General features: G+C 42.0%; 29 protein-coding genes, 2 pseudogenes and 1 other annotated feature. Of the genes and pseudogenes, 14 read left to right on the plus strand and 17 right to left on the minus strand.

All coding sequences use genetic code 11. The annotated features are described in order from the left end of the window. Positions 1 to 39: 39 nt before the first annotated feature. The 3 genes from ileS to hrmK form a co-directional block, all read right to left on the minus strand. Positions 40 to 3,324, minus strand: a complete 3,285-nt coding sequence (gene ileS, locus HXY43_RS16835; RefSeq protein WP_290884964.1) for an isoleucine--tRNA ligase — start codon at positions 3,322 to 3,324, stop codon at positions 40 to 42. A gap of 72 nt (positions 3,325 to 3,396) precedes the next feature. After that, positions 3,397 to 3,672 (minus strand) — a binding site (T-box leader). Positions 3,673 to 3,938: 266 nt separating this feature from the next. Next, a complete protein-coding gene (gene larE, locus HXY43_RS16840) occupies positions 3,939 to 4,766 on the minus strand; it encodes an ATP-dependent sacrificial sulfur transferase LarE (protein WP_290884967.1) in 828 nt (275 codons plus the stop codon). Positions 4,767 to 4,904: 138 nt separating this feature from the next. Continuing rightward, complete coding sequence (gene hrmK, locus HXY43_RS16845) at positions 4,905 to 6,722, minus strand: hybrid histidine kinase/response regulator HrmK (protein WP_290884970.1); 1,818 nt, start codon at positions 6,720 to 6,722, stop codon at positions 4,905 to 4,907. 191 nt (positions 6,723 to 6,913) lie between these two features. Here hrmK and HXY43_RS16850 point away from each other — a divergent pair, with 191 nt between their 5' ends. Beyond that, entirely contained in the window at positions 6,914 to 7,813 is a 900-nt protein-coding gene (locus HXY43_RS16850; RefSeq protein ID WP_290884972.1) for a branched-chain amino acid ABC transporter permease, read from the plus strand. A gap of 159 nt (positions 7,814 to 7,972) precedes the next feature. Here the strand turns inward: HXY43_RS16850 and HXY43_RS16855 are convergent, their stop codons facing one another. From HXY43_RS16855 to lipA, 3 genes are read right to left on the minus strand one after another with little or no spacing between them, the layout of a single operon-like run. Beyond that, entirely contained in the window at positions 7,973 to 8,119 is a 147-nt protein-coding gene (locus HXY43_RS16855) for a photosystem I protein PsaX (RefSeq protein WP_026736536.1), read from the minus strand. Continuing rightward, a complete protein-coding gene (locus HXY43_RS16860) occupies positions 8,091 to 8,300 on the minus strand; it encodes a hypothetical protein (protein WP_290884976.1) in 210 nt (69 codons plus the stop codon). The genes HXY43_RS16855 and HXY43_RS16860 overlap by 29 nt, the downstream gene beginning before the upstream one ends. Positions 8,301 to 8,333: 33 nt before the next feature. Further along, positions 8,334 to 9,224, minus strand: a complete 891-nt coding sequence (gene lipA / locus HXY43_RS16865; RefSeq protein ID WP_290884979.1) for a lipoyl synthase — start codon at positions 9,222 to 9,224, stop codon at positions 8,334 to 8,336. A 319-nt stretch (positions 9,225 to 9,543) separates the two neighbouring features. Here lipA and HXY43_RS16870 point away from each other — a divergent pair, with 319 nt between their 5' ends. Beyond that, positions 9,544 to 10,110 (plus strand): response regulator, encoded by a 567-nt coding sequence (locus HXY43_RS16870; protein ID WP_290884982.1) that lies wholly within the window; start codon positions 9,544 to 9,546, stop codon positions 10,108 to 10,110. Positions 10,111 to 10,379: 269 nt separating this feature from the next. Beyond that, positions 10,380 to 16,094 (plus strand): ATP-binding sensor histidine kinase, encoded by a 5,715-nt coding sequence (locus tag HXY43_RS16875; RefSeq protein WP_290884985.1) that lies wholly within the window; start codon positions 10,380 to 10,382, stop codon positions 16,092 to 16,094. 2 nt (positions 16,095 to 16,096) lie between these two features. Here HXY43_RS16875 and HXY43_RS16880 read toward each other — a convergent pair. The 4 genes and pseudogenes from HXY43_RS16880 to HXY43_RS16895 all read right to left on the minus strand — a co-directional run. After that, positions 16,097 to 16,270, minus strand: a pseudogene (locus HXY43_RS16880) (cytochrome P450); the annotation flags it as partial. A gap of 218 nt (positions 16,271 to 16,488) precedes the next feature. Further along, entirely contained in the window at positions 16,489 to 17,457 is a 969-nt protein-coding gene (locus HXY43_RS16885; protein WP_290884988.1) for a terpene synthase, read from the minus strand. Between the two features lie 1,691 nt (positions 17,458 to 19,148). Next, a complete protein-coding gene (locus tag HXY43_RS16890; protein WP_290884991.1) occupies positions 19,149 to 19,301 on the minus strand; it encodes a hypothetical protein in 153 nt (50 codons plus the stop codon). 8 nt (positions 19,302 to 19,309) lie between these two features. Continuing rightward, the gene (locus tag HXY43_RS16895; RefSeq protein WP_290884994.1) at positions 19,310 to 19,798 is read right to left on the minus strand and encodes a molybdenum cofactor biosynthesis protein MoaE; all 489 of its coding nucleotides are present in this window, start codon (positions 19,796 to 19,798) and stop codon (positions 19,310 to 19,312) included. 648 nt (positions 19,799 to 20,446) lie between these two features. Here HXY43_RS16895 and HXY43_RS16900 point away from each other — a divergent pair. The 6 genes and pseudogenes from HXY43_RS16900 (at position 20,447) to HXY43_RS16925 (ending at position 31,210) form a co-directional block, all read left to right on the plus strand. Continuing rightward, positions 20,447 to 23,629: a PAS domain S-box protein gene (locus HXY43_RS16900; RefSeq protein WP_290884998.1), complete on the plus strand. Its 3,183-nt coding sequence runs from the start codon at positions 20,447 to 20,449 to the stop codon at positions 23,627 to 23,629. Between the two features lie 111 nt (positions 23,630 to 23,740). After that, positions 23,741 to 27,073, plus strand: a complete 3,333-nt coding sequence (locus tag HXY43_RS16905) for a PAS domain-containing protein (RefSeq protein ID WP_290885001.1) — start codon at positions 23,741 to 23,743, stop codon at positions 27,071 to 27,073. Positions 27,074 to 27,202: 129 nt separating this feature from the next. Further along, positions 27,203 to 27,649 carry a response regulator gene (locus HXY43_RS16910; protein WP_290885004.1) on the plus strand — a complete coding sequence of 149 codons (447 nt, stop codon included), beginning with the start codon at positions 27,203 to 27,205 and terminating at the stop codon, positions 27,647 to 27,649. Between the two features lie 15 nt (positions 27,650 to 27,664). Then, complete coding sequence (locus HXY43_RS16915) at positions 27,665 to 29,557, plus strand: response regulator (protein ID WP_290885007.1); 1,893 nt, start codon at positions 27,665 to 27,667, stop codon at positions 29,555 to 29,557. A 132-nt stretch (positions 29,558 to 29,689) separates the two neighbouring features. Continuing rightward, positions 29,690 to 30,076: pseudogene (locus tag HXY43_RS16920) on the plus strand (nuclear transport factor 2 family protein). A 267-nt stretch (positions 30,077 to 30,343) separates the two neighbouring features. Beyond that, positions 30,344 to 31,210: a phosphatase PAP2 family protein gene (locus tag HXY43_RS16925; RefSeq protein ID WP_290885010.1), complete on the plus strand. Its 867-nt coding sequence runs from the start codon at positions 30,344 to 30,346 to the stop codon at positions 31,208 to 31,210. 326 nt (positions 31,211 to 31,536) lie between these two features. Here HXY43_RS16925 and HXY43_RS16930 read toward each other — a convergent pair whose 3' ends face one another. The 3 genes from HXY43_RS16930 to HXY43_RS16940 all read right to left on the minus strand — a co-directional run bounded on the left by HXY43_RS16930 (position 31,537) and on the right by HXY43_RS16940 (position 36,810). After that, the gene (locus HXY43_RS16930; protein ID WP_290885013.1) at positions 31,537 to 35,520 is read right to left on the minus strand and encodes a tetratricopeptide repeat protein; all 3,984 of its coding nucleotides are present in this window, start codon (positions 35,518 to 35,520) and stop codon (positions 31,537 to 31,539) included. A 179-nt stretch (positions 35,521 to 35,699) separates the two neighbouring features. Further along, positions 35,700 to 36,098 carry a RidA family protein gene (locus tag HXY43_RS16935; RefSeq protein ID WP_026736520.1) on the minus strand — a complete coding sequence of 133 codons (399 nt, stop codon included), beginning with the start codon at positions 36,096 to 36,098 and terminating at the stop codon, positions 35,700 to 35,702. Between the two features lie 280 nt (positions 36,099 to 36,378). Next, a complete protein-coding gene (locus HXY43_RS16940) occupies positions 36,379 to 36,810 on the minus strand; it encodes an NUDIX hydrolase (RefSeq protein WP_290885043.1) in 432 nt (143 codons plus the stop codon). A 191-nt stretch (positions 36,811 to 37,001) separates the two neighbouring features. Here HXY43_RS16940 and malQ point away from each other — a divergent pair, with 191 nt between their 5' ends. Both malQ and HXY43_RS16950 read left to right on the plus strand, forming a co-directional pair. Next, positions 37,002 to 38,507, plus strand: coding sequence for a 4-alpha-glucanotransferase (gene malQ, locus HXY43_RS16945; protein ID WP_290885018.1), 1,506 nt, complete (start codon positions 37,002 to 37,004; stop codon positions 38,505 to 38,507). Between the two features lie 149 nt (positions 38,508 to 38,656). Next, positions 38,657 to 39,826 carry a homocysteine biosynthesis protein gene (locus tag HXY43_RS16950; protein ID WP_290885021.1) on the plus strand — a complete coding sequence of 390 codons (1,170 nt, stop codon included), beginning with the start codon at positions 38,657 to 38,659 and terminating at the stop codon, positions 39,824 to 39,826. 80 nt (positions 39,827 to 39,906) lie between these two features. Here HXY43_RS16950 and HXY43_RS16955 read toward each other — a convergent pair whose 3' ends face one another. Next, complete coding sequence (locus HXY43_RS16955; protein WP_290885024.1) at positions 39,907 to 40,938, minus strand: hypothetical protein; 1,032 nt, start codon at positions 40,936 to 40,938, stop codon at positions 39,907 to 39,909. Between the two features lie 376 nt (positions 40,939 to 41,314). Here HXY43_RS16955 and HXY43_RS16960 point away from each other — a divergent pair, with 376 nt between their 5' ends. Next, positions 41,315 to 42,175: a tetratricopeptide repeat protein gene (locus HXY43_RS16960; protein ID WP_290885027.1), complete on the plus strand. Its 861-nt coding sequence runs from the start codon at positions 41,315 to 41,317 to the stop codon at positions 42,173 to 42,175. A 100-nt stretch (positions 42,176 to 42,275) separates the two neighbouring features. Here the strand turns inward: HXY43_RS16960 and HXY43_RS16965 are convergent, their stop codons facing one another. After that, the gene (locus HXY43_RS16965) at positions 42,276 to 42,899 is read right to left on the minus strand and encodes a TMEM165/GDT1 family protein (RefSeq protein WP_290885030.1); all 624 of its coding nucleotides are present in this window, start codon (positions 42,897 to 42,899) and stop codon (positions 42,276 to 42,278) included. 437 nt (positions 42,900 to 43,336) lie between these two features. Here HXY43_RS16965 and HXY43_RS16970 point away from each other — a divergent pair, with 437 nt between their 5' ends. Then, positions 43,337 to 43,810, plus strand: coding sequence for a CRR6 family NdhI maturation factor (locus HXY43_RS16970; protein WP_026736512.1), 474 nt, complete (start codon positions 43,337 to 43,339; stop codon positions 43,808 to 43,810). Positions 43,811 to 43,906: 96 nt separating this feature from the next. On the opposite strand, the gene HXY43_RS16975 is transcribed toward HXY43_RS16970, so the two are convergent. Next, on the minus strand, positions 43,907 to 44,668 hold the full coding sequence (locus tag HXY43_RS16975; RefSeq protein ID WP_290885035.1) for a hypothetical protein: 762 nt from the start codon (positions 44,666 to 44,668) through the stop codon (positions 43,907 to 43,909). A gap of 1,079 nt (positions 44,669 to 45,747) precedes the next feature. Further along, a complete protein-coding gene (locus tag HXY43_RS16980) occupies positions 45,748 to 46,710 on the minus strand; it encodes a glycosyltransferase family 9 protein (RefSeq protein WP_290885038.1) in 963 nt (320 codons plus the stop codon). A gap of 164 nt (positions 46,711 to 46,874) precedes the next feature. Here HXY43_RS16980 and ispD point away from each other — a divergent pair, with 164 nt between their 5' ends. Further along, positions 46,875 to 47,564 carry a 2-C-methyl-D-erythritol 4-phosphate cytidylyltransferase gene (gene ispD / locus HXY43_RS16985; protein WP_290885041.1) on the plus strand — a complete coding sequence of 230 codons (690 nt, stop codon included), beginning with the start codon at positions 46,875 to 46,877 and terminating at the stop codon, positions 47,562 to 47,564. Positions 47,565 to 47,660 lie beyond the last annotated feature (96 nt).

The following is a 47,660-nucleotide window of genomic DNA, read 5'->3' on the forward strand; positions in this document are numbered from 1 at the left end:
AATATTTTTAAAACCACAAATACACCAAGACACAAAGAGTCAGATAATTTCTATAGTCTTGAGGCTGATGATTAATGGTGTACCATTGACATCTATCTGCTGATGATAGTAAGCGTTCTCAAGTTCTTCAAAGTAAATCTCAACAGCGAGTACTTCGTTCTTCACTAATTCGAGATGTACATTCAGGGACTCTAACAGCTCTCCTGATGTCTTCACTCCCAATTCAATCCGTTCGGAAACTTCCAAACCTGCCTGCTTGCGCGCATTTTGTAGCAGGCGGATGGCATCTCGAACGAGTCCTTCTTGAATCAGTTCTTTTGTGAGTTGAGTGTTCAGCGCCACTAAATAGCCGTATTCTTCGAGTGCTACATAGTTCTTTGGACTCTGAGCTTCAATGAGAAATGCTTCAGGTTCAAAGTGATAGAGTTCTCCATCCAGTTCGATCGCAGTCTCTTTCCCATCACGGATGTTATCGACAATTTCACGACTGTCAAGGGTTGCAAGCGCTGTCCTCAACTTGGGTAACTTCTTACCAAGGCGCTTGCCCAGAAGTGGTAAATTGGGTTTGACGGTGTAATCTACAAAATCTGCTGTCACATCTAGGTAAGTTACCGATCTAACGTTGAGTTCCTCTTTCAGTTGGTCTTCTAAGCACTTCAATCCTAAAAGCTCTGCTTCATTCTGAACCCGCACTAACATTTGCGGAAGGGGTTGACGTGTTTTCACTCCAGCCATCGCGCGGGTAGCACGTCCCAACTCGACAATTCGCATCAGCGTACTCATGTCACGCATTGCTGATTCGTCAATCAAGGCAGCATCCCACTCAGGCCAGCTGGCTAAATGCACTGACTCTGGCTCGTTCGGAAAGATACTCAGCACTAAGTTTTGATAGATGTGTTCGCTGCTAAAGGTTGCCATTGGAGCCATTAGCTTAGCGACTGTCACTAGGGTGTCATAAAGGGTCTTGTACGCTGAGAGTTTGTCGCGATCGCTAGTAGATTTCCAAAATCGGCGGCGATTGCGACGGACATACCAGTTTGAGAGGTCGTTCACCACAAAATCGCGGATCGTTCGACTAGCAGTTGTGGGATCGTAGGCATCGAGTTTGTCTGTGACATCCCGCACAAGTGCATTGGTTTTGGAAACTAACCAGCGATCGATAGCAGGACGTTCTGTCACCGCAATTTCCCGGGCTAAATCGGGTTTGTCGAGATTTGCGTAGAGGACTAGGAAACTGTAGGTGTTCCAAAGTGTCATCAAGAAGTCGCGCAAGGTGTCTTCAACCAATGCTTGCGAAAAGCGCTTGGTACTGTCAGGAGGGCTAGAACTGTAGAGATACCAGCGTAGGGCGTCCGCTCCTTGAGCATTTAACACAGTCCAAGGATCAACCACATTGCCCTTTGACTTGGACATCTTCTCGCCCTTTTCATCTACAATGTGTCCGAGTACGATCGCGTTTTTGAAGGCTGGAGAATCCTGTTTAATCTGGGACAAAGCACCCGATTCTCGATCTAGACTGCCAGTATCTGTGAGTAGGGTTGCCAAAGCGTGCAGACTGTAAAACCAGCCGCGCGTTTGGTCAATTGCCTCGCAAATATAGTCTGCTGGAAAACTTTGAGCTAGCATGTCTTGATTCTCAAAGGGATAGTGCCACTGTGCATAGGGCATTGCGCCTGACTCAAACCAGACATCTATGGTATAGGGAACACGTTTGAAGCACTTGCCGTTCTTCTCAAAGGTAATTTCGTCGATGTAAGGACGATGCAAATCTAACTCAGACAGATCGCGTCCCGCCAGCGCTTCTAAATCTCTGAGGCTGCCAATACACAGAGACTCGCTTTCGTCTTCACTAACCCAGATGGGTAGCGGTGCGCCCCAATACCGCTCGCGTGAAAGTGCCCAATCAATGTTATTCAACAGCCAATTCCCGAATCGACCATCGCGGATATATTCCGGATGCCAAGCGATTTTGTTATTGTTTTCAATCAGCTTGTCTTTAATTGCTGTCGTGCGGACGTACCAACTCTTTTTGGCGTAGTTAATCAGCGGCGTTCCATCGCGGTAGTTGAAAGGATAGGTATGTCGGATGGTAGTTTTTCGGTAGAGCAAACCCAACTCTTGCAAATCCTGAGCAATTTGCTCATCGGCATCCTTAAAGAATACTCCGGTATAAGAACTTTCAGTCGCATTGACTGGCTTCACTTCGGGATATACTTTACCCAACAGATCGACTGAGAAGAGCATTGGCAGGTTGTGCTTGCGTCCAAGCTCAAGGTCTCCATATGCAGTCGCAATATGCAAAACTCCTGTCCCGTCGCTAATGGTAACTTGCTCGTCGATAACTATACGGAAGCCCCTAGAAAGGTCTTCCCCCTCTGGAACGCGACCTTGTAATATGGGATCGTAGCCTAGATCAACTAGCATTTCACCAGTAAAGGTCTTCAGTGTCCGGTAATTACCTTCACCGAACACATCGTTAGCGCGATCGCAAGCTAGGATGTAGAGGTCTTTTTGATCTTGATTGCGATCGCTAGCCGAAGCCTCAAATAGACCATAGGTTGCATCGCCTCTCACCGCTAGGGCGACATTCGCAGCGAGCGTCCACGGGGTCGTAGTCCAAGCCAAGATATATACGGGACGTTCTCTAGATTCAAGAATATCGCGGTTTATCAGTTGGCTAAGGTGGGCTGGGAATTTGGGGTATACGGAGGGATCTTCCACATTCTCGCGATACCCTTGCGCCACTTCATGATCTGAGAGACTGGTATTGTTGCGGGGACAGTGCCAGGTGGTGCGATAATCTTCAAACAGAAGACCGCGTTCCCACAGCGATTTCATCAACCACCAACAGGATTCAATGTAGCTGTTGGAGTAGGTGATGTAAGCATTTTCTAAGTCGAGCCAATAGCCGATGCGTTCAGTTAGAGCATTCCAATCCTGGATGTACTCAAAGACCGATCGCTTGCAGAGTTCATTAAATTTAGCGATACCAAATGCCTCAATGTCAGACTTCTTGGTAAAGCCTAACTTTTTTTCAACACCAAGCTCGACGGGCAATCCATGTGTATCCCATCCACCTTTGCGTTGGACTCGGTACCCTTGCATGGTTTTATAGCGGGGAAACAGATCCTTGTAAGCACGGGAGATGACATGATGCACACCCGGCTTGCCATTGGCAGTTGGCGGGCCTTCATAGAAGACAAAAATTCCTTTGGGAGCCTCTTTGTCTACTGACTTGTGGAAAATATCACGTTTTTTCCAAAAGTCGATGATTTCTCTCTCTAAATCTGGAAAGCGAACCGCTTGTTGAACTTCTCTAAACATAGTTGACCGCACTCACGAGCGACTATCCGAACCAGGCGTTCAGCATTCATATCCTGGTTCATAATTCCTCTGCATTGGGACGCTGAGGTGAGCGCGGTACCACCCAATTTCACTAAAGCCTTACGACTCTAGACTCTGTCGCTACTCCCAACTGGGAAGAGCGACCCGCTGTAACGCGCGGAGCGCGGCTCTGTCTACTCAAAGCATTTGGTGTGTTTGCCTGGAAATGCTTTTTTCGGAGAGCAGCTCAGGGAGGATTTTCGTCTCTACCGTACGATCAGGCTCACACCGTCTCTGACTCGCTCTTGCGCCGACTTAGAGATTACTCGTTCCCATCATCGCTTTTAGTGTTAGGTCGTTATGCCGAGCACAACATATGTCCAATTCTGACACAAAGTTAGTGGGTTGTGTTTTAAAAGATTTAGTACTGCTTTGCGTAAAAGAGTAATGGTTTGAAACGCGGAGGCTCGCAGAGGAAAACGCAGAGGTTCGCAGAGTTTTGGTGCAAGAATTTCGCAGGCGAAGTTATACTATGTTGTATTTAGAAGCTATTTTTGTTTCCCGATCCTTTCTAAAATGGTTGGGCAATTTTGATCGGCAAGCCTTGTATAGATTTAATTGGTAATCAAGGTTTTTTGATTTAGTACCCGATTCAATTTGCCGCTACGATACCCTTCTAAATCGAGGGTTACGTAGATAAAACCAAATTCTTGAAATGTGGAAACTACTGAGTTTATGTCAGTATTCAATACAAAATTTTGAATTTGTTCTGGTGGCAATTCAATTCGGGCTGTGTCACCTTCCGAACGTACGCGCAAATTCTGCCAACCCAATTTACGTAGGTAAATTTCTGCCCTACCTACGCGCTGCAATTTGGCAACTGTAATTTCTTCACCGTAGGGAAAACGGGAACTGAGACAAGGTTGGGCGGGTTTATCCCACCAAGGTAAACTGAGTTGTTGAGACAGTTGACGGACTTCTGCTTTAGTGATACCAACTTCTGCTAATGGCGATCGCGCACCTCTTTCTTTTGCCGCCTGAATTCCTGGGCGATAATCATGCAAATCATCAGCATTGACTCCGTCTACCACGTAGGGATAACCCATCTCTACAGCTAAGGGTTTGAGGGTATCGTGCAATTCACTTTTGCAGAAATAACAGCGGTTGACAGGGTTGGAGGTGTAATTGGGATTTTCCATCTCATGTGTTTCGATGATTTTATGGGGAATCCCAATCGTTGCTGCTTGCAGGGAGGCATCTTCTAATTCTTCTGGTAACAAACTCGGCGAAACAGCTGTCACCGCTAAAGCGCGATCGCCCAAAACATCATAGGCAATTTTAGCAACTAAAGTACTATCAACACCACCAGAGTAAGCAATCAACGCTTGCTCCATTTCTGCAAATATGGCTTTTAGTTGCTCAAGTTTCTCTGTCAGCATCATTTCTACATCTAGCCAAAAACGTACAGCACCCTACAAATTACATTTTAGTTATTGGTTGTTGGTTGTTGGTTGTTGGTTGTTGGTTATTCTCTCACTCCCCCACTCCCCCACTCTCCCCATCACCCACCTCCCCATTCCCTAAATAGATGCTTTGCAGTATTTTGATACCAAAGTTCCTAACAGTGGCAAATCTATCGGTTTAGCAATATAGTCATTTACTCCTGCTGCTAGACAAGTTTCGCGATCGCCTTTCATTGCCATTGCTGTTTGGACAATGATTGGAATAGTCCGAAAATATTTATGTTCTCGCAATTTCTTTACGAGTGCCAAACCGTTCTCATCTGGTAGTTGAACATCCAATAAAATCACTCCTGGCTTTTGCTTGTTTAATGATTTCCACATTTCGGCAGCATTTTTGACTAAATTTACCTGATACCCCAATTTCTGAAGATAAGTTTGCATCATCTGGGCGTTAGGTAAGTCATCTTCCACTAACAAAATATTTGGTGATGGGTAATTGGTAATGGGTAATTGGTAATGGGTAATGGGTGATTGGGAGTTAGCCACCTCCCCATCTCCGGTTCTCCCCACCTCCCCCTCTTCTGCTTGTCTCAGCGGAAGTATGATTGTAAAACGCGAACCAGAATTTAGTTCTGATTCCACTTCTACCCGACCACCGTGAAGTTCTGCAAGTTTTCGAGTCACCGCTAACCCCAAACCTGTACCTTCATCTCTACCAACTACGGTGTTAGCAATTTGGAAATAAGGTTGAAAAAGTTCTGTCTGGTGTTCTTTGGGGATGCCAGTACCTGTATCCCAAACTGTAAAATGTATCCAGGAATCATTGGATTTAACTTGTAAGCCAACGGTTCCAGTATTTGTAAATTTGAGGGCGTTAAACAGCAAATTCAATAACATTTGCTTGAGTCGCAAGGAATCGGCAATTAAGGTAGTGACATTAGAGTCTATTTCAAGTACCAGTTTCAAACCCTTATTAGCTGCTTTCTCTTTTACCAATATCAAAACATTGCGACACAGAGTTTGCAAATCTACTTTTTCCCATTGCATCTCTAGTTGATTGGCTTCGATTTTGGAGAGATCCAAAATATCATTAATCAAAGCCAACAAATGCTTACCACTAGATTGAATAATGTTTAAATACTCTTGGTGACGTTCTCTAGATGGCTCGTAGCCTTGAGCTAAAAGCAAGTGGGTAAAACCGATAATTGAACTGAGTGGTGTACGGATTTCGTGACTGGTGTTTGCCAAAAACTGGTTTTTGAGTTGATTAGTGCGTTCTAGTTCTTGATTCAAGTTTTCTAAATTTTGACAATGCTGCTGTAAAGATTGTATTCTCCGCAATTGTGTTATGGTTGCAGCACATTGTTGGGCAGCGCGTGCTAACAATTGTGATGTGATTTGAGTGCATACATCTTTAAATAATTCACAACTAGACTCAATGGGTGTTCTAGCAATAATTAACCAGCCGATAACACTGCCAGAATTATCGGCTAACTGCCAAGCATTCGGGGGATCTTGTTTCTCAAGAAACTGTAAATCTTCGATGTCTATCTCTTCTTGTAATCTCAAGTGAAGTTTTTTACCTTTCCTCACCATCGGTTTTAGCAGTGGTAATGGTGAACGTCGAGATGGTGAACTAGAAATAAAACAAACTTTGCTAACTGTTTGCTGTGGTTCTACAAGGGCGATCGCCACCCTACTATTATTTAAAGCACTGTTGAGTTCGTTGACCACTATTTTAAAAATGTCTGCTTCACTTGTCACTGTTTGTTGATTACTAGTCAAACAAACTAGGCAATCATTGAGGCGATTTTGCAACCGACTCAAGCTGCGTTCCAGCCACAACTCAGCCTTAAGTTGCTGAATTGTTGTCAAAACAGTTTGTGTAGCATCTAATTGTGAGTTCTGCTCTGGTAAGCTTGAGTATTGTTGCATGGTCAACTAGACCGCTTCAAAAGTTTAGATTCGTACAGAAGTGCGAATAAGATTCTATGTATATTAACGCACTCCTCTTTCTATATTTATAAACTAAAACTGGAAGTGTCGAGTTTGACTGCATTACCCAGAATTCTTGTAGAAACTCTGAAAGCTTTATGCTGTAAGTTGCTTACGACTAAATTAAGACTATGGATGCACAATTGGCTCAATTTTTTGCCGCTTGGATTGCACAACTTCCTCAATTAACTATCAACGGCATTGCAGTGGGAAGTATTATTGCTCTAGGCGCGGTTGGACTTACCCTAACTTATGGGATTTTACGGTTGTCTAATTTTGCCCACGGTGACTTTCTCACTTTAGGAGCTTATCTGACGCTGTTCGTAAATACCTTTGGGGTTAATATTTGGCTGTCGATGGTACTGGCAGCATTAGGAACAGTAGGGGCAATGCTGTTGTCGGAAAAATTGCTGTGGTCAAGAATGCGTTCTATCCGCGCTACTTCTACTACCTTTATTATTATCTCCATTGGTCTGGCACTCTTCCTTCGCAATGGCATTATCTTTATCTGGGGTGGTGGTAACCAAAAATACAATGTGCCTGTCTCTCCAGCTTTGGACATAGGAGGAATAAAGGTACCTCAAGTCAAGCTTTTGGTATTTGTTTTAGCTGTATTGGCAATTTTAGTACTGCATTACCTCCTCCAAAATACAAAAATCGGCAAAGCGATGCGAGCCGTCGCCGATGATATTGATTTGGCAAGAGTATCTGGTATCAATGTTGACCACGTTGTAGTGTGGACTTGGGTGATTGCCGGCAGTGTGACTTCTCTTGGTGGTAGCATGCTGGGACTAAGTGAAGCGGTGCGTCCAAACATGGGATGGTTTCTGATTTTACCCTTATTTGCTTCAGTAATTTTGGGTGGAATTGGCAATCCTTACGGTGCGATCGCCGCAGCTTTTATCATCGGTATTGTCCAAGAGATCAGCACGCCTTGGCTTGGTTCTCAATATAAACAAGGTGTAGCTTTGCTAATCATGATTTTAGTGCTGCTCATTCGTCCCAAAGGTTTATTTAGAGGCACGATCTGAGCTAGGGATTGGGGATCGGGGATCGAGAATTGAGAATTGGGAATTGGGCATTGAGAAAGGATGTAACCCAGTCCCCGATCCCTGCTCCCCGATCCCCCATCCTCACTCCCTGTTCCCCATTCCCAGTTTCTGATTTAGATCAGAAGTTTAACCACTTAACTATTCAATGATGTGGAAATAATAGGCAGCCACAAGGAAATTGACAGCTAAGAGTAGCAGCGCCCAGCCCGTCCGAAATGGATAGGGAGGTTTAGCTGTGGTTGATTTAGCTACGGGTTTATCTGCTGTAGTATCTGCTTGAGCCATCTTGATGAACTCCTAACTTAAGGACATCTTCAGAAATACCAAACAGATGTCCCCATTCGCCACATTCGTTAAAAATATTTTCGTGATTTTGGGTAGTCCTACCTAAAGAAGGAGTGGGAGAGTGGGGGAGGGGGGAATTGGGAATTGGGCATTGGGCATTGAGAATTGGTGAAAATTTCATAATTCATAATTCATAATTCATAATTCATAATTTTTATGCCCCCTCCTCTTGCTCTCCAGCATGGTAGGAACTGCGAACTAGAGGGCCGGAACGGACGTGGCTAAAGCCCATTTTTCGCGCGATCGCACCCAACTGATCAAATTCTTCTGGAGTCCAGTATTTTTGTACTGGTAAATGTTCTAAAGAAGGGCGCATATACTGGCCAATGGTGAGGCGATCGCACCCGACATTGCGTAGATCCGTCATTGTTTCGATTACTTCTTCAACAGTTTCTCCGAGTCCCAACATCAAACCAGACTTAGTGGGAATAGTAGGATCGATTTCTTTAACGATTTGCAGAACCAAAAGTGAGCGATCGTACTTTGCTCCTCGACGCACTGGCCCGGTTAATCGTCGCACTGTCTCAATATTGTGGTTGTAACAAGCTGGCTTTGCCTGGGCGATCGCCGCTATGCGCTGCCGTTCCCCATAAAAATCAGGAGTCAGTACTTCTATTTGAGTTTCTGAATTCAACTGACGGATCGCCTCTATCGTCTTAACAAACCAACTAGCACCCTGATCTGCTAGGTCATCACGTGCTACAGAAGTCAGCACTACATAACGGAGTCCTAAAAGTTGTACCGCCTCTGCCACCTTTTGCGGTTCTTCAGGGTCTAAAGGCATTGGTGCATGACCTTTATCTACCTGACAAAAAGCACAAGACCTAGTGCAAGTTGGACCCATCAGTAAAAAAGTCGCTGTTTTTTGGGCGTAGCACTCCCCTCGGTTAGGGCAACGTCCTTCTTCGCAGATAGTGTGAATTTGGCGCTGCTTGATAATACGTTGTACCGTCGAGAGTTCACTAGCTTTGCCAATTGGGCGACGCAACCACGTTGGCATAGCTGCAATTTCAGACTTGAGTTGGTTTGTTTTGGAGAAGGTCATGGACATATAAGCTGGGGGCAACAGTAAAGAGCAAAGGAAAAGCCTACGGCTGAGGGAAAGTTTAAAGGGTAAAGGGAAAAGGAATTTTTTACCCCTTCCTCTTTTCCTGGCTTCTGCAATAAGTCTACTTTTATCACCATGACACAAATTGCAACCAACATCAGCCGAAGTTAGGTAAAACACTTATATGAGTAGGAACTTCTCCTAGAAAATACTATTCCCCAATCAAGATAAATATTGGATATAGTGGGAGAATTCAAGAGCCGAAAAGCGGTAAAACCGCCATTAAAACCTAAAGTTTCTGTTAGAGCAAGCAGTCGTGGTAAGTAACAAAGTTCTAGTGATCGATGACACTACAGTTGTCCGGGTAAAAGTACGAGAAATGTTACCTCCGGGTAACTTCGATGTAATAGAAGCAAAAGACGGTGTAGAAGGACTGAATTTAATCCGTCAGGAGAAATTCAGCTTGATCATGCTGGATTTCCTGTTACCAAAAATGAGCGGTTGGGAGGTTTTCCAGCAAATTCAATCTCAACCCGACCTAAAGAAGATACCTTTAGTGATCATGTCTGGTCGTAAAGAAGAGGTGACGGAAAAAATCTCAGAACCCTTTGAAAATTTTGAATTTCTTGGTAAACCTTTTGACCAAAAGCAACTAATTGGCGCAATTAAGTCAGCAATGACAAAGGCTAAACAGCCGCGCCAAGAATCTGTTCCGGTAGCGACACCTAATGGTGTGACACCAAGTGCTGATGTCGGAATAGCTTCTTCTGGTGATGAAATTCAGGCACTGAATGAAAAAATTGCCAAAATGCAGGCGGAAATAGATGGCTTGAAGAAACAGCTAGCCCAAGTTGTAACCTTTATTAAACAGAAAATCAAGTAGCATTAACTAAAACTTTTATCAAACTTGACAGGAAGTGCAAAACTTCCTAGTTTGAAGCATCTCAAGATTTTGAGATGCTTCAAACTTATTTAAGCTTTTCCCATCTTCTGTAGACGTTTACTATTTCCATAATTTCACATAGCTAATGTATGAGTTCATGTATATCTTTCACAAAATACACATAATTTGACGGATAGCAATGATAGCGGCACTTATTCAATGGGAATACTAAATCACAGATATCAAACTATAAGACTCGGCAAACAATAATGTTAGTTTCATTGGATAAAATTATTCCCTTTCCTGGTTATTCCATTACTGAGCAAATCTACTCGGGTAGCAGAACTATTGTTTATCGCGGCATCAGAGAAAAAGACCAAAAACCCATCATCATCAAACTGATGCGGAATGAATATCCCAGCTTCAATGAAGTTGCCCAGTTCCGCAATCAGTATAATATCACCAAAAACCTTGACCTTCCTGGCATCGTCAAAACCTATAGCTTAGAAAATTACCGCAACGGTTACGCCATAGTTATGGAGGACTTTGGCGGCATTTCCCTTCAGCAGTGGATGGAGATAAATCTAGAGAATTTACATGGTATTCCTGTAAATAATTTTCTTGACACAGGCATTCAAATTGCCTCCATCCTTGACGAACTGCATCGCCAGCGTGTCATTCACAAAGACATCAAACCTGCCAACATTCTGATCAATCCCACTACAAAAGAAGTCAGAATTATCGATTTCAGTATTGCCTCTCTCCTGCCAAGAGAAATTCAAAGCCTCACCAATCCCAATGTTTTAGAAGGTACGCTAGCTTACATTTCCCCAGAACAAACCGGACGAATGAACCGAGGTATTGACTACCGTACCGATTTTTATTCCCTCGGTGTTACTTTCTTTGAACTTCTCACAGGACAGTTACCCTTCACCACGACTGACTCAATGGAGTTAGTTTATTGTCACATTGCTAAGGAAGCACCAAAAGCCAGCTGTATTAAGTCTGACATTCCCCCAATTTTGTCTGACATTATCAGCAAACTAATGGCAAAAAATGCTGAAGATCGCTATCAAAGTGCCTTGGGTTTAAAGCATGACCTAGAACTGTGCAAACGACAGTGGCAAGAGACTGGAAAAATAACATTCTTCGAGTTAGCAACTAGGGATATCCCAGACCGTTTTCTCATTCCCGAAAAACTATATGGTCGTCAACGGGAAGTAGAAACCCTTCTCGCTGCTTTTGAGAGTGTTGCCAATCCTCCTCAATCTCCCCTTAACAAGGTAAATCAGCGTGTTGCAGAGGTTTCTCCCGTTTTAGCAAATGGTATGGGTTACAGGGGGGCCAAAATGGTATTAGTCATAGGTGATCCTGGTGTGGGGAAAACAGCTGTTGTCAACGAAGTCCACAAACCCATCGTCCGTCAGCGCAGCTACTTCATCAAAGGAAAATTTGACCAGTTCCAACGTGACATCCCTTTTTTAGCATGGATAGAAGCTTTTCGGGATTTAATTAGACAACTGCTCTCTGAGTCTGATGCTCAAATTCAAATATGGAAAGCTAAAATTTTGACTGTCTTAGGCGATCAAGCTCAAGTCATCATCAATGTAATTCCTCAACTAGAACAGATTATTGGCAAGCAACCCCCAGTTACTGAACTCTCGGGCAATGCTGCCGAAAATCGTTTCAATTTGTTGTTCCAGAGATTTATCCAAGTCTTTACCAGTAAAGAGCATCCCTTAGTAATCTTTTTAGATGACTTGCAATGGGCCGATGCAGCTTCTTTGAAATTCATCCAATTACTATTAAGTTCTACTCCCTCTCCTTTGTTATACTCCACCACATCTTCCTTTGAGGAAGATTTAGGGGAATGTCAGACAGAGGAAATAAGCGGAACTCAAGGAAGTCTCCTGCTGATTGGTGCGTATCGGGATAACGAAGTCTCCAAAACTCATCCACTTTCTTTAGCAATAAATGAAATTGAAAAAAATGGAAACACTATTCATACTATTAGTCTCAAAGCTTTAAATCAGAGTGATGTAAACCGTTTGATTGCTGATGCTCTCCATTGCTCTGAAGCAATAGCTGTTCCTCTGACCCAAATGGTATTTGCCAAAACTAAAGGTAATCCCTTCTTTACCAATCAATTTCTCAAGTCTTTGCATGCCGATGAACTAATTAAATTCCAGTTTGACCTTGGACGTTGGCAGTATAACCTGTCAAAAATAATGTCATTGTCTCTTACAGACGATGTTGTAGAATTTATGTCACTTCAAATAGAGAAGCTGCCCAGACATACCCAGGAAATTCTCAAATTGGCAGCTTGTATCGGCAATCAATTTGACTTAAAAACTCTTTCTATCGTATCTGAAAAAAATGCAATAGACACGGCATCCGATTTATGGGTAGCTTTACATGAAGGGTTAATTTTACCTCAAAGTGAAGACTATAAATTATTTGCAGATAATAGTAATGAAATATTGTCAGTGGGTGAGAGGGAAAAATCTACCCAATTACCCAAATACAAATTTGTACATGACCGAGTACAGCAAGCAGCTTATTCTTTAATACCTGAAGAAACAAAAAAAGCAATTCATCTAAAAATTGGTCAATTGTTGTTGAATAAAATTCCAGATGTAGAGCGTGAAGAAAACATTTTTGCTCTGGTTAATCAATTCAATACAGCAGTAGAATTAATCACTGTACAGACTGAACGCGATCAACTGGCTACCATGAACTTAATTGCCGGACGTAAAGCTTTAGCATCAACAGCTTATGCAGTAGCAATTAAGTATTTAATAACTGGCATTGAACTATTAGCAGCTGATAGCTGGGAGAAAAAATACGAGCTAACTCTATCTTTATATGAAACAGCAGCAGAGGCAGCATTCCTGGCTGGCAATTTTGAACAGACTGAGCAGTTCATCCAGGTAGTTTTGGCACGAGCGAAAACACTGCTGGAGAAAGTGAAAGTTTATGAAGTCAAAATTAAAGCTTATGGAGCGCAAAACCAAGCATTAGAGGCTGTAAATACCGCACTAGCAGTTCTAAAGTTGCTGGAGGTAGAGTTTCCTGAAAATCCCAGCGAATCTGATATGCAATTAGCGATAGCAGAAATAACATCAAATTTGGCTGGGAAGCGCATCGAAGACTTAATTGATCTGCCGGACATGACAGAACCTCATGCTCTGGCAGCGATGAGTATCCTATCATGTACATTGGGCTTTATTTATCAAGCTTTTCCCACTCTTTATCCACTGTGTGTATCTAAACAAATTAGTTTATCTTTCAAATACGGTAATTCTTTCTGGTCTACCTATGCATACACTAACTATGGGGTAATTCTTTGCGGCATATTAGGAGACATTGAGTGTGGCTATCAATTTGGCAAACTAGCTTTGAGTCTTCTGGCTAAGTTCAATACTCCAGCAGTAAAAACAAAGACAATTTTGACCTGTAATACAGGTATTGTGCATTGGAAGGAGCATGTTAGGGAAATATTGCAACCTTTGTTGGAAGCTTACTCAGTTGGATTAGAAACGGGAGATTTAGAATATGCTGCTTATTCTCTTTATGGATATGCTTACTGTTCATATTTCATCGGGAGAGAACTAGCAGAACTAAAACAAGAAATGGCCGATTACAGTAATGCTATTCGTCAATTAAATCAATTAACAGTATTGAACTGGCATGGAATATATTGGCAAACTGTCTCAAACTTGCTAACAACTGTTGAAAATCCTTGTTGTTTAATCGGTGATTTTTACGATGAGGAAAAAATGTTGCGAGTGCATCAGCAAGTTAATGATTTAGGAGGATTGTTTCATTTATATTGCAGCAAACTACATTTGTCTTATCTATTTCAGGATTTCTCTCAAGCAGTTGAAAATGCCACACTGGCAGAAAAATATTTAGCGGGTGGTACAGGACAAATAGTTACTGCTCTGTTCCATTTTTATGATTCACTAGCACGCTTAGCAATGTATGCTGAAGCAACCCAACCAGACCAACAGTGCATTCTTAATAGAGTACAAGTCAATCAGAACAAAATGCAGAAATGGGGGCATCATGCTCCCATGAATTATTTACACAGATATTATTTAGTAGAGGCAGAACGGCATCGAGTTCAGGGTGAATATCTCGAAGCCATTGACTGTTACGATCGCGCCATTGCCCTTACCAAAGAACACGAATACATTAATGAAGAAGCTCTCGCTAACGAACTTGCAGCTAGGTTCTATCTAGAATGGGGCAAACAGAAGATTGCTCAAGCTTACCTCACTGATGCTTATTATTGCTATGTTCGCTGGGGAGCTAAAGCTAAAGTTGACGATTTGGCCAAACGCTATCCCCAATTACTTGCTCCCATTCTCCAGCAGGGAAAACCAAGCCTTTATTCTAGTAATAAAAGCACCACTGGTCATACCACATCCCTAACGACTCCAACAAGCAGCCATCATACTGTCGTAGGCTCTCACACAAGCATTTCTGACTCTTTGGATTTGGCAGCTGTGATTAAAGCTTCTCAAGCACTCTCTGGGGAAATTGAACTGGAGCAGTTGCTTTCTACTTTAATGAAAGTTGTCATGGAAAACGCAGGAGCCTCTAAATGTGCTTTAGTGTTGAACACAGGTGATAATCTGGACTTAACGGTTGCCTGTATCAGTTCCAGTTCTACTTCTGCACCTACCTACACAGAATTTCCATCAACTTCCCTTGAATTCAGCGATGACCTTCCTATTACTTTAATTAACTACGTCAAACGCACAGGAGAAATTTGTGTCATTGATGATGCCAAGACGGAAGAGTCGGTAGCAAGCGATCGCTATATCATCCGTCAGCGACCCAAGAGCCTATTATGTACTCCGATTAACAACCAAGGCAAATTCCTCGGTATTCTCTACCTAGAAAATAATCTGACAACAGGAGCGTTTACGCGCGATCGCCTAGAACTTCTGAAAGTGATTACCACCCAAGCAGCAATCTCTCTAGAGAATGCGATTCTCTACAGGGATTTGGCACAAGCAAAAGAACACTTGGAAGAATACAGCCATACCTTAGAAGAGAAAGTTGAACAGAGAACACAGGAACTCAACGAAAAAAATCAGCGCTTGAAACAAGCCATACTTGATTTGCAAAGCACTCAAACCCAACTGATCCAAAGTGAAAAAATGTCTAGCTTGGGGCAGATGGTAGCAGGAATTGCCCATGAAATCAACAATCCCATCAACTTTATTCATGGCAATATTGCTCATGCTAGGGAATATGTCCAAGACTTGCTGGAATTAATTGCTATTTATCAACAGGATTACCCCAATCCTTCTCCTGCAATTGCTGAAAAATCGGAGGAGATTGACCTAAATTTCCTACTACAAGACCTACCAAAGCTTTTAGATTCAATGAAGATCGGAACATCGCGCATCCGTAATATTGTTCTAGGCTTACGCAACTTCTCCCGCTTGGATGAAGCGGAAATGAAACCTGTAGATATTCATGAAGGCATCGACAACACCTTGATGATTTTGCAACACAGACTGAAAGCAAAGAGCGATCGCTCCGAGATAGAAGTCATCAAAGAATACGGACAACTGCCGGAAGTAACTTGTTACGCCGGTCAGTTAAATCAGGTGTTTATGAATATTCTTTCTAATGCGATCGATGCATTGGATGATGGGAATAGGGAATTGGCGAGCAGGGATGAGAAAAATCAGCAAATCCCCGTCCCTAAGATTCATATTTGTACTGAGATAACAGACGACAATAGCGTTAGAATTCAGATTGCTGATAATGGCCTTGGCATAAATCCTGAGGTACAACAGAAAATTTTTGACCCATTTTTTACCACTAAGCCAGTAGGAAGTGGTACAGGGTTGGGATTGTCAATTAGCTATCAAATTATTGTGGACAAACACAAGGGTAAGTTAATCTGTAATTCTAAGCCAGGAGAGGGAACTGAGTTTGTGATAGAGATTCCGATGCAATAGTGAAGGATATCGATGCTATTTGAATCGGGTTGCTGCCGTTGTTCAGCAATTTCAGCGTACAGTAGTTTATCAATTTGCTGCCGTTGGCGCAGAAATTTTCCCTAGGGAGTCCAAGTTCCTAAATCTTTTTGCAAGAAGGAAAAAATCAAGAAGCTAGAGGTGAGTGGTGAGTCAAAGGCCAATACGGTTCAGTTAGTAGAATTCAATCTTTGGAGATCCCCCTAAATCTCCCTTAAAAAGGGGGACTTTAAAGTAATTTTCCCCCCTTTTCAAGGGGGGCTAGGGGGGATCAAAATCTTAACTGAACTGTATTGGCTAATATCCCACCCTTGCTTTTGGAACAACTTTTATTAGCATGGAGTGGGATGGGATGATTAGAAACTTGCAGTTAGCCTTATAGTTTGAGCAACTCTAGTTTTTCTACATTCTGATAACGGCCAGAACGAAAAGACCAATCAAGGTTGCCACTTATCCAGGAATGCAAGCCTGATATATATTTGTTCAGTTCAGTATCTAGTTCTTTTCCAAAAGATGGAAGAGAAGATTCTAAATTTATCATTGCTTGTACCTCTTGATTGTGCATTTCAACAGCACGCTTCATCGCTTCCTCCAGAGAAAGTCCCTGTTGATAATGCAGTACTAATACTAAATTGTGAACATCACCACTTGCCATTTCCCTGGATGCTGAAAAGATATCATTACACCAGCAAACAATTTTATTCGTCATGTTTGTGAGCGTTCTCACAATATCGTTTGCTCTGACAAAATCGGGAATGATTAAATGATTGCAAAATTCAATGAATTCCATGCTAGATTCCATTGCACCACTTAACATATGTATCTTTGTATAAATGTCTACGTTGGGCACAATTCCTTGTGCGCGGTTTGTTGCCTCCAAGATACATCCATCAAAATAGTTCTCAACAGCGTTAACGAAGTAATCAAACCATTTTTTAGTTCCTTTTTGAAGTATTCGCTGTCGTATGTTACCTAAAGCATAACTAATGGGTATATCGTTGCTGGTAAGCTCTGCACCTTTTAAGATTGCTAGAAATCTATTGTGAAAAAACTCAACTAATTCAGGTTTTTTCCCTAAATCTGACATATCGCATTGGTCATCCCAAATAAATAGCCAAGTCACCCAATCATTTACAACTGTTAACTCTTCAAATTCGCATTCAGGAAATGCACCTGCTGATAGTAAAAAAAACTTTGATTTGCGGAAACGATGATAACTGGATTCATCTGCCAAGAGCTTGAAACGCAAGACCCATTCAAGAGCATTATCTTCTAGAACATCAACATACTTGTTAATTTGAGACGGAAATGGGCAGTATAATTCTGAGAAAATTGATGCGTTCATAATTACTCCATAAATCAAGGTTACACGGCAAAATTAAATCCCGTGTTTAAGTAATATCTGCCTAAATAAAAGTAAATACTGGTAGCTACAAATAGCCAAAAATTAATTGCTAATTTCATTAGCTTGATTAGCAATTACTTACAGCAAAACTTTTGAGATTTAAGCAAGATGGTGTTAGTTCTCATGAGAGATTAAATCATTTGTCATTAGTGTTAAAAAAGACAAATGATAAACTCTACTAAATCTGTAAGAAGCAGAATTTTAGACTTCTACAGACATCTACACACGATATTTTGAAATCAAGCGATTACTTCATAACAGTATGGATCTACAATTTATCTATTCTGTTAACACAAAAAGAAGACAAAGCTGAGAATAATAACAAAGCTCTTCCTGGAGTCTATGCTTAAATTTTGCAGCGACTTTAAGAACGAGAAGTTACCGAAAAAAGGATGGATTAATTAGCATCCAATTATCGCAAAACTTAGATTTTGAACAAAAATACTTATCAAACCGACACGCTAATATTTAAACAGTGTTTATCTCAAATCCTGTTGTATTTGATCGCACTGTCTGTATTGTTCAACTATAATTTTTTTGTTCACAAACCATTGATAAGAATAATGTTTAATTTTTTCTTAAAAATCTATCCGTAATTACCTAGATTTATCAATCTTGATTGAAATCAAAAAATACATTGTATCTTTTGACACGAAGTATTTTTACTCTTCCGGTTCTGATTAGAGCTTTTATGGAAAGTCTGAATTCATTAAAATTTACATACTGTTAGAAACTTGATACATTTAGATATAGAAATTGATTTAGCTTAGTTTATCATCGATAAATTTTATATAAACAAATTTTATGTAAATAAAGTAATAAAAATAACTTTTTGTATGGGTATAATTCCTATATTGTTGTGTTTGCCTGACATTTGTCAAAAATTGCTACGCCTGTAGGAAAAATGTCGTTTACAAAATATCTCCTGATTTGCAGATGAATGTATGGGCATCAACCCAAAGTAGTAAATAAATCCATCAAGCAAATATCTATCTAAAGACAGCTTGACAAAAAGATTTGTGCTGAAAATTTGTCTGTAGTATTTTTCGCAGTTTGTCTTCACAAAACAGGAGCAGGATTGAATGCAGACTTGTATGAATGCAGACTTCTGAGCAAACCCAATTTTACGTATATCAACTACAGGCTGCGGTGAACTGCTGGTGGCTATTTAGCGGTTGTGGTAATGGATAATCAATTGGTACATCAATACTTTTCGGATTAGCACCTTCGATCTGGAGTTATAGCTGGGATGCATGTTAAAGGGTAAACATCCATCCCTTTCCCTTTTCCCTTTCCTCCTTAACCGAAAGGTATTGATTGGTACATACCTTTATGGGTAATAAAGGTGTGGCTTTCGCTTTCTAAAACAGGCTAATGTTAAATATATTTGTGTTAACGAATATAAAATTCTTAAGCAATATCCCTTTTCATGTGGAAAGGGATATTGATTTTATACCTAGCAACAATAGCAATCCTATTTGAGGTGTGAGAATTGAAAGCTTCAGAACCCCAATTTCTTCAAGAAATCGAGGTTCTAGTTTTTCACGAATGATTAAGCGATCGCACAAAATCGAGTATATCTACTTGATTAGAAACTCATCAACAAGTAAAATGATTCACATCTTGCACGCTTATGTAATAGCCCGGAGGTAGAACCTCCCAAGCCTCGTTACCACGTTGAACCTGGTAACGAGAACTAGGGTTGTGCTCATTTGCGTCGCTGGCGATCGCGGCGTCTGATTAGTAACTATCGTATCGGTAGGCGATCGCATAGTAATAACCATGTTTCGCCTTAGCAGTTTTGTTCGCAAGCTCCGATACTGACCCAACTGCTAGATAGCTTACCATCTTGCCCGCAATACCACTCCTTTTTCCAAATCGGGGCATTGTGTTTAAGAGTATCGATCGCATAACGACAAGCTTCAAAGGCTTCAGAACGATGGGGACAACCCACCGCAACTAAAACACTAATTTCGCCAATTTGTAAACGCCCAATACGATGGTGAATCACAATACGATTCACATCAGTCCATTGTTGTCGAATATCGGCAGCAATTTGATAGAATACCCGCAGCACCATCGGTTCATAAGCTTGATACTCTAGCGCAACCACAGGTTTTCCATCGGTTTGATTGCGAACCATTCCACTCATCATCACTACAGCCCCATTGGCTGGCTCATTAGCTAGTTGATAGATTTCTTCAACAGACAATGGCGCAAAGGTAATGGCAAAGCTATCTTCAGTTCTAGGCTTGATGGGGAAAGCAAATTTAGTTGTCATAACAAAGAAGAGGAGCCTCTGAGTTGTGGAGCCAGTGCGCCTTTGGAGGTTTCTGTAGACGCGCAACGAGCAGCGCGTTGGGAACCCCAAAGCCACCCTTGTGGCGAGTGGCGCGGTAGAAGGTAAGAATGTTGGGTGAAAAGGTGGGAATTTTGGGTTAAAAGGATTGTTTTTCCTTCACCTCTTACAAAAGTGTATTTTACTAGAGGTTTATTGATACAACCTTATTTTGTCCACAATCTCTATTTAACAGCTTTTTGCTATTTTATAGATGAACATCATCTATAAAAAAAATGCCAATCAATACGCAAATTCTAGTTTTTTTATGTAATCCTACTTAATTTAGTCACTGACTTAGTCATCATCCTTAAGGCATATTACTATAGTTGAAGTAACGAAGTTATCTAGCTACTTTTTTAGATGGTTTTTATAGCGACTTGAATCAACTACCAAGTGCAGTAACTACCTAGTAAATAGCAGGCAAATTCCTGATTAGGATTAGCAATAGGCATATGTATTGGCACTTGCAAGGAGAATCATAACTGATATTCCTTATTCCTTCCTTATCACTTACCGTCATGCTTCAGCATTTTCCAAAATAGCGAGTTAGACGAAGGAAGCCTTAATTCAGCAGTAGTGGAAAATCTCATGAAAACATTAGTGCCTAATAATGATGAAGTGAAGAGGTTGGAAGCTCTTCACCAATATCAGATTCTAGACACTTTACCAGAACAAGCATTCGACGATTTAGTATATCTAGCTGCCCAGATTTGCCGCATACCGATCGCCCTTATTAGTCTGATTGATGCCGATCGCCAATGGTTCAAAGCCAAATTGGGGATCGATGTACAAGAAATGCCCATAGATATCGGGTTCGCTCCCATTTGCATGAATACGGGTGATGTTTTGGTTATTCCTGATACCTTAGCTGATGAACGCTTTGCGAATAATTCTGTAGTTACATCTTATCCTTATGTCAGATTTTATGCTGGCATACCTTTGTTTGCACCAGAGGGAGTGGCGGTTGGCGCACTGTGTATTGCAGATCGGGTTCCCCGAGAAATTACCCCCGAACAAATAGAGGCATTGCAAGCAATTAGTCGATTAGTAGTCAGGCAGTTAGAATTGCGACGAAGTCTTACCGAACTGGCTAGTATTAAGACGGAATACAAACAGTCGCAAACAGCACTGTATCAAAGTGAATCTACTCTCCGCAGCTTCTTTGAGAGTACGCCAATGATGATGGGAGTAGTAAAACTTGTCAATGATGATATCCTGCATATTTCTGATAATGCCACGACAGCAAAATTTTTTGGATTAACTCCACAAGCAATGCAAAATCGTCTTGCTAGCGAGTTAGGCATTCCCCAAGAGTATGTGCATCAGTTGATAAATCACTACCGTGAAGCTGAACGTACTAAATTACCTGTTACTTTTGAATATATCCACGAGACTCCTCAAGGGAAAAAATATCTTAGAGGTACAGTTTCATCAATTGCTGCCACGTGTTGCGATCGCGCTCCCCAATTTGCTTATGCAGTAGAGGATATTACCGAGAGCAAGCGTATAGAGGAAGAACGCCAGCAACTGCTTTCAAGAGAACAAGCAGCAAGAAACAGAATTACAAATATTTTTGAAAGTATTACTGATGGTTTTCTGGCTTTAGATGGTGAGTGGCGTTTTACTTATATTAATAAGCAAGCCGAGTTATTCTTGCAGAGAAAAAGAGAAGAACTGCTTGGTAAAAATGTCTGGGAAGAGTTTCCCGAAGCGGTAGTTTCTAAGTTTTACCGAGAGTATCATAAAGCAGTATCAGCACAAATTAGCGTTGAGTTTGAAGAATTCTATCCACCACTAAATGCATGGTTTGAAGTACACGCCTATCCTTCCAAAGAAGGCTTATCTATTTATTTAAAAGATATTACAGAACGCAGGCAAGCTGAGGATAGTTTACGCTGGAAACAAGCGCTTTTGCGCTCAATGACGAAAGTCTCCCCATTAGCTTTTTATGTAGTAGAAAATCAAACTCAAGAAATTTTATATTTCAACGATATATTTTGTGAAATTTGCAGCATTCAACACTTGAAAGAGCGGATGGAACGCGGCGAATTGAAGCATCAGGATGTTATGCACGAATGCTCAAAATTCGTAGATATTTCGCTTTTTGCTTCTTGTCATCCTGGAACCGATCGGCAGTGTAGTTGTGAGGATGAAGTTTTCTTAGAAAATGGTCGCGTTATCCGCCGTTTTTCTCAACAAATTTATAATGACGATAACCAGCATTTCGGACAATTGTATATTTTTGAAGATATCACTGCCAGCAAAAAAGCAGAACAGCAAATTCGCGAACAAGCTGCATTACTAGATATTGCCTCAGATGCAATTATAGTGAAAGATTTATCGAACAAAATTTTATTGTGGAATAAAAGTGCTGAGAAACTTTACGGTTGGCGCTCAGAAGAAGCTATAGGCAGTTATGCCAATGAACTGTTACATAACGAACCTTTATCCACACTGCGAGAAATTCATAATACAGTTTTAGAGTGTGGCTCTTGGCAAGGTGAATTACAAAAAAACAACAAATCTGGCAATAAAATTATTGTTGAAAGTCGCTGGACACTAGTGCGTGATGAATATGGACAACCAAAATCAATTCTGGTTGTTGACACAGATATTACGCAGAAAAAACAATTAGAAAAGCAATTTTTGCGCGCTCAACGCATGGAGAGCATTGGTACTCTTGCCAGTGGGATCGCCCATGATTTAAATAATGTGTTGTCGCCAATTTTGATGTCAGTACAACTGCTCAAATTCAAATGCCAGGATCAGCGCGATCGCCAAATACTAACTATAGTAGAAAACAATGCCAAACGTGGTGCAAATTTGGTCAAGCAAGTACTAGCTTTTGCACGCGGAATCGAGGGCGATCGCACAGTGCTGCAAGTCAAACATTTGATTTCAGAAATGAAGCAGATTGTTGAACAAACATTTCCGAAATCAATCAAAATCAACACAGAAATTCAATCAGACTTGTGGCAAGTTCGTGGCGATAGCACTCAACTACATCAAGTATTAATGAATTTGTGCCTTAATGCTCGTGATGCCATGCCTGGGGGCGGAAACTTGTCAATTGCGGCTAAAAATATTTTTATTGATGAAAACTATGCCAGAATGCATCTAGATGCCAAAGTCGGTTCTTACATAGTCCTGAGTGTTGCTGATACAGGATTTGGCATCCCGAATGAACTGTTAGATCGAATTTTTGAACCATTTTTCACCACAAAAGAATTTGGTCAAGGTACGGGATTGGGACTGTCAACAGTCATGGGTATTATTAAAGGTCATAATGGTTTTATCACTGTGTCCAGTAACCTTGGTCGAGGCACAAAATTTAAAGTATACTTGCCAGCAATCCAGACACATATAACTCAACCACCAGAAGATCTGGAAATGCCACGAGGACAAGGACAATGGATTTTAATTGTGGATGACGAAGCCGCTATCAGAGAGATTACTACAACGTCTTTAGAAAATCATAATTATAAAGTGCTGACTGCTAGTGATGGTATTGAAGCAGTGGCACTTTATGCACAGCACAAAGACAAAATTAGTGCCGCAATTATAGATATAATGATGCCGAATATGGATGGCAAAACCACAATTAACACATTGCAAAAAATGAATCCGCTCTTGCATATTATTGCTGTGAGTGGATTGACAACAAGTGAACAAATATTACTCAATAACAATAATAAGTACATAGCCTTTTTACCCAAGCCATACACTGCACAGGAGTTATTAAAAACACTGCATGTGGTTATTAGTCATTAGTCAATAGTCAATAGTCAATAGTCATTGGCTTTTGACAAATGACAAATAATAATTAAACTTTTTGTCAAAATGATTAATAACTCTTGACTTTTGACTCTTGACTCTTGACTAATGACTAATGTGATTCTGGTTGTTGATGATGATTATATGCTGCGGATGCAGCTGCGTGAACTCTTGGAAACAGCAGGGTATAGAGTAGCAGAGGCAAGTAACGGTGCAGAGGCGCTGGCAGTCTATACCCAACTGCAACCAGATATGGTGCTGTTAGATGCCCTCATGCCAGAAATGGATGGGTTTAGTTGCTGTGCACAATTACAAACACTCCCTGGTGGCGATCGCACTCCTGTATTAATGATTACAGCTCTTTACGACCAAGCATCCTTGGAACGAGCTTTCGCAGTGGGTGCAGCAGATTTCATTACCAAACCAATTAAATGGCCGATACTGCGTCAGCGAGTGCAGAGGCTTTTAGCAGCGAGTCAGGCCATGCAGGCATTGCGACAGCAGACTGAACAAGCGCAAATGCGGGAAATGCAACTGCGGATGGCATTAGAAGCTGCCCGTATGGGCACCTGGGATCGGGATTTCTTAACTAATAAAATTATTTGGTCAGATAACCTCAAAACCCTCCTTGGTTTAGAAGAGGATACTTTTGAAAGTTCCTACGAAACCTTTATTAACTGCGTCCATCCCCAAGATCGCGATTTCATCAATCAATCACTCAAACAAGCTATTGAAGAAGGGGCAGAATACGATATCGAATTTCGTGTAGTTTTGCCGAATGGTACAATTCGCTGGATAGCAGCTAAAGGCGTTGTCTTGCGCGATCCCACTGGGGTAGCAGTGCGGATGCTGGGAGTAGATATTGACATCACCAAGCGCAAGCAAGCGGAAAAAGCTTTAGAAATTCATGCCAACCAGCAGGCGCTGGTGGCAGAACTCAGTCAACTGGCACTTGCTGGTACAGACTTAACCTCACTGATGCAGCAAACAGTTACTTTGGTTGCCCAATGTCTGGAAGTAGAGTATTGCAAAGCCTGGGAAATGTTGCCAGATGAAGCTACGCTATTGCTGCGGGCAGCAGTAGGTTGGCCGCAAGGGCTTGTGGGAGAAACGACTATCAGCGCCGGCACAAATTCCCAAGCTGGTTACACACTGCTTGTCAAAGAACCAGTGGTTGTCACCGATCTCAGCAAAGAAACCCGGTTCCAGCAATCATCACTACTGCTAGAAAATCCAATCGTTAGCAGTCTCAGCGTTGTTATTCATGGCAAAGAGCGTCCTTTTGGTGTTTTAGGGGTACACACAACCACACAGCGGACTTTTAGCAGGGATGATATTTACTTCTTGCAAGCAACTGCTAACGTTTTGGCTACGGCGATCGAACGCCAACGAGTGGAAGACGCACTCAAAGAAAGTGAACAAAGCTGGCAGCTAGCTGTGTGGGGTACTAATGATGGTATTTGGGACTGGAATGTCAAAACTAATGAAGTCTTCTTTTCAACACGTTGGAAAGAAATGCTTGGTTATGAAGAAGACGAAATTTCTAACCATTTAGATGAATGGATAAGTCGCGTCCATCCCGATGATATTGACTGGGTGATGCAGGCTGTTACCGATCATTTTGCCAAAAAAACCCCATTTTACACAACCGAATACCGCGTCCGGTGTAAAGATGGCACGTACAAATGGATTTTGAATCGCGCGCAGGCGTTGTGGGATGAAAACGATCGCGTCGTCGTGCGGATGGCAGGTTCCCATACAGACATTACCGAACGCAAACTAGCAGAGGAAAAACTGCGTCAGAGTGAGGAACGCTTTCAAATCCTGGCTCGTGCTACCACAGATGCTGTTTGGGACTGGGATTTGCTGACCGACCAGGTGTGGTGGAATGAGAATGTGCAAATACTTTTTGGTTACTCGCCAGAGCAAATTATTACCAATAATCATTGGTGGTGTGAACATATACACCCAGATGAAAGAGAGAGAATCGTTGCTGAAATTCACGCTGTAATTGATAGCGGTCAACAATTTTGGTCAAATGAGTATCGTTTTTGTCGTGCTGATGGTTCTTATGCCTATATCTTCGATCGCGGTTATGTCGTTCACGACAGTACAGGCAAACCTGTACGGATGATTGGCGCGATGATGGATATTAGCGATCGCAAACGGGTGCAAGAAGAGTTACAGCGCCAAAACATGCGATCGCGCTTGTTTGCTGATGTCACCCTGAAAATTCGTCAGTCTTTACAAATCGATGACATTCTCGAAACTAGCGTCAAGGAGGTGCAAAACCTACTACACGCCGACCGAGTATTAATTTTTCGGCTGTTGTCTGATGGTTCTGGAACTGTGGTTAAAGAAGCAGTGGTTCCTGGTTGGCCTGTGATTCTGGGGCGTAACATAATTGACTATTGCTTTAGTGAAAATTACATCGAAAGATACCGTCGGGGGCGCGTTAGTGCCATTGAGGACATTAGCCAAGCTGAGATCCAACCTTGCCATGTGGAATTTTTGCAACAATTTGCCGTCAAAGCTAACCTAGTTGTTCCAATTATCCAGCAAAATCAACTGTGGGGACTGTTGATTGCCCATCAGTGTGCCCATCCCCGCCACTGGGATAGCTGGGAAACCGAACTGTTGCGACAATTGGCAGATCAAATCAGCATTGCCCTGGGGCAAGCGAAACTCTTAGAACAAGAGACTCGCCAATGGCAAGAACTCAGCCGTTCCAACGAAGAACTGCAAGAATTTGCTTTTGTTGCCTCTCACGATCTGCAAGAACCACTGCGGAAAATTAAAACATTTGGCGATCGCCTCAAAGCCACCTGTGGAGACACCTTAAGCGAACAAGGACGCGACTACCTAGACAGAATGCAAAATGCTGCTCGCCGGATGCAAACTTTGATTGAAGATTTACTAAGTTTGTCGCGAGTTACTACCAGGGCGCAGCCTTTTGTCGCGGTGAATCTCTTTCAGGTAACACAAGAAGTACTATCTGATTTAGAAATCAGCATTCATCAAACTCAAGCAACTATAGAAGTAGGCGAGTTGCCCATCATAAAAGCCGATCCCCTCCAGATGCGGCAATTATTGCAAAATCTCATCGGTAATGCTCTTAAATTCCAGCGTCCGGAAGTACTACCCGTTGTCAAAATTTATAGTAATATTTTATCGAATTCATCAGATCCAGTTGCTGTTGGTAACGAGCAATGTCAAATCATTGTGGAAGATAATGGTATTGGATTTGACGAAAAGTATTTGGATCGCATTTTTAATGTTTTTCAGCGTCTGCACGGTCGCAGTGAATATGAGGGTACTGGTATAGGTTTAGCGATTTGCCGGAAAATTGTTGAACGTCATCAGGGGAGCATCACCGCTAGTAGTAAGCCAGGCGAAGGGGCGAAATTTATCGTTTCGTTACCACTTAACCTCGATTCTTGATCTTCTTCACAATTAAAGGTTTATTATACCCCCACATATATTTTGTGATTTTACAACCCTACCCATAAAATTTGTTGCAATTTAATAATGAATTAATCCTATAAGCATCGCATAAGGAGAAAATGCAGAGTGAAGGGTCGGCAAACTACCATCACAATTTTGATGGCCGATGATGATGAGGACGACTGTATGTTGGCTCGTGAGGCATTAGCAGAAAGTCGCCTCGCAAACGACCTACATATCGTTAGGGATGGAGAGGAGTTGATGGATTATTTATATCAGCGTGGTCGATATGCCGATCCGAAAAGTTCGCCTCGTCCGGGTTTGATTTTGTTAGATTTAAATATGCCCAAAAAAGATGGTCGTGAGGCGCTCAAAGAAATTAAAAATGACCCGGAACTAAGGCAAATTCCAGTCGTGGTACTAACTACCTCCAAAGCAGAGGAAGATATTTATCGAACCTATGATTTGGGAGCAAATTCGTTTATCATCAAACCGATGACATTTGCCGCCTTAGTGGAAGTGATGAGGACTATAGGGAAGTACTGGTTTGAAATTGTAGAACTGCCGCTATAAGCCTGGGAGGCAGCAATGAAAGACAACCCGATCAAAGTTCTTCTCATTGATGACGATGAAGATGATTATATATTAACTCGCGATTGGTTCAGGGAATTTCAAGTAGTTAATTGCGAGTTGACATGGGTAGATACTTATCAAGTTGCCAGAAATGCGATCGCTTCTGGACAATATGATGTCTATCTTGTTGATTATCGTTTAGGTGATGGCAATGGATTGGAACTTTTGCGTGAAGCTATTGCCAATGGCTGTGCAGATCCGATCATATTGCTCACTGGTCAAGGAGATCGAGAAATAGACATAGAGGCGATGAAAGCCGGGGCAGCAGATTATCTGGAAAAAAGCCAATTGACTGCACCTTTGTTAGAGCGTTCTATTCGCTATGCTTTGGAACGCAAACAAACTGAGCAGAAAATTCGCGAACAAGCTGCCCTGTTAGATGTCGCTACAGATGCAATTTTTGTACAAGATTTAGATAATCAAATTCTATTTTGGAATAAAGCAGCTGAGCGTCTTTACGGTTACAGAAAAGAAGAAGCTATCGGTAAAAAAGTATCAGAACTTTGGCAAGAAAAAAACTTATCTCAATTACAAGAAGCTCTCACCATTTTGATGAAAAATGGTGCATGGGAAGGAGAGTTACAGCAAAGAACAAAATCTGGTCAAGAAATCATCGTCGAAAGTCGCTGGACACTAGTACGAGAGTTTGATAAAAGAAGACAAACTATTTTAATCGTCAATACTGATATTACCCAAAAGAAACAACTAGAAGCACAATTTTTACGTGCCCAGCGTTTGGAGAGTATTGGTACATTAGCCAGCGGTATTGCCCACGATCTCAACAATGTTCTAGCGCCGATTTTGATGACAGCACAACTGTTAGAATCACAGTTGCACGATGAGCGCAGTAAGCGACTTTTGCCTATATTAATCAGCAATGCCAAACGGGGAGCAAATCTAGTCAAGCAAGTTCTATCTTTTACTCGTGGGGTGGAAGGCGATCGCACCTTAGTGCAATTAAAGCACTTGGTTCGAGAAATTCAGCAAGTAATGAAAGAAACATTTCCCAAATCTATAGATGTTTCAACTCACATACCGCAAAACCTTTGGATTGTATATGGTGATGCCACCCAACTGCATCAAGTATTAATGAATTTATGTGTGAATGCCCGTGACGCTATGCCTAATGGCGGTAATTTAACCATTTATGCGGAAAACTTTTTAGTAGATGAAAATTACGCCAAAATGCATATTGATGCACGAGAGGGTGCTTATGTAGTCATCACCGTTGCTGATACAGGAATTGGCATCGATCGGGAAATATTAGATCGTATTTTTGAGCCATTCTTTACTACCAAAGAATTCGGCAAAGGTACTGGACTTGGTCTTTCTACAGTACTGGGAATTGTCAAAAGCCACGGTGGATTTGTCAGTGTCTACAGTGAAGTTGGTAGAGGTAGTGAATTTAAAGTGTTTTTACCAGCACAACAAACACCAGAAATTTCAGAAGAACGAGAAATGGAATTACCTTCGGGGAACGGCGAATTAATTTTGGTTGTGGACGATGAAGATTCAATTCGTGACATTACCAAAACATCCCTAGAAACCTATAATTACAAAGCAATCACAGCCAGCGATGGCATTGAAGCGATCGCCCTTTACGCAGAACATCGCGATGAAATCTCTGTAGTCTTAACAGATATGCTTATGCCATCTATGGATGGACTAACAACCATCCGTACCTTGAAAAAAATTAATCCTAACGTCAAAATTATTGCCGTCAGCGGACTGGCTTCTACAGATAAGGTGAACGCTGCTACCGACATCGGCGTCAAAGCCTTTTTACCCAAACCCTATACAGCCAAGCAATTATTGCAAACAATTGGCGCAGTTAAGAATGGAAAGTAGTTGTAGAGACGTGCCATGGCACGTCTGTACATTGGTTAGTGGTTAGTGGTTAGTAGTTAGTAGTTGGATCAAATAACGAACTACTCACAATTAGCAATTAACAAATGACAAATGACAAATGACAAATGACAAATGACTAATAATTCTGAAATTTTAGCCGTTAATGACGCTTTTTACCGAGCATTTGAAAAAAAAGACATTGAGGCGATGAGTACAGTTTGGTCTCAAGGAACTGGTAGTCTTTGCATTCACCCTGGTTGAAATCTACTCCAGGGTTGGAAAGCAATTCGCACCTCCTGGGAAAAGATATTTCAAAACACTCCTTATATTGAAATAAATAGAGACATAATTGCTACAGAAGTTCGCGATAATATCGCCTATGTCGTGCTAATAGAAAATGTCATGCAAGTTATTAATGGTAGGAAAATAGAAGCGCGATCGCTAGCTACGAATGTGTTTGAATTTCTCGGTGGCAAGTGGTATTTAGTACATCATCATGCCAGTTCGATTGTGCGGTAAAAAATAAGTTATACCCTTTCAAAGGAAAATGACTACAAATGTTCTTGGCTTGTAGTAAGCACTTAAGTGCTTACTACGAACTATGTGTAGTTCCACTTTCGAGAATTGGTATTACGCCTGATGTGAATTAAAGCTATGACAAAAATCAGGTTTTATAAATCGACCACAGATAAACACAGAGTAAAGGGGATTGGGTTGGTGGTCGAAAAATTATGGAAGAGGCTTGCATCCTTGATAAACTACTAGAAAAATTTTCAGTAATCGCCAATGCTAATTGAGTTTCTCTGGAGTCCTGAACCAATTATTTTTGTTCAACAATTATTTGGTGAGAGTTGGAATTTATTTTTTCAAACTTTATCAGAATTGGGAACAGCTACGGCTGTAACAGTGGTTTTCGCTCTAACATTTTGGATTTCCGGAAGACGATTTGCTTGGTGCTTAGTGGGTGCAGTTCTCTTAGTAACAGTAATTAATGTATTGATCTGGTCAATCTTTTATGTACCGCGTCCCTACGACCCGCAAATAATAGTTCATGAAAAGCTAGCACTGTCATCTTTTCCCAGCGGACACACTGGAACTGCAACTCTTCTTTGGGGAACACTAAGCGCATTTAATCGTATTCCAGCAGCTGTGACAGCCTGTATAGTTTTGGGAGTGATGGTATCTCGCTTGTATCTAGGCGTACATTATTTAGGCGACGTACTCAGTGGTTTAGCACTTGGACTAATTTTGGTGGTAGTGTATCAGCGGTTGTGGCCAGTGCTGGTGCGTTGGTTCTCTGGCAGGACATTTCGATTTTTCCTAATTCTCAGTCTCTCAGCACCTATTGGCGTGTTTCCGTTCACCAGCTTTTTTCCAGAAGGTTGGGAAGTGTTTGGTGCTGCTGTGGGTGCAGGAATTGGAATACCTTTGGAATATTGGTATGTCCGATATTCCCCAGCCAAAGTCTCCAAACGCAAACAAGTGCTGAAGATGATAATTGGTTTGGGAGTACTAGTAATGCTTGTCTTGAGTTTTCGCTTCATTATCAGCAATGAGTTAGCACGCAATACAATAACTTTTTGTTTGGCAGCGCTGTGGATTACCTTCTTAGCACCAGCGCTATTCACACGCATGGGACTATCCAATCTTTAATAGTCGCGATCGCCTGCATTACAGCTTCCCGATCTGTTTTGGAAAGATTGGCACTGATGCGATTAGCTGTCATATATATGACTCCTTTGGGATACATAATTTCAGTGTTCCCAAATCGAGAAAAGCGATCGCGATGTAGATGCAACAGAGGCGGAAAAATCTGTAATTGGTAATTAGCCCATTACCAATTACCCATTCCCCATTACCTTAAGTACAACATTACACAAATTCGTAACGAATTAAATCTAGAAAAACTCTGCGTGCCTCTGCGCTTACTCCGCGAGCCTCTGCGTTTCAAATCGCTACTCTTTTACGCAAAGCTGTACTTAGACCGTAGAAACTTGATTGATCATTTCTCGCTCGTGACTAATCTCCTCTTTACGACTAATGGGTGTACCTGTGAGACATCTGTTTAAACCAGACAGTAATAACTCGTGCATAGATTTAGCCTGTTTATGGTCAGGGAAGATAGTCAAGAAATCATCCAAATTATGGATAGCTTCACGGATATGCTCTAGGGAAGCACCATTGGCTAAGGCATATCGATATAAACTTTCCACTGTCGGATAATGCTGAACTGCCAAATAGTAAAGAGCCACTCTAAACGTATTGCGCCAATCCTGGGTATCTTGTTCGTAACGCTTTTTCGCAATTTTAATAGCAACAGTAAGGTCAGTTCGGGCTTTGTTTTGTTCCTTGAGGACTTGGTAGGCTAAAGCACGTAGATATAAATACCAATCATCATCGGTATTTAATTCAATGGCGAGGTTGATATCTGCCACAGCCTCGTGATAGCGCTTGAGCATAAGATGGGTGTAACCGCGCCCAGCTAGTTTCCATTCGTAATGCTGTTTAGAATTAAGTTCAATGGCACGGTTCAAATCTTTCAAGGCTTCTGTGTAACGCTTCATCCGGCAGTAAGTGTCACCCCGACCAGCCCATGCCCAATCGTCATTGGGATTAATTTCAATGGCGCGGTCAAATTCTAATAAGGCTTCGGTGTAACAATTGATCATCCGGTATGTATGACCTCGACCAGCAAAAGCCTTGTGATTATTAGAGTTAATCTCAATGGCGCGGTCAAATTCTTTGAGGGCTTGCTGGTAACAATTCATCATCCAGTAAGTGTAAGCGCGACTGACAATTGCCTTATCGTTAATGGGGTCAAGTTCAAGGGCGCGGTCAAAGTCCTTGAGGGCTTGGTCATAGTCCTTCATCAACTGGCAAGTCTCTGCCCGACTAACAATTGCTTTTTCGTTCACGGGGTCAAGTTCAAGGGCGCGGTCAAAGTCTTTGATGGCTTGGTCATAATGCCCCATCAACTGATAAGTCTGTGCCCGGTTGGTAATCACCTGGAGATTTTCAGGTTCAAATTCAATTGCCCGGTCAAAGTCTTTGATGGCTTGGTCATAATGCCCCATCAACTGATAAGTTTGTGCCCGGTTGGTAATAACTCGGGTACAATTGGAGTCAATTTCAAGGGCACGATCAAAGTCTTTGATGGCTTCCTCATAAAGCTTCATCGACTGGTAAATCTCACCCCGCTTGACAAGTGCCCTAGCGTAATTGGGGTCAAGTTCTAAGGCGCGGTCAAAGTCTTTGAGAGCTTGTTTATTGCGTCCCATTAACTGGTAAGTTTCACCTCGACTGGCAATTGTCCAAACATCATTAGCATCAAGAGCAATGGCACAGTCAAAGTCTTCCACAGCTTCGGCGTAACATTCCATCTGGCGGTAAGTCTCACCTCGCTGAACGAATGCCCATTTATATGTAGGATCTAGTCTCAGAACCCGGTCAAAATCTTGGACTGCTTCCATGTAATGTTCGATCAATTGGTAGATTACACCCCGCAGTGCGATCGCCTGGATGTGATCTGGTTCAAGTTCTAGAATGTGGTTAAAGTCTGGTAGGGCTTCGGTGTAATGTCCCAACAAGTAATGCGCTGCACCTCGTAGCGCTCTCACCTGGATATTATCCGGCTCATATTTGAGAACGCGGTTAAAGTCCGCGATCGCTTCACCATAACGCTCCAGCAAATGATATGCTGCTCCTCGCAGTGCCAGTGCCCCGATCTGCTCCGGTTCAACTTCCAGAATGCAAATCATATCTTGCACAACTTCGTCATAGCGCTGCATTAATAGATAGTTATACCCGCGTTGAGTTTTTGCCCAGGTGTAATTGGGATCAAGTTCAATGGCGCGGTTGAAGTCTGCTAGGGCTTGGTCGTAACGCTCCATCAATTGATAGACATAGCCTCGTTGTGCAACTGCTCTGGGACGGTCAGGTTCGAGTTTAATCAGGCGGTCAAAGCATTTAATTGCCTCTGAGTAACGCTTCTTGTGAGCAAAAACATGACCGCGAAGTTCGATCGCACAGTTGAGCGCAGGGTTGAGTTTAATGGCTTGGTTCAGGCTCTTAAGGGCTTCATCATAGCGTTTCATTTTGTAAAAAGTTGCCCCTTTGAAACTGTAAGCCAAGGCTCGCCACTTGACATCAACCTTACCCTGCTCTATGAGTGCTGCAAACATTTGGGCAGTGTCTTCATACTCTTGCTCTTTCCAGGCTTTCAACCCTTTAAGGAGCTTTTCACCCCAACGCTGAACTTCTGCCGCATCAGAATCTTTTCCAGCCTGCACAATTGTTTCTGCCCAGCTTTGAGCAAATTTATAATGCTTTTGCAGAGTCTCTAAAAATTCATTGAAAGCCAGAGGTAAATACTTGAGTGGTGCTTGACACAAGCGGTGATACAACACATTCAGCTTGTAGTTTTGCCAAGTTTGATCGCACCATTTTTTCTGTTCATCTAGTTGTAAATCTTGAGCTAGGGATTCGTAGTAATCTGCTAACTTGCCCTGCAACTGCGTCCAACTTTGCGCCGATGAAAGCCGCTTGTGACGTAACATCAGCGTTTTGGCTACATCATGATACGCCCAACCGTTAGGATGAGCTTTCATAAACGGCATCTGTTGCAGCCAGTCTAGCAGCATATCCGCCTCTTCTTCTGGGCGCAACTGAGCCAAAACATCTCGCTGCAAAAACCGAGGAATCGCAGCAGTCAGCGCTACTTGCCGCCATTTAGGATCTTTCATCCACTTTAAGAAGCGTTCTACTACCATGCCGTTAGCATCGCCAACTTTGCTGTCATCATTGGGGGTTTCAGCAGCCAGCGTTGCAACTAGCAGGGGCAAGCCTTCAGAAAGGCGCAAAATTACATCAATAATCTCGTCGTTGCTAATGCCTTTACGAGTTAGAAATTGTTTGGTTTCCTCTTCTGTAAAAGTTTCCAGTACCAGACGCACCATTGACTCTTCATAAACTTTCCAATGGTTTTTGTCTAACTCTTGCCGACCTGCAACAATCAGTAAGATATTCGATGGTACGTCACCATAGCGACCATCGAGAATGTCTCTGAGCCAGCGGTCTAAAAATTCTTCTGTGCGATCGTAGCTATCAAAAAACAGAGCAATATCTGAATTTACTGCCACCTCCCACAAATCCTCTAAAAACAGAGGCGTCAAGACCGCGATAGGTTCCTGTATTAAACGTAGTTCGTCTTTGTTGATTAATTTTCTGGCTACGTAAGAAGTCCACTCTTGTTGAGTGACGCCCGCATCCTGATCTGCAAATTCTAAGACAATATCAGTACCTGGAATTTGCTGTGTCAAATGCACGTCGCCCTTAAACAGCGATCGCCCCATAAAAGCCGAAAATCCTTGAGGTACTTCCGGATCTATTTCTAGTTCTTGTAACTTTTGGTGGTAAAGTTTGTAACTTTCAGAAAATTTTGCTAATATGTAACCGTACTGCTCTAGTTGTTGTGCTAAATGATTCATTACCTCCGGTACGCCTTTTTCCAACTCGTCCGTATAAGCGGTAATGAATTTTGCATTTTCAGCAATTTGGCGAAACTGGCGCAGCAAAGAACTTTTACCAACACCACCTCGGCCAGAGACATTAAAAATAAAACGACGGTGATGATCCTCAAGTGGTAATTCTAAATTATGGCGAAATATCGTGATTTCTTCTTCTCTGCCCACAAAATTTGATTGTTGGCGTTGCTTGAGAATCTCTTGCAGGGTCTGATGCTTCTTATGTGAGTTATTTGGTGGAAGAGAGTCTTGCTTTTGGGCCACATCCAAAGCTTTACTGACAATCGCCCAACTTCGATCATCTAAGTTAGGTAAGTTTTGAAACTCTTCAGTTGTTAAATTAGCTAACAGTGGTAATTTCTCACGGATAGTAGCGATCACTTGCAGGATCGCTTCCCTGTCTGCGGGTGAAAGAGTGGCAGTCACATGATTATCTGTCATTTTTATTACTCCTCTTACACACACCCTAAATGCAGCGTTTTCAAACCGAGACTAAAGACGATTTAAACCAACCTTACGGAAGCATTTAGTATTAGCAATTACCCTGGTAGAGACACTATTATTAGCATCTGTTAAAAATAATCGCTTCCTGCGGCTACACCCATCTAAAAATATGGGTGCTATTTATTATCAATCACGGCGATACACTCAATTTCTACCAAGACATCCTTAGGCAAACGAGATACCTGCACGCACGCCCGCGCTGGGGCTTTCGCCTCGTCAAAATATTTCGCATAGACTGCATTCATGGCATTAAATTCATTCATATTAACTAAGAATACAGTTGTTTTTACCACATCTGCAAAGCTTGCTCCAGCCGCTGTTAGTATTGATTCCAAATTAGCCATTACTTGCTCTGTTTGCTTTGTCACATCCCCCTCACCAGAAATTACACCAGTGTTAGGGTCAAGCGCAATTTGCCCAGCTACAAAAATCATCTGCCCAGTCGCAATAATTGCTTGATTATATGGCCCTACTGGTGCTGGAGCTTTATCAGTATGAATAACTTTTCTACTCATTTTTATTGGTGTCCTTTGTATCTTTAGTCATTAATCTACGTAGGGAATTTAAAAATCATAAGTTGAATATTTCTTAATTTGAACATTCTTGAATTTGCCTGTTTACCGCATAGAAGTTGTGGCAAAAAAGTCTAAATTGTTGCTACTAGTACAGAAAGCATAAGGCAACTATGCTGTTATTAAGCTGCTATGCTAGAAGGCAGAAGGTAAAAAATTCATGATATAGCCTTTTTGACTATTTTTAACAGTCCGATCATTTTATTTGTCAGGCTCTAAACACTTAATTCAACCTTGGACGTATTCCATAATGCCGATAACGCCAATAATCTCGCAGGATATGGTCATGGTCAAAACATAAATTATTTGGTATGCGCCAAGACTCAAAAATTCCTATACCCTTAGCATCGTCCCCTGCTTTTGGTTCACCAGTAGCTGTTGCCAAAAATACAATGCTGATTGTGTGCTTGCGGCGATCGCGATTGGGATCGGAATATACGTGAAATTGTTCAATCAACTCCACCTGCAAACCAGTTTCTTCTAAAGCTTCGCGTTGCGCTGCTAATTCTGTTGTTTCCCCGTAATCTAAAAAACCTCCGGGTATAGCCCAACCTAAAGGCGGATTATGCCTCTCAATTAACACTATTGGCCGATGAGGTCGGTCAACCATTTCGATGATGATATCAACAGTCGGAACAGGATTTTGATAAGTCATAGTCAAGGGTCAAGAGTCAAGGGTCAAGGGTCAAGAGTCAAAATTAATTACTCTGGACTTTGGACTGTTGAGTTTGGACTCCACCGAGTGGTGGACAAAGGATGCTCAACACGAGTTTACTTTGTACAGTCGCAATTACTGTTCCATGCTAAATTCGATGAAATATGTTGCTCTTATAGTTCAGGATATTTATGCCTTTTCCCAGAACCAGCGGCATTTTGCTACATCCAACCAGTTTTCCCGGTCGTTATGGTATCGGAGATTTAGGGTTGGAGGCTTATCAATTTGTTGATTTCCTCGCTCGCAGTGGCCAGCAGTTGTGGCAGATATTGCCTTTGGGACCAACAGGCTTTGGTAACTCGCCCTACATGTGTTTTTCCGCTATGGCAGGCAATCCCCTGCTGATTAGTCCTGATGTACTCAAAGATAATGGCTTGTTGAGCGAAGATGATCTGCGTGATGTACCAGACTTCCCGTTAGATCGGGTGGACTTTGAGAGGGTGATTGCCTGGAAGATGCCCCTGTTGCGGAAAACCTGCGAAAACTTTAAACATAAGGCTAGTACAATTCAGCAGAAAGAATTTGATGGCTTCTGTCGAGGTAAGGCCAGCTGGCTGGAAGACTATGCGTTGTTTATGGCACTGCTGGATACTCAAGAAGGAACAACCTGGACTGACTGGCCTGAGGAGTTGCGTCAACGCAAGCCGGAGGTGTTAGAGCAATGGCGTAGTCGTTTATCACAGGAGATATTTTTTCACAAGTTCCTACAGTTTGAATTTTTTCGTCAGTGGTCAGAACTCAAACAATATGCCAACGACCAAAAAATTCAAATTATAGGCGATATTCCCATCTACGTTGCCCACAATAGTGCTGATGTTTGGGCACATCCAGAAAATTTTAAGCTAGATCGAGAAACAGGAGAACCAACGGAAGTAGCCGGGGTTCCACCGGATTATTTTTCGGCAACTGGTCAGCTTTGGGGAAATCCAATTTACGACTGGAAATATCTAGAATCTACTCGTTTTGATTGGTGGGTTAGGCGCATCCGTGAAATCCTTGCTCATGCAGATTTGATCCGTATCGATCACTTCCGAGGTTTAGAGTCTTATTGGTCAGTCCCGGCAGGGGAAGAGACAGCGGTGAATGGAAAATGGGTTAAGGCTCCAGGCTATGCTTTATTTGAAACAATTCGTGAAGAGTTAGGCAGCCTACCGATCATCGCTGAAGACCTAGGCTACATCGATCAGCCAGTATTGGATCTCAGAGATCATTTCGGGTTTCCGGGGATGAAGATTCTACACTTTGCCTTTGGCAGTGATGCCAACAATTTCTATTTGCCGTTTAATGTGGTTCCCAACAGCGTCATCTACACGGGAACCCATGATAATAACACCACGATTGGCTGGTATCATGAGGATGCCTCTGATTATGAACGCGATCGCCTGCAAAAATACCTTGGCTGTAATAGTCCTCATGGGATTGCTTGGGATATGATTCGTTTGGCGATGAGTTCTGTTGCCCATCAGGCAATTATTCCCCTCCAAGATGTCTTCAATTTGGGATCTGATGCTCGCATGAATACCCCTAGTAAAGCTGATGGCAATTGGGGTTGGCGCTATCGAAGTGAAGCCTTAACTGAAGAATACAGCAACCGTCTCAGAGAGATGGCATTTATTTATGGGCGTTATAAGGGGTAAGAAAATAGAATAAGAAGACCAATCAGATATAAAGCAATCTCACTAAAGGGGATTGAGAATTGGGTATTGGTGAGAATGATGAATGATGAATGATGAATGCTGAAAATTTCTTTCATAATTCATCATTCATCATTCATAATTTTTTAAATATGCGAACAATTGCGGAAATCAACGAAAAAATCAGCCGCAAACGTGCGGTGGTGTTAACTGTTGAAGAATTAAAAACCAGAGTTGCAGAAGTCGGTGTTGCAAAAGTTGCCAAGGAAGTAGATGTTATCACTACTGGCACTTTTGAACCGATGGAATCTAGCGGTGCAATTCTTAACCTCGGACACACCGATCCTCCCATTAAAATTCGTCGTTGCTGGTTGGATGGTGTGCCTGCATATTCCGGCTTTGGGGCAGTGGATTTATACCTGGGCGCAAGTTGTGCCGTAGAAGCAAATGACGGAGAAGAAGTCCGGGAACGTGGCGGCGGTCATGTGATTGAAGATTTAATTGCAGGTAAACCAATACACGTACGCGCCCAAGGGCAAGTAACTGATTGTTACCCCAGGGCTACCTTTGAAACGACGATTACCCGCGATACTATTAATCAGTTTTATTTATTTAATCCCAGGAATCTTTATCAAAATTTTATTGTGGGGGTGAATGGAGGCGATCGCCTACTTTTTACCTATCTCGGGCCCTTACATCCACGTTTGAGCAATGCGGTTTACTCTAACCCCGGTGCTATTTCCCCTCTCCTTAACGACCCTGACTTGGAACTTATAGGTATTGGTACGCGGATTTTCTTAGGTGGTGGGATTGGCTATGTGGCATGGGAAGGAACTCAGCATTTCCCCTTACAAAAGCGTTTGCCAAATCGTACGCCCATTGGCCCGGCTGCAACTTTAGCTTTAATCGGCGATGCCAAGCAGATGGATACTCGTTGGGTGCGGGGTTGTTACTTCAAAAATTACGGCCCTTCCCTGATGTTGGGTGTAGGCGTACCACTTCCCGTGTTAAGCGAGGAAGTAGTAGCCAGGTGTGCAGTTAGTGACAAAGAATTGGTGGCACCAATTGTAGACTTTTCTATTCCTCGGCGGGTGCGTCCTACCTTTGGCTTGGTGAGTTATGCTCAACTCAAATCCGGACGCATAGTCATCGAAGGCAAGACAGTGCGTACTGCACCCGTTGTGAGTCTATTTCTCTCCCGACAAGTTGCCCAAGAGTTAAAACAGTGGATTGAAGCGGGTACATTTAGCCTCACTGAACCAGTTGCCCCAATAACAATGGAGCGGTCTTTTTTACCCCAAGATCGCTGGACGGAGTTCTAAAAATTATGAATTATGAATTATGAATTATGAATTAGGGAATTTTCATCACAATTCATAATTCAGCATTCATAATTCACCATTTATTGCTGCGGTGGTTTCGGCCGCTTCACAGGCTTGGGAGGAGGAGTGTGAGAACCTTTAGGTGTAGGTCGTGGTGTAGGCGACGAAGAATCACCCATTTTCTTGGTTGGGCGTGGTGGGCCCTCTCCACTGCGTCTGGGCGGGTATGGTTTCCTACCACCAGGACGGTATCCCCCTCGTCTTGGTGGTGGTCTTCTGCCGCCGCGTTTTTTGGGCAATTCCGCGATCGCTTCGGCATGTTCTACAACCAACAATTCACCCTCGCGCTTGACTTGCAAGTCCCAAAACTTTCCTACTGCTCTGGTATCAAGCCTACCCTTGAGTTTCAATTTGAAATACTTGGGTTTGTCATTTTGTTTGCGGGCGGATTGCTTAATTTTAATTACTAAGCTCTCGGTGTCATATGACTGATAAACTATTTCGCCACGAACGGAAAAACCACCATCGGGAATTTCTGATGACGGCACGGCGCTAGTAGGTGTGGTCTCTTCAGACTTCTCCGATCGGCTAAGATCGGAAGTCTGCTCCGCAGTCGAGGCTAAATCTTGCTGCTGTTCAGTCATGGGATTTTTAGCCAATTTTTCTGGCTCCCAAACCCCTACAATTTGGAGGTGCAGATTGTCGTTTTCTTGCCGCGTGCGCGGATAAACAACCCATAAATGCTCTTGTTCCAAGTCGAGGTGGTTTTTGACTAAACTCATGATTCGACCTAGAAGCACAGCATCAAGTTTTGTGCCATCTGCGGTTAGCATTACACCTTGAGTAAATTGCTCGCTGCTGGCAATATAGCGACCTCGAACCAAGCCAATCGCTCGGTACTGCATTGGTTCGCTGGGAGGCGGAATCGGTTGTTGTCGATTCACTAAGCTGTCATCATTAACAGTCTCACTTGGTGTCAAAGTCGAGTTCTCGCTTTGAGACGGTTCGACTGTTGCTGGAGCAACTTGAGAAATTGCTTCTTGACTAGTTTGAGCTTCATCAGAAGTTGTTGAGTTTGACGATTCAGGGGACGGCATCAGGTCGGAATTCATAAAAACTCCTTGCGGCGGAGACACATCCCATTGTGGGATTTTACGAAGGCAGCTATCAAGAGCATTTGGGCGGCTGATGAAAGTATATTTACTTTACAAAACAGCCACTCTAGTTTGCCCTGTTATGATACTGAATGACGCGATTTCTCGCATACACACTAAATGTGTAATTTAGCGCCTTTGCTCTAGTTTCGGAAGCATAGCATAGCTACAATTTAGGCGGTTCCTCCTAAAGTCATCTCTTGCTTTGGCAGCATTAATATGGCTATTTGTTATAAAGTTCACAATTCAGGCGCGGTATTCCGCAAAATTTTTCAAATTTTTAAATTTCTCGATCTCTGTAAACGATAATGTCATTAGAGTTAAGGACGGTTTTGTGTCTGTGCCGCGTAATCGTTGGTTAGTCAAAGTAGTGTTAGTGCTGGTAGTAGTAGCTTTTGTTGGAGTGTCTATGGTTCCCATCATAGCCGCATTTAATGATACGCAACAGTCCAGCCCAAACTCCGCTAGCAGCAGAGGAAATTCGTCTTCCTCAGATCAAAAATCAAAACTGGAAGATGCAGCTAGGGGTTACGAACAAGTTTTGCAGCGAGAGCCAGAAAATCAAACTGCGCTGCGAGGATTGTTAGAGGCTCGTTTGCAATTGTTGAGGTTAGGCGTAGGTAACATTCAAGGGGTAATAGAACCTCTAGAAAAGTTAGCCCAGCTGAATCCAGAACAAACTAAATATGCCGTGCTGCTAGCACAAGCAAAACAGCAAATAGGCGACAAGGAAGGCGCTGCTCAAGCTTATCGATCTGTACTAGAAACTAAACCAGGGAACCTTGACGTTTTGCAGGGAATGGTTGCTCTGTTGCTAGATCAAAATCGTCCGGAAGCAGCAATTGGCTTGTTACAAGATACCCTTGCTAAGGCAGGTCAGGTAAATAAAATCGAACCTGGTAGCGTGGATGCCACCGCCGTACAGGTAATGTTGGGCAATGTTTACACCTCCCAAAAACGTTACCCGCAAGCTTTAACTGCATACGAACAGGCAGCAAAAAGCGCTCCCAATGATTTTCGCCCTATTTTAGCACAGGCGATGGTTTTAAAAGAGCAAGGAAAAACTGATGAGGCCAAACCTTTATTTGACAAAGCAGCGGCCTTAGCACCAACTCAGTATAAAGACGAAATTAATAAAAGAGCAACTGAGTCTGCCACTCCTACTCCCACTGCTCCTTCTACGCCAGTACCCTAAAGAAGAGGGACACTCTTGCATGGGGCATGGGGCATGGGGCATGGTAAAAATCAGTACTTCAATCCCCAATGCCCAATTCCCAATTCCCAATCCCCAAAATTTAGGCTCCCTCTATGGCGGCAATAATCCCAAATAAGATAAACAGGAATCCGCCAATCAATGTGAGTGTTTTTTCAGAAATTTTTCCTCCTAACATTCTGCCGCCGATAACTGCGATCGCCGTACAAATTCCATGTCCCAAAATAGCACCTGTGGTTACTCCCACTGGGTTATTCCCCGCTGCTAAGGCAATGGTGGCAAATTGCGTGCGATCGCCCCACTCCGCCATAAATGTCAATACAAAGGTTTCTAGTATAATCGCCCAAAAGGTTTTTTGCTTTGACAGTTGTTTTTCTGCTTTGTCCACAGCATCTTTTGCCTCTTCTACAACTTCTGTATCGCAAGCAGAAGTAGGCAGCATTTTCATACCTTCATACAGCAGCTTTAAACCAAAGGCAATAAACAAAACAACTTCGGCATAATAAATATAAAGTTTGGGTAGTAGAGACACTGCCTGTCCTACTACTACAGAAAGTATTGTCATTGCCGCTAAAGCAGCTATCACACCCGCAAATACTAGTCGCCGCGAGTGTTTCATCGATAAAATCACGGCGATAAAAAAAGTTTTATCACCTAATTCAGAAAATGTAATTAGTAATAAACCTGCGGTAAAAGCTGTTAGCACTCTCTCAAGCTCCTGACGAATAGTTTACCTGTCCGTGAAGCTCAATGAGAGTAACGATACCTCACCGAGCTCCACACTTTCTTGTCTGTGTGAACTCAGTGAAGGTCTCGCTTCCAATTAGCTTATTGCTTAATTGTCACCTGAACCAGGCTCATCGCCAGTATGTTGATTCAGGCGTATTGGCTGGGATTGTTTGCCAGCAGCTACTCCCCTTCTATTTCTTCTAGGCAATTATACATCTATCTGAAGTTGTAGTAAAGGTAGTTGTTGTTTGTCAAGAGTCAAAATTTTTGTCTCCTGCCTCCTACTTTTTTGCTAGCGTTAGGTTCCCAAAGCTGGTAGTCTGAATTGTCGAGGCTACTCTATGAGTAGATCTGTTGCAAAAGTAATTTTTCACCCCTTTCTCCTTTTCCCTTTCCCCGACTTCTGTTTGAGTCATGACAATCACGATCGCTCTCAATTCAGACTCTATCAACGCCCTGGATCTTTCTCCAGCAGCAACAGTAATTGAGCAATTGCTGCAAGAAGGGGCGATCGCATCCCATGAACAGCAGTTGCGCTTTGAGATCGACTATCCCCTAGAACCTGGCGATCCGCGAGAACTCCCTGAAATTCCAGAAGTACGGTTGTGGTTTGTTCGCCTTGATGCTCGCTATCCTTGGTTGCCATTTTTACTAGATTGGAAAGCTGGTGAATTTGCCCGTTACACTGCCATGCTTGTACCACATCAGTTTAGTTCCAAAGAAGGTATTCAGTACAATCCCGAGGCTTTGGAAATCTTTTTGATGCATAAAATTTTTCTTCTGAGTGACTGGCTCAAACAACAGAGTATACCCAGTCGATCCCGTCTACAATCGATGGCTCAAATGCTAGGTTATGAATTAGAAGATGCTTTTTTTGAAATGTTTTAATTATTCGTCATTTGTCCTTTGTCATTGGTCATTTGTAATTTGTTTATTTTTGACTACTAACTAATGACTATTGACCATTGACTATTAGACTAATTACTAAATTCGACATATTAAATCTAAAGCAGCATTAAAAGCATACTCAATCGCTTTAGAATTACTCGGTAAGACTGCTTGCCAAAGGCGATAATCGTTATATTCAATAATTAAGTTTGCAATTTCATGAATCCTAACATTCTTCAGTACTTCGTATTGGAGTAATTCAAAGTCTTTTAATGTGCCGCTATTGTCTAATACTTTTCTTCCAGCTTGAATAAATTTGTCTATAACAGCTTTCATATATTGTTTACCTGCATCTTCTGCAAACAGTGATGAGGATTTAAAAGCCTTAAATTCTTCTAAAAGTAAATTTACTATTTCTCTTCCTTCTGGAGTCTCCCAATCACATGGAAGATAAACATCTAAATATTCACTTTCATAATATTCATATTTGAGATAATCGTGAATCCCGGTAGCAACTACAACTAATTTATTACCTGAGAAAATTTCCTGCAAACAATTTGTGCTTGTATCAATACATGGATCTCGAAATACCTTTTCTTCGCTTTCTGGACATTCGTATACAAGATAAGTCCAAATTGCTGAATTAGCTACATCATTACCGATCGCCTGGTAAAAAGTTATTGTTCCATCTTCTGGACACTCAAAATATACATTTTCTGCATGCAGAAAAGTGAATTCATGCATATTATTGCAAGAGTTCACAATGTTTCTAAAAATGCCCGTGATATGATGCGGTTGACTTTCTACTTGAATGTAACGTTTGCCACTGCTAAAGAAGCCATGTAATCGGATCGCCATTTGTTTTCCCTTTGATGATTTCATCACATTCTTGGTGGATGCTCTTGCTTAAAGACAAGTTAAAAGTAAAGGAACACATGAAGATGGCGCGATAGATCCACCCATAAACTAATCACACCAGGTAATTTTGGCAACTACCACTTCTCAGACAGTCAAGAATATTCTGTCTTGCTCGAATAAAACAAATAGAGACTATTATTTGTTCTACCGTAAATTTTTATTTATGGTGAATCCATTTCGTTAAAATATCTCACACTTTCTAATTTAATTGAACAATTTTTCGGCTATGTAGGCAGCAAGTAAATAGCTAATAGCTGTTAGCTAAAAGCTTTTTCTCTGTGGCTAGTAATTTCACTCAATGCTGCTATTAAGTACTGGGAACGTATGGGGTTGTAACAGTTAAGAGTAGAAAATTTATCCCAGTTGCTATTGTTACTGAATTCCCAAAATCGGAAGTTTTTCAGTAACCTGTATATTTATTTGTACAGCCTGCTGTAGATGCACATCAGCTGATGATTCTAAATATTAGATTTCCCCATAATTCTTTCAACATATCAGGTTGTGTAAAAAAAATCGGTTGTGCAGCCAACTCTTATACCGTAATATTTCAATAATTAAAAGTAAAAAATATACAAATATTTTCACATTGCCTGTATGATTTAAGTATTAGTACTTACACAATTTCACGTTAATCACGATACATATAAATCCTGTAGAGACGTTGCATGCAACGTCTCTACAACAAAATATGTTTCATGCCTAAAGGGAATTGGTATTAGTTTTCCATAGTTACTGCAAAAAGCTAATGCTAGCCTGTTTGTACAAAAATTCACGAAGTATTACATATAACAATATTAAATAACTATCTGGGTAATAACTCTGAACAGAGTCAGATGGTTTGTAAGCCAGATAGCAAACAATTACTTGATTATTTAGCTGATGCATAGCTTTGCTAACACCAAGTATAAAGTTAACTATTTTACTCAGTTAAGCTAGCTAACATCAACATTTGATTGGCGATCGCCATTAAGGAAAAGCGCTAGTCTAAATACAGCACCACAGAAATAACCAGAGTGCTACTAGCCACCCCAAATTTTCTCCAAAACAGTGTTAGGTGAAATATCTGCTATTTTGCCTGTAGGAGATTTGATCGCAAGGTATTTGTCGCTTTTAGGCAAAAACTTAGCTGGTTCTGTAGGGCCAAATAAGGCAATGGTATAAGTTTGTACGGCGACGGCAAGATGCATTGCTGCACTATCGGCGGTACAAAGTAGCAAATTTGCTCCAGCAATCATTGCCGCTAACTTTCCAATATCATCCGGAGAACTGACCTTGATATCAGGATTAGAAAGTGTGAGTCTACGTACAAAATTTTCTTCGTTTGGCTCTTGAATTACTACTATAGGCATATCTGGCTGTTTATGCTGGCAGTCTTGGATGATTTGCTGCCAATTCTCAACAGGGTAGATTTTATCCAGGCCTTTATTTTGGGATATCTCCCCTGCACCAGTGTGAATCAAAATGTAGCCAGTTTCTTTGACTCCCAACCGTAGTTGTTCTTTATCTGCCCAGTCAATATCAGGTTTTGGTACATTGATAGCTAACTCTGGACAAGGGGACTTTACGCCCAACCCTTGTAGTAGATCGTGGTACATACAAGCGGCATATTGCCCTTGCTTGAGGGGGATGCGGTTGGTGAGAAAAGCTGCACCTTTACCTTTATATCCAATGCGTGTGGGGATTCCAGTCAACCATAGCAAAAGACCCATTAACCTACTTTGCCCCGAAGCAATAGCAACATCATATTCGCGATCGCGAATAATGCCTACTAAATTTGCCCAATCAGCCAAACTGTTACGGTCTTTATAATCAAACGCCAGTACCTCATTAACTGACTTGCTTACTCGGTAAGCAGCCTTTGATCGGGGTTCGGTAACAACATCTATCTGAGCGCTAGGATAATTGCGCTTCAGATCATCTAGTGTTGGAAAGAATAGAATTTGGTCGCCTATTCCGCCAGGGACAAGGGCTACTACTCGCATAATATTAATTTACGCTTACTCGCTCCCTATTTTAGGGGAAGATATGGACTAAGAAAGTCAAAAGTCAAAAGTCAAAAGTTAAAAGAAAAATAATTTCTTGAGCTTTTTAACTTTTACCTTTATTACCTAGCCTATAGCCCCTAGTTTAAAGATAGAGGAACTTTGTGTATTTACTAATTCCAGCTGCCGGATCGGGACGAAGAATGGGGAGTAACCGCAATAAACTCCTTCTTGAGGTGCGATCGCGACCAATTATTGCTTGGACACTGTTAGCTGCACAAGCGTCACGCTACATTAGTTGGATTGGAATTATTTCCCAACCAATTGACTGGCAAGAATTCCAGGAGATTATCGCTGATTTGCAGCTAAATAAACCCGTGGAATTAATTAAAGGTGGCTCTACCCGCCAAGAATCCGTTTACAACGGCTTACAGGCACTACCAGCCACTGCTGAGCAAGTCTTGATTCACGACGGAGCTAGATGCCTAGCTACACCCAATTTACTAGATAGATGTGCCGAAGCAATTCACAACTGCCCGGGTTTGATTGCTGCTGTGCCTGTCAAAGATACTATCAAAGTCGTAGATGAAAATGGCATAATTCAAAGTACACCCGACCGACGCCAACTCTGGGCGGCACAAACTCCCCAAGGTTTTGATGTTAAACTCCTAAAACAGTGTCACGCCGAAGGTATACGCCAGGCTTGGGAAGTAACTGACGATGCTGCTTTATTTGAAAAGTGCGGCTACCAAGTCCGAATTGTTGAAGGGGAGGAAACTAATTTGAAAGTGACCACTCCACAAGATTTAGCAATAGCAGAGTTTATCCTCAGAACTAGACTTGGTGAAGAGTAGAAGAAGAGTGGGAGATGGGGTGATGGGGTGATGGGGTGATGGGGTGATGGGGAGAGTGGGGGAATAACCACTAACCACTAACCACTAACCACTAAC

The sequence above is a fragment of the Fischerella sp. genome (assembly GCF_013388695.1).
GTDB lineage: Bacteria > Cyanobacteriota > Cyanobacteriia > Cyanobacteriales > Nostocaceae > PCC9605.

Coding starts and splice junctions, on each gene's coding strand:
- HXY43_RS16915 (WP_290885007.1), top strand. CDS start 27,665: ATGAAAGACAACCCGATCAAAGTTCTTCTCATTGATGACGATGAAGAT.
- HXY43_RS16885 (WP_290884988.1), bottom strand. CDS start 17,457: ATGAACGCATCAATTTTCTCAGAATTATACTGCCCATTTCCGTCTCAA.
- HXY43_RS16980 (WP_290885038.1), bottom strand. CDS start 46,710: ATGCGAGTAGTAGCCCTTGTCCCTGGCGGAATAGGCGACCAAATTCTA.
- lipA (WP_290884979.1), bottom strand. CDS start 9,224: ATGACCTTCTCCAAAACAAACCAACTCAAGTCTGAAATTGCAGCTATG.
- HXY43_RS16930 (WP_290885013.1), bottom strand. CDS start 35,520: ATGACAGATAATCATGTGACTGCCACTCTTTCACCCGCAGACAGGGAA.
- HXY43_RS16890 (WP_290884991.1), bottom strand. CDS start 19,301: ATGGTTATTACTATGCGATCGCCTACCGATACGATAGTTACTAATCAG.
- ileS (WP_290884964.1), bottom strand. CDS start 3,324: ATGTTTAGAGAAGTTCAACAAGCGGTTCGCTTTCCAGATTTAGAGAGA.
- HXY43_RS16860 (WP_290884976.1), bottom strand. CDS start 8,300: ATGAAATTTTCACCAATTCTCAATGCCCAATGCCCAATTCCCAATTCC.
- HXY43_RS16850 (WP_290884972.1), top strand. CDS start 6,914: ATGGATGCACAATTGGCTCAATTTTTTGCCGCTTGGATTGCACAACTT.
- HXY43_RS16940 (WP_290885043.1), bottom strand. CDS start 36,810: ATGACTTATCAAAATCCTGTTCCGACTGTTGATATCATCATCGAAATG.
- HXY43_RS16855 (WP_026736536.1), bottom strand. CDS start 8,119: ATGGCTCAAGCAGATACTACAGCAGATAAACCCGTAGCTAAATCAACC.
- HXY43_RS16970 (WP_026736512.1), top strand. CDS start 43,337: ATGACAATCACGATCGCTCTCAATTCAGACTCTATCAACGCCCTGGAT.
- HXY43_RS16900 (WP_290884998.1), top strand. CDS start 20,447: ATGAAAACATTAGTGCCTAATAATGATGAAGTGAAGAGGTTGGAAGCT.
- HXY43_RS16935 (WP_026736520.1), bottom strand. CDS start 36,098: ATGAGTAGAAAAGTTATTCATACTGATAAAGCTCCAGCACCAGTAGGG.
- HXY43_RS16955 (WP_290885024.1), bottom strand. CDS start 40,938: ATGAATTCCGACCTGATGCCGTCCCCTGAATCGTCAAACTCAACAACT.
- HXY43_RS16925 (WP_290885010.1), top strand. CDS start 30,344: ATGCTAATTGAGTTTCTCTGGAGTCCTGAACCAATTATTTTTGTTCAA.
- malQ (WP_290885018.1), top strand. CDS start 37,002: ATGCCTTTTCCCAGAACCAGCGGCATTTTGCTACATCCAACCAGTTTT.
- hrmK (WP_290884970.1), bottom strand. CDS start 6,722: ATGCAACAATACTCAAGCTTACCAGAGCAGAACTCACAATTAGATGCT.
- HXY43_RS16950 (WP_290885021.1), top strand. CDS start 38,657: ATGCGAACAATTGCGGAAATCAACGAAAAAATCAGCCGCAAACGTGCG.
- HXY43_RS16905 (WP_290885001.1), top strand. CDS start 23,741: ATGACTAATGTGATTCTGGTTGTTGATGATGATTATATGCTGCGGATG.
- HXY43_RS16975 (WP_290885035.1), bottom strand. CDS start 44,668: ATGGCGATCCGATTACATGGCTTCTTTAGCAGTGGCAAACGTTACATT.
- HXY43_RS16875 (WP_290884985.1), top strand. CDS start 10,380: ATGTTAGTTTCATTGGATAAAATTATTCCCTTTCCTGGTTATTCCATT.
- larE (WP_290884967.1), bottom strand. CDS start 4,766: ATGATGCTGACAGAGAAACTTGAGCAACTAAAAGCCATATTTGCAGAA.
- HXY43_RS16895 (WP_290884994.1), bottom strand. CDS start 19,798: ATGACAACTAAATTTGCTTTCCCCATCAAGCCTAGAACTGAAGATAGC.